The 56,548-nt window shown below is 60.6% G+C and carries 52 protein-coding genes (1 of these 52 cut by a window edge); 24 read left to right on the top strand and 28 right to left on the bottom strand.

What is annotated here, in order from left to right; all coding sequences use genetic code 11:
- Positions 1–359: 359 nt before the first annotated feature.
- Genes ABOK31_RS32880 through gcl form a run of 4 tightly spaced genes read right to left on the bottom strand, consistent with a single transcriptional unit; the run spans position 360 to position 5,145 of the window.
- The gene (locus ABOK31_RS32880) at positions 360–1,628 is read right to left on the bottom strand and encodes a glycerate kinase (RefSeq protein ID WP_349961937.1); all 1,269 of its coding nucleotides are present in this window, start codon (positions 1,626–1,628) and stop codon (positions 360–362) included.
- Between the two features lie 15 nt (positions 1,629–1,643).
- Positions 1,644–2,528 carry a 2-hydroxy-3-oxopropionate reductase gene (gene glxR / locus ABOK31_RS32885; protein ID WP_349961939.1) on the bottom strand — a complete coding sequence of 295 codons (885 nt, stop codon included), beginning with the start codon at positions 2,526–2,528 and terminating at the stop codon, positions 1,644–1,646.
- A gap of 5 nt (positions 2,529–2,533) precedes the next feature.
- On the bottom strand, positions 2,534–3,349 hold the full coding sequence (hyi, locus tag ABOK31_RS32890; RefSeq protein ID WP_349961941.1) for a hydroxypyruvate isomerase: 816 nt from the start codon (positions 3,347–3,349) through the stop codon (positions 2,534–2,536).
- An 11-nt stretch (positions 3,350–3,360) separates the two neighbouring features.
- Entirely contained in the window at positions 3,361–5,145 is a 1,785-nt protein-coding gene (gene gcl / locus ABOK31_RS32895; protein ID WP_349961943.1) for a glyoxylate carboligase, read from the bottom strand.
- Positions 5,146–5,340: 195 nt separating this feature from the next.
- Between gcl and bhcR the strand changes: the two genes are divergently transcribed.
- The gene (gene bhcR, locus ABOK31_RS32900; protein WP_349962853.1) at positions 5,341–6,168 is read left to right on the top strand and encodes an HTH-type transcriptional regulator BhcR; all 828 of its coding nucleotides are present in this window, start codon (positions 5,341–5,343) and stop codon (positions 6,166–6,168) included.
- Between the two features lie 63 nt (positions 6,169–6,231).
- Here bhcR and guaD read toward each other — a convergent pair whose 3' ends face one another.
- Together guaD and ABOK31_RS32910 are read right to left on the bottom strand one after the other, a co-directional pair.
- Positions 6,232–7,575 (bottom strand): guanine deaminase, encoded by a 1,344-nt coding sequence (gene guaD / locus ABOK31_RS32905; protein WP_349961945.1) that lies wholly within the window; start codon positions 7,573–7,575, stop codon positions 6,232–6,234.
- A complete protein-coding gene (locus ABOK31_RS32910; protein ID WP_174172296.1) occupies positions 7,572–8,810 on the bottom strand; it encodes a urate hydroxylase PuuD in 1,239 nt (412 codons plus the stop codon). Before ABOK31_RS32910 ends, guaD begins: the two co-directional genes overlap by 4 nt.
- Before the next feature lie 141 nt (positions 8,811–8,951).
- Between ABOK31_RS32910 and ABOK31_RS32915 the strand changes: the two genes are divergently transcribed.
- The 3 genes from ABOK31_RS32915 (at position 8,952) to ABOK31_RS32925 (ending at position 10,667) form a co-directional block, all read left to right on the top strand.
- Positions 8,952–9,890 (top strand): LysR family transcriptional regulator, encoded by a 939-nt coding sequence (locus ABOK31_RS32915; RefSeq protein WP_349961947.1) that lies wholly within the window; start codon positions 8,952–8,954, stop codon positions 9,888–9,890.
- Positions 9,891–9,972: 82 nt separating this feature from the next.
- Positions 9,973–10,224 carry a type II toxin-antitoxin system Phd/YefM family antitoxin gene (locus tag ABOK31_RS32920; protein ID WP_174172298.1) on the top strand — a complete coding sequence of 84 codons (252 nt, stop codon included), beginning with the start codon at positions 9,973–9,975 and terminating at the stop codon, positions 10,222–10,224.
- A 2-nt stretch (positions 10,225–10,226) separates the two neighbouring features.
- Positions 10,227–10,667, top strand: a complete 441-nt coding sequence (locus ABOK31_RS32925; protein WP_349961948.1) for a type II toxin-antitoxin system VapC family toxin — start codon at positions 10,227–10,229, stop codon at positions 10,665–10,667.
- Here the strand turns inward: ABOK31_RS32925 and xdhC are convergent.
- The 4 genes from xdhC to uraH are packed head-to-tail and all read right to left on the bottom strand — an operon-like array spanning position 10,657 to position 15,724.
- On the bottom strand, positions 10,657–11,508 hold the full coding sequence (gene xdhC, locus ABOK31_RS32930) for a xanthine dehydrogenase accessory protein XdhC (protein WP_349961950.1): 852 nt from the start codon (positions 11,506–11,508) through the stop codon (positions 10,657–10,659). The genes ABOK31_RS32925 and xdhC overlap by 11 nt on opposite strands.
- A 4-nt stretch (positions 11,509–11,512) precedes the next feature.
- Entirely contained in the window at positions 11,513–13,867 is a 2,355-nt protein-coding gene (xdhB, locus tag ABOK31_RS32935; protein ID WP_349961951.1) for a xanthine dehydrogenase molybdopterin binding subunit, read from the bottom strand.
- A gap of 3 nt (positions 13,868–13,870) precedes the next feature.
- Positions 13,871–15,355: a xanthine dehydrogenase small subunit gene (gene xdhA, locus ABOK31_RS32940; protein WP_349961952.1), complete on the bottom strand. Its 1,485-nt coding sequence runs from the start codon at positions 15,353–15,355 to the stop codon at positions 13,871–13,873.
- A gap of 3 nt (positions 15,356–15,358) precedes the next feature.
- Positions 15,359–15,724, bottom strand: coding sequence for a hydroxyisourate hydrolase (gene uraH, locus ABOK31_RS32945; protein ID WP_349961954.1), 366 nt, complete (start codon positions 15,722–15,724; stop codon positions 15,359–15,361).
- 584 nt (positions 15,725–16,308) lie between these two features.
- On the opposite strand from uraH, the gene ABOK31_RS32950 reads away from it, so the two are divergent.
- The gene (locus tag ABOK31_RS32950; RefSeq protein ID WP_349961956.1) at positions 16,309–16,794 is read left to right on the top strand and encodes an ureidoglycolate lyase; all 486 of its coding nucleotides are present in this window, start codon (positions 16,309–16,311) and stop codon (positions 16,792–16,794) included.
- A gap of 151 nt (positions 16,795–16,945) precedes the next feature.
- Here ABOK31_RS32950 and ABOK31_RS32955 read toward each other — a convergent pair whose 3' ends face one another.
- The 7 genes from ABOK31_RS32955 to ABOK31_RS32985 all read right to left on the bottom strand — a co-directional run bounded on the left by ABOK31_RS32955 (position 16,946) and on the right by ABOK31_RS32985 (position 25,549).
- Positions 16,946–18,238 carry an NCS2 family permease gene (locus ABOK31_RS32955; protein ID WP_349961957.1) on the bottom strand — a complete coding sequence of 431 codons (1,293 nt, stop codon included), beginning with the start codon at positions 18,236–18,238 and terminating at the stop codon, positions 16,946–16,948.
- Between the two features lie 452 nt (positions 18,239–18,690).
- Positions 18,691–20,343: a GMC family oxidoreductase gene (locus ABOK31_RS32960; protein ID WP_349961958.1), complete on the bottom strand. Its 1,653-nt coding sequence runs from the start codon at positions 20,341–20,343 to the stop codon at positions 18,691–18,693.
- Positions 20,344–20,373: 30 nt separating this feature from the next.
- On the bottom strand, positions 20,374–21,456 hold the full coding sequence (locus ABOK31_RS32965) for an ABC transporter ATP-binding protein (protein ID WP_349961960.1): 1,083 nt from the start codon (positions 21,454–21,456) through the stop codon (positions 20,374–20,376).
- A gap of 4 nt (positions 21,457–21,460) precedes the next feature.
- Entirely contained in the window at positions 21,461–22,345 is an 885-nt protein-coding gene (locus ABOK31_RS32970; RefSeq protein WP_349961962.1) for a carbohydrate ABC transporter permease, read from the bottom strand.
- Positions 22,345–23,232: a sugar ABC transporter permease gene (locus ABOK31_RS32975; RefSeq protein WP_349961964.1), complete on the bottom strand. Its 888-nt coding sequence runs from the start codon at positions 23,230–23,232 to the stop codon at positions 22,345–22,347. Before ABOK31_RS32975 ends, ABOK31_RS32970 begins: the two co-directional genes overlap by 1 nt.
- 71 nt (positions 23,233–23,303) lie before the next feature.
- Positions 23,304–24,536, bottom strand: a complete 1,233-nt coding sequence (locus tag ABOK31_RS32980) for an ABC transporter substrate-binding protein (protein WP_349961965.1) — start codon at positions 24,534–24,536, stop codon at positions 23,304–23,306.
- A gap of 59 nt (positions 24,537–24,595) precedes the next feature.
- A complete protein-coding gene (locus ABOK31_RS32985; protein ID WP_349961966.1) occupies positions 24,596–25,549 on the bottom strand; it encodes a sugar phosphate isomerase/epimerase in 954 nt (317 codons plus the stop codon).
- A gap of 220 nt (positions 25,550–25,769) precedes the next feature.
- On the opposite strand from ABOK31_RS32985, the gene ABOK31_RS32990 reads away from it, so the two are divergent.
- Positions 25,770–26,846, top strand: coding sequence for a LacI family DNA-binding transcriptional regulator (locus ABOK31_RS32990; RefSeq protein ID WP_349961968.1), 1,077 nt, complete (start codon positions 25,770–25,772; stop codon positions 26,844–26,846).
- Here ABOK31_RS32990 and ABOK31_RS32995 read toward each other — a convergent pair.
- Positions 26,835–27,737 (bottom strand): helix-turn-helix domain-containing protein, encoded by a 903-nt coding sequence (locus ABOK31_RS32995; protein ID WP_349961969.1) that lies wholly within the window; start codon positions 27,735–27,737, stop codon positions 26,835–26,837. The genes ABOK31_RS32990 and ABOK31_RS32995 overlap by 12 nt on opposite strands.
- A 110-nt stretch (positions 27,738–27,847) precedes the next feature.
- Here ABOK31_RS32995 and ABOK31_RS33000 point away from each other — a divergent pair, with 110 nt between their 5' ends.
- The 9 genes from ABOK31_RS33000 to ugpC all read left to right on the top strand — a co-directional run bounded on the left by ABOK31_RS33000 (position 27,848) and on the right by ugpC (position 37,670).
- Complete coding sequence (locus ABOK31_RS33000; RefSeq protein WP_349961972.1) at positions 27,848–29,164, top strand: alpha-glucosidase/alpha-galactosidase; 1,317 nt, start codon at positions 27,848–27,850, stop codon at positions 29,162–29,164.
- A gap of 187 nt (positions 29,165–29,351) precedes the next feature.
- Positions 29,352–30,146, top strand: a complete 795-nt coding sequence (locus ABOK31_RS33005) for a DeoR/GlpR family DNA-binding transcription regulator (RefSeq protein ID WP_174172864.1) — start codon at positions 29,352–29,354, stop codon at positions 30,144–30,146.
- The gene (locus ABOK31_RS33010; protein ID WP_349961974.1) at positions 30,143–31,141 is read left to right on the top strand and encodes a BadF/BadG/BcrA/BcrD ATPase family protein; all 999 of its coding nucleotides are present in this window, start codon (positions 30,143–30,145) and stop codon (positions 31,139–31,141) included. Before ABOK31_RS33005 ends, ABOK31_RS33010 begins: the two co-directional genes overlap by 4 nt.
- Entirely contained in the window at positions 31,134–32,390 is a 1,257-nt protein-coding gene (locus ABOK31_RS33015) for a sugar ABC transporter substrate-binding protein (protein WP_349961975.1), read from the top strand. Before ABOK31_RS33010 ends, ABOK31_RS33015 begins: the two co-directional genes overlap by 8 nt.
- A complete protein-coding gene (locus ABOK31_RS33020) occupies positions 32,387–33,304 on the top strand; it encodes a sugar ABC transporter permease (protein WP_349961976.1) in 918 nt (305 codons plus the stop codon). The genes ABOK31_RS33015 and ABOK31_RS33020 overlap by 4 nt, the downstream gene beginning before the upstream one ends.
- Positions 33,304–34,161, top strand: a complete 858-nt coding sequence (locus tag ABOK31_RS33025; protein ID WP_174172318.1) for a carbohydrate ABC transporter permease — start codon at positions 33,304–33,306, stop codon at positions 34,159–34,161. Before ABOK31_RS33020 ends, ABOK31_RS33025 begins: the two co-directional genes overlap by 1 nt.
- 12 nt (positions 34,162–34,173) lie before the next feature.
- Entirely contained in the window at positions 34,174–35,127 is a 954-nt protein-coding gene (locus tag ABOK31_RS33030) for an SIS domain-containing protein (protein ID WP_349961978.1), read from the top strand.
- A complete protein-coding gene (locus tag ABOK31_RS33035; RefSeq protein ID WP_349961980.1) occupies positions 35,124–36,422 on the top strand; it encodes a D-tagatose-bisphosphate aldolase, class II, non-catalytic subunit in 1,299 nt (432 codons plus the stop codon). The genes ABOK31_RS33030 and ABOK31_RS33035 overlap by 4 nt, the downstream gene beginning before the upstream one ends.
- A gap of 183 nt (positions 36,423–36,605) precedes the next feature.
- Positions 36,606–37,670, top strand: coding sequence for a sn-glycerol-3-phosphate ABC transporter ATP-binding protein UgpC (gene ugpC / locus ABOK31_RS33040; protein WP_349961981.1), 1,065 nt, complete (start codon positions 36,606–36,608; stop codon positions 37,668–37,670).
- Between the two features lie 107 nt (positions 37,671–37,777).
- On the opposite strand, the gene ABOK31_RS33045 is transcribed toward ugpC, so the two are convergent.
- The 7 genes from ABOK31_RS33045 to mdcA are packed head-to-tail and all read right to left on the bottom strand — an operon-like array spanning position 37,778 to position 43,768.
- Positions 37,778–38,650 (bottom strand): acyltransferase domain-containing protein, encoded by an 873-nt coding sequence (locus ABOK31_RS33045; RefSeq protein ID WP_349961982.1) that lies wholly within the window; start codon positions 38,648–38,650, stop codon positions 37,778–37,780.
- Between the two features lie 44 nt (positions 38,651–38,694).
- Positions 38,695–39,549: a triphosphoribosyl-dephospho-CoA synthase MdcB gene (gene mdcB / locus ABOK31_RS33050; RefSeq protein WP_349961983.1), complete on the bottom strand. Its 855-nt coding sequence runs from the start codon at positions 39,547–39,549 to the stop codon at positions 38,695–38,697.
- Positions 39,546–40,187, bottom strand: coding sequence for a malonate decarboxylase holo-[acyl-carrier-protein] synthase (gene mdcG / locus ABOK31_RS33055; protein WP_349961984.1), 642 nt, complete (start codon positions 40,185–40,187; stop codon positions 39,546–39,548). The genes mdcB and mdcG overlap by 4 nt, the downstream gene beginning before the upstream one ends.
- Positions 40,180–40,902: a biotin-independent malonate decarboxylase subunit gamma gene (locus tag ABOK31_RS33060; RefSeq protein ID WP_349961985.1), complete on the bottom strand. Its 723-nt coding sequence runs from the start codon at positions 40,900–40,902 to the stop codon at positions 40,180–40,182. The genes mdcG and ABOK31_RS33060 overlap by 8 nt, the downstream gene beginning before the upstream one ends.
- Positions 40,889–41,800 carry a biotin-independent malonate decarboxylase subunit beta gene (locus tag ABOK31_RS33065; protein WP_349961987.1) on the bottom strand — a complete coding sequence of 304 codons (912 nt, stop codon included), beginning with the start codon at positions 41,798–41,800 and terminating at the stop codon, positions 40,889–40,891. The genes ABOK31_RS33060 and ABOK31_RS33065 overlap by 14 nt, the downstream gene beginning before the upstream one ends.
- Positions 41,797–42,108: a malonate decarboxylase acyl carrier protein gene (gene mdcC, locus ABOK31_RS33070; protein ID WP_349961988.1), complete on the bottom strand. Its 312-nt coding sequence runs from the start codon at positions 42,106–42,108 to the stop codon at positions 41,797–41,799. Before mdcC ends, ABOK31_RS33065 begins: the two co-directional genes overlap by 4 nt.
- Positions 42,109–42,118: 10 nt before the next feature.
- Positions 42,119–43,768, bottom strand: a complete 1,650-nt coding sequence (mdcA, locus tag ABOK31_RS33075) for a malonate decarboxylase subunit alpha (RefSeq protein WP_349961990.1) — start codon at positions 43,766–43,768, stop codon at positions 42,119–42,121.
- A gap of 175 nt (positions 43,769–43,943) precedes the next feature.
- Here mdcA and madL point away from each other — a divergent pair, with 175 nt between their 5' ends.
- Genes madL through ABOK31_RS33095 form a run of 4 tightly spaced genes read left to right on the top strand, consistent with a single transcriptional unit; the run spans position 43,944 to position 46,065 of the window.
- Positions 43,944–44,366 (top strand): malonate transporter subunit MadL, encoded by a 423-nt coding sequence (gene madL / locus ABOK31_RS33080; protein ID WP_349961992.1) that lies wholly within the window; start codon positions 43,944–43,946, stop codon positions 44,364–44,366.
- An 11-nt stretch (positions 44,367–44,377) separates the two neighbouring features.
- Positions 44,378–45,142: a malonate transporter subunit MadM gene (gene madM, locus ABOK31_RS33085; protein ID WP_174172330.1), complete on the top strand. Its 765-nt coding sequence runs from the start codon at positions 44,378–44,380 to the stop codon at positions 45,140–45,142.
- A gap of 26 nt (positions 45,143–45,168) precedes the next feature.
- Positions 45,169–45,315, top strand: coding sequence for a hypothetical protein (locus ABOK31_RS33090; protein ID WP_349962872.1), 147 nt, complete (start codon positions 45,169–45,171; stop codon positions 45,313–45,315).
- 51 nt (positions 45,316–45,366) lie between these two features.
- Positions 45,367–46,065, top strand: coding sequence for a GntR family transcriptional regulator (locus ABOK31_RS33095; RefSeq protein ID WP_349961994.1), 699 nt, complete (start codon positions 45,367–45,369; stop codon positions 46,063–46,065).
- Positions 46,066–46,162: 97 nt separating this feature from the next.
- Here ABOK31_RS33095 and ABOK31_RS33100 read toward each other — a convergent pair whose 3' ends face one another.
- The gene (locus ABOK31_RS33100) at positions 46,163–47,479 is read right to left on the bottom strand and encodes a HAMP domain-containing sensor histidine kinase (RefSeq protein WP_174172332.1); all 1,317 of its coding nucleotides are present in this window, start codon (positions 47,477–47,479) and stop codon (positions 46,163–46,165) included.
- 2 nt (positions 47,480–47,481) lie between these two features.
- On the bottom strand, positions 47,482–48,165 hold the full coding sequence (locus ABOK31_RS33105) for a response regulator (protein WP_092713292.1): 684 nt from the start codon (positions 48,163–48,165) through the stop codon (positions 47,482–47,484).
- Positions 48,166–48,330: 165 nt separating this feature from the next.
- Here ABOK31_RS33105 and ABOK31_RS33110 point away from each other — a divergent pair, with 165 nt between their 5' ends.
- From ABOK31_RS33110 to ABOK31_RS33120, 3 genes are all read left to right on the top strand, one after another.
- Positions 48,331–49,437, top strand: a complete 1,107-nt coding sequence (locus ABOK31_RS33110; RefSeq protein WP_234910252.1) for an efflux RND transporter periplasmic adaptor subunit — start codon at positions 48,331–48,333, stop codon at positions 49,435–49,437.
- Positions 49,437–52,586 carry an efflux RND transporter permease subunit gene (locus ABOK31_RS33115; protein WP_349961996.1) on the top strand — a complete coding sequence of 1,050 codons (3,150 nt, stop codon included), beginning with the start codon at positions 49,437–49,439 and terminating at the stop codon, positions 52,584–52,586. The genes ABOK31_RS33110 and ABOK31_RS33115 overlap by 1 nt, the downstream gene beginning before the upstream one ends.
- Before the next feature lie 113 nt (positions 52,587–52,699).
- Positions 52,700–53,449, top strand: a complete 750-nt coding sequence (locus tag ABOK31_RS33120) for a response regulator transcription factor (RefSeq protein ID WP_349961998.1) — start codon at positions 52,700–52,702, stop codon at positions 53,447–53,449.
- A gap of 43 nt (positions 53,450–53,492) precedes the next feature.
- Here the strand turns inward: ABOK31_RS33120 and ABOK31_RS33125 are convergent, their stop codons facing one another.
- The gene (locus tag ABOK31_RS33125) at positions 53,493–54,386 is read right to left on the bottom strand and encodes a LysR family transcriptional regulator (protein WP_174172336.1); all 894 of its coding nucleotides are present in this window, start codon (positions 54,384–54,386) and stop codon (positions 53,493–53,495) included.
- 157 nt (positions 54,387–54,543) lie between these two features.
- Between ABOK31_RS33125 and ABOK31_RS33130 the strand changes: the two genes are divergently transcribed.
- Positions 54,544–55,560 (top strand): zinc-dependent alcohol dehydrogenase family protein, encoded by a 1,017-nt coding sequence (locus ABOK31_RS33130; protein ID WP_349962000.1) that lies wholly within the window; start codon positions 54,544–54,546, stop codon positions 55,558–55,560.
- 106 nt (positions 55,561–55,666) lie between these two features.
- Positions 55,667–56,548, top strand: partial view of an MFS transporter gene (locus ABOK31_RS33135; RefSeq protein ID WP_349962001.1) — the 5' portion only. Its footprint extends 294 nt past the window's final position; the window shows 882 of its 1,176 coding nt (coding positions 1–882); it begins with the start codon at positions 55,667–55,669; the stop codon falls past the right edge of the window.

The following is a 56,548-nucleotide window of genomic DNA, read 5'->3' on the forward strand; positions in this document are numbered from 1 at the left end:
GCACTTTTGCTATGAAGTCGACGGGTGCCGATATGGACTTTTTCGGCAGCTTCGGCAGCTGTAAAGGTCCTGCGATTTCATCCCCCCATCAATCATACCAAAGAAGTGCGGTGACCGGTTCAAAAAGTGACTGGCGCAACAGCGCTTTCTCTTTGCTACTCCTCGATAATGAGGAAGTGCAACAAATTCATGATAGATGTAGCAACCGGCTTGCCCGCAACGGTTGGCCTTGCGAGTAAGAAAAATAGTTCAGCTTTCTAATGAATTCATACGCTTTCTAATCGCGCCGCTCAATACAGAATGCGTCACGCCATCGGCAGCGTATTCTCCAACTCGCTCGATCGGCAGGCGGCGATGATCTATTGCAGCAGGATCGCGCGGAAGTCGTTGACGTTCGTGCCGGTCGGGCCGCTGATGAAAAGATCGTCGAGAGCGGCGAAGGCCGACCAGCTGTCGTTGCGCCCCAGGAATTCGGCCGCATTTTTTTCCAGCTCGGCAAGCCGCGAAACTGTGGCGCCGTCGGCAAAGGCACCGGCATTGTCCTCCGAGCCGTCGATGCCGTCAGTATCGGCGGCGAGCGCTGCAATACCTTTCTGGCCGGAAATGGCGCAGGCGAAGGATAGCAGGAACTCGCTGTTACGGCCGCCCTTGCCTTTGCCCTTGATCGTAACCGTAGTTTCACCGCCAGACAGAAGGAGCATGGGGCCTTGCGACGCCAGACCCCGATGCGAGATCTTGGCTACGATCGCAGCATGTTGGCGACCGACCTCGGATGCTTCGCCCTCGATGGCATCGGAAAGCACGATGGTCTCGACGCCGGCATTACGGGCGACATCGGCAGCGGCATCCAGTGCGATGGCCGCCGAAGCAACGAGCTTCACCTCGTTACGGGCGAAACGGGGGTCTAAAGGCAACGGCGGCTCGTCCCTGCCATCTTTGAGATGACGCATCACTGCTTCCGGCAAATCGAGACTATAATGTTCTATGATTGCAAGTGCATTGGCGCGGGTTGTCTCGTCGGCAATGGTCGGGCCGGAGGCGACCAGGGCGGGGTTGTCGCCGGGAATATCGGAAACGACGAGCGAGACCACGCGGGCCGGATAGGCAAGGGCGGCGAGCCGCCCTCCCTTTATGCGGGAAACCTGCTTGCGCACGGCGTTCATGGCGCTGATTGGCGCACCGGAGGCAAGTAGGGCCCGATTGACGGCGATTTCGTCGGCAAGCGTGAGATCGTTGGCCGGAGCCGGCAGCAATGCCGAGCCGCCGCCACAGATGAGGGCAACGACCAGATCATCTTCCGAAAGACCGCTTACTGCTGCCATCAGTCGATCTGATGCGTGCAGGCCATTTTCGTCGGGCACGGGATGGGCGGCCTCAAGAACTTCGATACGCTCGCAGGCAACGGCATAGCCGTAACGCGTGACGACGACACCGGATAGCGGTGCGTCCCACAGGCGTTCGAAGGCGCGTGCCATCTGCGCCGCTCCCTTGCCGGCGCCGACCACCACCGTTCGGCCCTTCGGCTTTTCCGGCAGGTGGGCGGCGAGCGCCTTGTCCGGATCGGCCGCAGCGACGGCCGCGTAGAAGAGCTTTTCCAGAAAGGCGCGGGGATCGGCAATGCTCGGCATCGGGTCTCTCACACGTTACGCGACGGGATGGTTCGCCATGCGCTCAAGCGCCTTGACGAGACCGGAATGGTCGAGCCCGCTGTCGCCATTGGCGGCACACTGATTGAAGAGCTCCTGCGTTGCTGCGGTATTCGGCAGCGACACGCCAAGCGCTTTGGCGCCCTGCAGCGCAAGGTTCAGATCCTTCTGATGCAGCGAGATGCGGAAGCCGGGTTCGAAGGTGCGCTTGATCATGCGCTCGCCATGCACTTCGAGGATGCGCGAGGAGGCAAAGCCGCCCATCAGGGCCGAGCGCACGCGGGCGGGATCGGCCCCCGCCTTCGAGGCGAAGACAAGTGCCTCGGACACGGCCTCGATCGTCAATGCGACGATGATCTGATTGGCGACCTTGGTGACCTGGCCATCGCCGCAATCGCCGACGAGCGTGATGTTCTTGCCCATCAGCTGGAAGAGCGGCAGCGCCCGCTCGAAACTTGCCTCGGAACCGCCGGCCATGATCGAGAGCGAGGCGTTCTTGGCGCCAACCTCGCCGCCTGAAACCGGAGCGTCAACATATTCGGCGCCGGTCTCACGAACTCTCCTGGCGAATTCCTTGGTCTCGATCGGCGAGATCGAGCTCATGTCGATGACGAGCTTGCCTTTCGAAAGGCCATAGGCAACGCCGTTCTCGCCGAAGAGAACATCCTTGACCTCGGGCGTATCCGGCAGCATCAGGATGATGGTGTCGACGGTTTCAGCGAGCGCCTTCGGCGTCTCGACGAATTGCAGGCCGTTGTCGAGCAGCTCCTGGCGCGGCGGAATGGAAAACTTTGATGTGACGACGATGTGGCCGGCATTTTGCAGGTGGCGCGCCATGGGGGTTCCCATGATGCCGAGGCCGATAAATCCGATATGTGCCATGGTTGTTAGCTCCTGATATTGAGAATGGCTGCGCCTTCGGCGTGGCGGCCGGCTGCGGCAAACCAGCCGAGCCCCGCAGCAGTCGTGGTGCGCGGCTTGTATTCGCAGCCGATCCAGCCGTCGTAGCCGAGCGCGTCGAGCGCATTGAAGATAAAGGGATAGGCGATCTCGCCGGTGCCCGGTTCATTACGACCCGGATTATCGGCAAGCTGCACATGCGCAATCTGCGCCTGGTGCTTCTTGAATGTCCCGATCAGCTCGCCCTCGGTGCGCTGCTGATGGTAGAGATCATATTGGATGAACAGGTTGTTGCTGCCGACTTCGGCGATGATCGAAGCGGCCTGATCCGGCGTGTTGAGGAAGAAGCCGGGAATGTCGAACCTGTTGATCGGCTCGATCAGCAGCCGGATTCCATGCTTGCCCAATTCGGCAGCCGCGTATTTGAGATTGGCGACGAAGGTCGTCCGCAACGCTTCATCGGCGACACCGACCGGCGCAATGCCCGAGAGGCAATTGATTTGGCTGCAGCCGAGCGTCGTTGCGTAGTCGATCGCCGAGGCAACGCCGCGGCGGAATTCGTCGATGCGATCCGGCAGGATCGCGATCCCCCGCTCGCCGCCGGCCCAGTTGCCGGCGGGCAGATTGTGCAGCACCTGCGTCAGGCCATGGCGATCGAGTTCGGCGCGCAGCGCCTCCTTCGCGAAATCATAGGGGAAGAGGTATTCGACACCCTCGAAGCCTGCCTTGGCGGCAAGTGCGAAGCGATCCAGAAACGGCGCCTCGGTGAAGAGCATGGTCAGATTGGCCGCAAATTTCGGCATTTTTTTCTCCTTCAGTCCAGCAGAGCGAGGATTGCCGTCGGTGCATCCTCGCCGCGCTCGGCAAGTTCCTCGAACTCGACGACCGCATTGATGTCGGCGCCCATGGCGATGTTGGTGACGCGCTCCAGAATGAACTCGATGACGACCGGAACCTGGTGTTCCTTCATGAGCTGTTGCGCCGTCGTGAAAGCCTCCTGGAATTCGTTCGGGCTGCGAACGCGGATCGCCTTGCAGCCGAGGCCTTCGGCAACGGCGACGTGATCGACGCCATAGCCGGGTTCGGCGTTGTCAGTGGCATTGATGTTGTCGAAGGCGAGACTGACCTCGAAATCCATGTTGAAGCCGCGCTGGGCCTGGCGAATGAGGCCGAGATAGGAATTGTTCACGACCACATGCAGGTAGGGGAGCTTGTGCTGCGCGCCGACGGCCAATTCCTCGATGAGGAACTGGAAGTCGTAGTCGCCGGATAGGGCGACGATCGGGCGGTCCGGATCTGCGGCGCGCACGCCAAGGGCTGCCGGCAGGGTCCAGCCGAGCGGGCCAGCCTGGCCGCAATTGATCCAGTTGCGCGGCTTGTAGACATGCAGGAACTGTGCGCCGGCAATCTGGCTGAGCCCGATGGTCGAGACATAGCAGGTGTCGCGATCGAAAGCCTTGTTCATCTCCTCGTAAACGCGCTGAGGCTTCAGCGGTGTCTGGTCGAAATGCGTCTTGCGCAGCATGGTGCGCTTGCGCTCGCGGCATTCCTCCGCCCATGTCGACCAGTTGCGCAGTTTGCCTTCGGTCTTCCATTCTGTGGCGACGTCGAGGAAGAGCTTCAGCGCGGCACCCGCATCTGAGACGATGCCGAAATCGGGGGCGAAGACACGGCCGATCTGGGTCGGCTCGATATCGACATGCACGAAGGTCCGACCCTCGGTATAGGTCGAGACGTTGCCGGTGTGGCGATTGGCCCAGCGATTGCCGATGCCAAGCACGAAGTCGGAGCCGAGCAGCGTCGCATTGCCGTAGCGATGCGAGGTCTGCAGCCCGCACATGCCGGCCATCAGCGGATGGTCGTCCGGGATCGTGCCCCAGCCCATCAGAGTCGGAATGACCGGAACGCCGGTGATTTCGGCGAATTCGACCAGCAGGTCGGAAGCATCGGCATTGATGATGCCGCCGCCGGCGACAATCAGCGGCCGTTCGGCCGCGTTCAGCATGGCAAGCGCCTTTTCGGCCTGCGCACGTGTCGCCGAGGGCTTGTAGGGGTCAAGCGAGGCATAGGTGTCGATGTCGAACTCGATTTCCGCGACCTGAACATCAACGGGCAGGTCGATGAGGATGGGGCCGGGGCGACCCGAGCGCATCGTGTGGAACGCCTTCTGGAAGACGTAAGGGACGAGCGCCGGCTCCATGACGGTAACCGCCCATTTGGTGACCGGGGCTGCGATCTTGGCGATATCGACGGCCTGGAAATCCTCCTTGTCGAGGCGGGCGCGCGGCGCCTGGCCGGTAATGCACAAGATCGGGATCGAGTCGGCCGAGGCCGAATAAAGGCCGGTGATCATGTCGGTGCCGGCAGGCCCAGACGTTCCGATACAGACGCCGATATTGCCGGCGCGGGCGCGGGTATAGCCCTCGGCCATATGGCTTGCACCTTCGACATGACGGGCAAGCACATGGCGGATAGAGCCGCGCGCTTTCATCGCCGAGTAGAAGGGGTTGATCGCAGCGCCGGGAACGCCGAAGGCGCAATTGACACCTTCCTTTTCCAGAACCAGCACCGCGGCATCGACTGCGCGCATCTTCGCCATGGGAATTTCCTCCGTTTCTGGATTGAAGGTACCGCATGCGCCGACGGGCGCAATCATAAAATGGAAATCAATCCCATGATATGGAAATAAACATTTTCAACAAATCTGGAACAATCGAGGCGAAGCGGATATGTCATGAAGCCGAAGCATGCCGCGCCAAACTGCGCGGCGCGCTTTCGGTCAAAAGTGGGCGTCATGGCGGAAAATCGGGAAAAGACGAGGGGCAGGCCGGGCCGGAAACCGGCGGAGAATGCGGCCGCCTCGTCCGTGCAGGTGCTCGATCGCAGTTTGAAACTGCTGGAACTGGTAGCCGAAGCCGATGGCGCGGTTCTGACCGATCTCGCCGACAGATCGGGCATGGCGCCTTCCACCGTGCACCGGCTGCTGACCTCTCTCGCCCAGCATGGCATGGTAACCCATGACGGCGAGACCGGCGTCTGGACGATCGGGGTGAAAGCCTTCGAGATCGGAACGGCCTACTTACGCTTCCGCAAGCTTGGCACGATCAGCCGGCCCTTTCTCAAGCAGTTGATGGAGGCGTCTGGCGAGACCGCCAATATCGCCATCGAGGAGGATGGTGATGTCGTCTTCATCTCCCAAGCGGAAAGTCACGCGCCGATGCGCGCCTTCTTCCGCCCCGGCAGGCGTGGACCGATCCATGCTTCGGGTATCGGCAAGGCGATCCTTTCCACCTGGGCGGACAGCCAGATCGAGGCGTTGCTCAAAGGGCGGTCGTTGCAGCATTTCACCGATAAGACCCGCGATACGTTGCCCATGCTGCTCAATGATGTGGCCGAGATCCGCTCACGCGGCTGGTCGATCGACGATGAGGAGCACACGCTCGGCATGCGATGCGTTGCGGCGCCGATCTTCGACGAATATGGCGAAGCTATTGCCGGCATCTCGATTTCAGGCCCGGCCGTGCGGCTGCCGGACGAAAGGGTCGCAGCACTTGGCCCGGTTGTGCGGGCGGCAGCGGAAGAATTGACGAAGGCGATGGGCGGACGGTTGAAGCGAACCTGAACGACAACGCCGCCGTCTCCTCTCCGGAGACGACGGCGTCGACAGTCCACCGCACAAGTGGGGTCAGGCGAGCTGCAATTGCTCGCGTGCGATCGTGTGCGCCTTCTTGACCGTAGTCTTCATCGCCTTGCCGGCAACGTAGACTTCCGTAACGCAGCGATCGTCGCCCATGGTCTGCAGGATGAAGAGTTCTTCGGCCAATGAGGTCGCGGTGCGCATGCGGAATTCCATCGCCGACTTGGCGCTGGAATCAAGCACGACGATATCGGCATCCGCACCTGGCTGCAGCGAACCGATGTGGCTTTCGAGGCCGAGCGCCAGGGCATTGCCGCGCGTCATGCGATAGAAAGAGTTGAACGGCGTCAGTCTTTGTCCTTGCAGGTGCAACACCTTGTAGGCCTCATCCATCGTTTCCAGCATCGAGAAGCTGGTGCCGGCGCCGACGTCGGTCGCAACCGACCAGCGCGCGCCGAGCCTGTCGAATTGCGCGGTGTTGAAGAGCCCGGAGCCGAGGAAGAGGTTCGAGGTCGGGCAGAAGACACCGACCGCGCCGGTTTCGGCGAGCACCGCGACTTCCCGTTCGCTCATATGGATGCAGTGACCGAGCAGCATGCGATCGTTGAGCAGGCCGTAACGAGCGTAGATATCCGTATAGTCCTTCGCCTCGGGATAGAGAGAGGTGGCAAAGGCGATCTCATCGCGATTTTCGGAGAGGTGCGTCTGGACGTAGCAGTCCGGATGCTCGGCGACGAGTGCCTTGCTCATCTCCATCTGCTCGGGCGTCGAGGTGATGGCAAAGCGCGGGCTGATCGCATAATGGCCGCGGCCGCGGCCATGCCATTTCTCGATCAGCCGCTTGGTCTCGTCGTAGCCGCGCTGCGGCGTATCGCGCAGTGCATCCGGCGCATTGCGATCCATCATGACCTTGCCGCCGATCATCAACATGCCGCGCGCTTCAGCGGCAGCAAAATACGCATCGACGCTTTCCGGATGCACGGAGCAATAGGCGACCGCCGTCGTCGTACCGTTCGACAGGAGTTCGTCCATGAAGCGGTCCGCCACTTCGGCGGCATGCGCGGCGCGGGCGAATTTCTGTTCCTCGACGAAAATATAGGTATTCAGCCATTCGAGCAGCTGGGCGCCATAGGAGGCGATTGCCTGCGTCTGCGGGAAATGAAGGTGCGTGTCGATAAAGCCCGGCAGGATAAGGTTCGGGCGATGGTCCGCGATCCGGATACCGGCGTCAGCCAGCTTGCGAACATCATTATACAAGCCGATATCAACGATCTTTCCATCGCGAACATAGACGGCGCCGTCCTCGATATAACGATAGGATGCGGCATCATCGATCCCTTGCGGTTCGGCAAGGAAGGTGAGAACGCGGCCACGGATCAGGATTTCAGTCATTGGGTCTTCTCCCCATTGATGGCACTTTCGTACCAGGAGACGAGCAGTCGGCGCTCCTCGTCGGTAATGTGCGAGGCATTGGCCGGCGGCATGGCGTGGCTGCGGCCGGCCTGCAGGTATATTTCGCGGGCATGAGCGGCGATGTCGCGGTCGGTTTCGAACATCACGCCCTTTGGCGGAGCGACGATGCCTTCCCAGCTCGGCTCCTTCGCATGGCACATGGAGCAGCGTCCCATCACGGTATCGCGGACCTTCGGGAAATCCTGCGCGGCTATGAAAGGCTGCTGGGTGGCGGAAATCTTCGTTGTGGGTTCGCCCGTCAGGATCTTCGGCACCGTTGAGAGCCACATGATGACGATGAAGAGGATGACGGTGATCAGCCAGGTCCAGGTCGGGTTGCCGGCATTGGCGTGGCGGGTGTTGAACCAGTGGCGGATCGTGACACCCATCAGGAAGACGAGCGAGGCGATGATCCAGTTGAACTGCGTGCCGAACGCCAGCGGATAGTGGTTCGACAGCATCAGGAACAGCACCGGCAGCGTCAGGTAGTTGTTGTGTGTCGAGCGCTGCTTGGCGATGCGGCCATATTTCGGATCGGGCTTGCGGCCGGCGATCAGGTCGGCAACGACGATCTTCTGGTTCGGAATGATGATGAAGAACACGTTGGCCGACATGATCGTCGCGGTGAAGGCGCCGAGATGCAGGAAGGCGGCACGGCCGGTAAAGAGATGCGTATAACCCCAGGCGACCGCCACCAGAATGAAATAGAGCGCCACCATCAGCCGCGTATTGTCATTGCCGAACGGCGACTTGCAGATCAGGTCGTACAGGAGCCAGCCGCCGGCGATCGAGCCGAGCGAAATGGCGATCGCCACGGGCTTGGAGACGTCGAGCACGGCCGGATCGATCATGTAGAGGTCGGCGCCGGCATAATAGACGAGACAGAGCATGCCGAAGCCTGAAAGCCAGGTGACATAGCTTTCCCATTTGAACCAGACGAGGTGCTCCGGCATGTTGGCGGGCGCCACCAGATATTTCTGGATATGGTAGAAGCCGCCGCCATGGACCTGCCATTCCTCGCCATAGGCGCCTGGTGGCAGTTGCGGATGCTTCTTGAGGCCGAGGTCGAGCGCGACGAAATAGAATGAGGAACCGATCCAGGCGATCGCCGTGATCACGTGCAGCCAGCGGACGGCGAAGGTTATCCAGTCCCAGGCGATGGCATATTCGTACATGGGAACTCCCTCCCGATCTTCATCGACTGTTTGCCATCGCTCGATTTTCTCGAAAATCCCGGTTAATCCGCCAACACTTTCAAAAAAATCTATAAGATGACCCCTGCTTTGTTCCGCACGCCGATGTGGTAGAAAGGTGCCATGTCCTATCTCGATAATGTCCGTGTCTTCGTTCGCGTGGTCGAACTCGGTACCCTCTCGGCAGCGGGGCGCGACCAACGCGTCACGCCCGCGGTTGCGAGCAATCGCATCAAGGAACTAGAGCGCCATCTTGGCGTGCGCCTCTTCAACCGCACGACGCGTAAGCTCTCGCCGACCGAACATGGCCGTGTCTTCTACGAAAAGGCCGTGAAGATCATCGAGGCCGTAAACGAGGCGGAAGCGGCGATCGCCGATCTCTCGCGCAATCCGAAAGGGTCGCTCAGGATTACCGCGCCGCTCGGCATCGGCCGGCGGCTGATCGCCTCAGGTATTCCGGAGTTTCACGACAAATATCCGGATATCGAGGTGCGTGTGCGCCTGTCCGATCACAATGTCGATATCCTCGCCGAGGGTGTCGACGTTGCCTTCAAGCTCGGCGTGCTGGAGGATTCGAATCTGCGCATGCGTGGTATCCTCAATTGCGAGCGGGTGCTGTGCGCGTCGCCAGCCTATCTTGCAAGCCGTGGCGTGCCGGCGACCGCGGACGCCTTGATTGCCGACAAGCATGACTGTCTTCTGCTGCGCTATCCCGGATCGAAGGAATATTACTGGACGCTGGTCACGGCGGAAGGCCCTCGCAAGTTCGAGGTCGCCGGCCCCTATGACAGCGACGACGGCGACGTGCTCACCCAATGGGCACTGGAAGACCGCGGCATCATCAACAAGCCGCTGTTCGAGGTGAAGGCCTATCTGAAAGACGGCCGGCTGACGGAAATCCTGAAGGAGAGCCCGCCGGCGCCGATTCAGCTCGCCGCCATCTATCCGCACAAGCGTTTCCAGGACCCGAAGGTCCGTCTGATGATCGATTTCATGGCGGAGCGCTGTCAGCGGCTCATCGGCAAGCTGCTCGAGGACGAGGCGGCGGCTGCAGCTTCGTGATCTGAAGGCCACAGGCAGATCTCCGCTTGAATCAAGTCGGCGAAATCATATATGACTATCGGTGGTCATACGGAGTGATAGCATGAAGGAAATCCAGCTCAAGGATGCGAAGGCGACGCTTTCCGCCGTGGTCGATCAGGCCGTGGCCGGTGAGCCGACCGTTATCACCCGACATGGCCGCAAGGAGGCCGTGCTGGTTTCCTTCGAGGAATGGCAGCGGGTTTCGAGAGTGCCTGAGTTCGCCGATCTGCTTTTGGCCTTTCCCGGCGAGCAGGCCGATATTCCCGAACGATCGCGAAAGCCCGCACGTTCGTTGCGTGAAAACGGCTTCTGATCTTGTATCTTCTGGACACCGATATCGTGTCGGCCGATGCGCCGACCAAGCGCCACGTCGGCGTTGATGCATTCGCGACCTGGATGCGTGCGAATGGCGACCGGCTTTATCTTTCGGCAATCACCATCGCCGAGATCGAGGCCGGCATTGCCAGAGCGATCAGAATCGGGGCGACGACGAAAGCGAAGCATCTGGGCGACTGGCTCGCGGCGGTGGAGCATTTCTATGCCGGCCGTATCCTGCCGTTCGGCATCGAAGAGGCGAGACATGCCGGCCTGATGCTTGACCAGGCGCGTGCGCACGACCCTGGTTTCGAGGACATTGCCATTGCCGCGACTGCCGTTGCCCACAACCTGACCGTTCTGACGGCCAATGAGCGCCATTTCGAGCCGCTTGGCGTGCCGTTCGCCAATCCCCTGAAGCGGTTGCCCGCTATCCGATAACAGGTTTTGCCGTGATTGGCTGCCCGGCAGCCGCCCAGCTCAGCGCCGCCGTCATGATCTCGGCGGCGGCGAGCGTGGCTATGACGGTCGGGCGCTTGTCTTTGACCGCCGTGCCGCCGATCGGGCAGACGAGGCGGTCGAAAAGCTCCGCCTGGCCGGTTTCGCGCGAGAGCCAGTTGCGGAAGGTGGCACGCTTAGTCTTGGAGCCGATCATGCCGACATAGGCGGCATCCGCGCGCTTGAGCGCCTCGGCCGCAATCAGGAAATCGAGCGCGTGGTCGTGTGTGAGGATCACGAAGCTGCTGCCGGCCGGCGCATCGCGTACCACGGCCTCCGGCATGGCCGTCAGGCAGGTTTCGATGCCTGGCACCGCGCTGGCAACAAGCTCTTCCTCTCGCGTGTCGACAAGCACCACGCGCAACGGCGCCAATGAAAGCGCCATGGCGAGTGCATCGCCGACATGACCGGCGCCGAACACGTAGACATGCGGACGCGCAGCCATTTCGCGATCGCTGCGGGCGACGAGATCGTTCGCAAGCTTTGGGTTAAGGGCGGTGAAGGCCAGGCCCACTCGGCCGCCGCAGCACTGGCCGATCTCAGGGCCAAGCGGCACGTTCATCGGCTCCGCTGCAAGGCCGGAACGCAATGCGCGCCGCGCCTGGTCGATGGCCATATATTCGAGTGTCCCGCCGCCGATCGTCGCAAAGATCGCCCGTTCCGATACCAGCATCCAGGCATCCGCATCGCGCGGCGCGGAACCTGCGACCCCGGTGACCTCGACCAGTATCGACGCCGGTTCTCGGCGGAGGAAATCCCGGATATCTTCACGGGCGGCAGGCATGATCTTACTCCTTGTTCGCCGCCTTGAGACGTTCGATCGCCATCAGCACCCGTTCGGGTGTCGCCGGCGCGTCGAGACGCGGGCAGATCTTGTGATCGGCGACGCTCGCCACCGCGTCCGAAAGCGCATGCAGGACGGCAAGGCCGAGCGGTAGCGGCGGCTCGCCGACCGCCTTGGATCGATGGATCGTCGGCTCGTAGGCTTCCGACCAATCGGTCAGCGCTACATTGAAAATCTTCGGGCGGTCGGATGCAAGCGGGATCTTGTAGGTTGAGGGCGCGTGCGTTCTAAGGCGCCCCTTGCCGTCCCACCAGAGCTCTTCCGTCGTCAACCATCCCATCCCTTGAATAAAGCCGCCCTCGATCTGCCCGATGTCGATGGCCTTGTTCAGCGAACGGCCTGTATCGTGCAGAATATCGGTGCGCTCCACCACATATTCTCCCGTCAGCGTGTCGACTGACACCTCCGAGCACGCCGCACCATAGGCATAGTAGTAAAAAGCGTGGCCACGGCCGGCCTTGCGGTCCCAATGGATCTTCGGGGTCTTGTAGAAACCGGCGGCCGAAAGCTGGACGCGGGCCATATAGGCCTTCTTGACGAGATCGTCGAAGGGCATCTCGATGTCGCCGATCCGCACCCGGTTGGGCAGGAAGAGAACCTTATCACGCGGCACCTGATGGCTTTCCGCCGCAAAGGCAATCAGCCGGTCCTTGATCTGGCGTGCAGCGTTCTGGGCTGCCATGCCGTTCAGATCAGCACCTGAAGAGGCCGCGGTCGGCGAGGTATTCGGCACCTTGGCGGTCGTCGTCGCGGTGATCTTCACCCGGTCGAGATCGATCTGGAACTCTTCCGCCACGACCTGCGCCACCTTCAGGTGCAGGCCTTGCCCCATCTCGGTACCGCCATGGTTCATGTGGACGGAGCCGTCGCTATAAACATGCACGAGAGCACCGGCCTGGTTCGATTCCGTCTTGGTGAAGGAGATGCCGAATTTCACCGGGGTGAGCGCGATGCCGCGCTTGACGATACGGCTCTTGGCATTGAACTCGGCGATGGCCTTGCGGCGCCCGGCATAATCCGCGCTTTCCTCCAGTTCCGCGACGATGCGCTGGATGATGCAATCCTCGACCTTCTGATGATACGGGGTGAGGTTGCGTTCGCCTTGAACGCCCATCGCATCATAGAAATTCAGCTTGCGGATTTCGAGCGGATCCTTGCCGACGGCGAAGGCCACCTCGTCGATGACGCGCTCGGCGCCGACCATGCCCTGTGGGCCGCCGAAGCCGCGGAAGGCCGTGTTGGAAACCGTATTGGTATAAAGCGGCGCCGACTTCGCATGAACATGCGGGAAGAAATAGGCATTGTCGCAGTGAAACAGCGCCCGGTCGCCCACGGGACCGGAGAGGTCGGCGGAAAATCCGGCGCGAAGCGCGAAGGTGTAGTCGATGCCGAGGATACGGCCTTCATCGTCGAAGCCGACATCGTAGTCGATGGCAAAATCATGCCGCTTGCCGGTCGCGACCATGTCTTCGTCACGGTCGAGCCGGACCTTGACGGCGCGCTTCAGCTTTTTGGCAGCGATCGCTGCAATGGCGGCGCACTGGTTCGCCTGGGTCTCCTTGCCGCCGAAGCCGCCACCCATGCGCCGAACCTCGATCGTGACAGCATTGCTCGGCACGCCCAGGGCGTGAGCGACCATGTGCTGGGTCTCGCTCGGACCTTGCGTCGAGCAATAGACCACGACCTCGTCGTCTTCGCCGGGGACGGCAAGCGAGACCTGGCCTTCGAGATAGAAATGGTCCTGGCCGCCGAGCCGCATGCGGCCCGTCACGCGACGCGGAGCATTTGCAAGGGCAGACGCCGCGTCGCCTCGCTTCAGCGTCAGCGGCGTGACCACCTGTCGATGGGTGGAAACATCGAGATCCCAGATGTCGATATCGGCTGGCAGCTCCTCATAATCGATCTTTGCCAGCCTTGCTGCACGGCGCGCCTGTTCTCGCGTTTCGGCAATCACGCAGAAGATCGGCTGGCCGTGAAACTCGACCTTGCCGGCGGCAAGCACGGGGTCATCGTGCATGTAGGAGGGTGAGATATCGTTGACGCCGGGTACGTCCTCATGGGTCAGCACGGCAACGACGCCGGGGGCTCTCCGCACGGCGTCAAGATCGACCGATTTTAGGATACCGTGCGCTACGGTGGACAGGCCGAGGCCGGCATGAAGCGTTCCGGTCGGCTCGGTAATGTCGTCGATATAGATGGCCGCGCCGGAGACATGCTTGTGCGCGGAATCGTGCCGTGGGCTGGAATGGACGCCGCCAATGATGGTTTCGGGCTTGAGATCTGGAGCGTGCTTGTTCATGGGTTACGCAGCCTCATATCTCGATACCTGCGCCGGCGCTGCGCTGGACGTCGCTTCCAGGTAGAAGCGCAAGAGAAGGTTCCTTGCTGCGAGCGCACGGTATTCCGCGGTGGCGCGCATGTCGGTCAGCGGCGCATAATCCTCGGCATATTTTTCCATCGCCATCTCTACCGTCTTTTCGTTCCAAGGCTGGCCGTGCAGCGCCTTTTCGACGGAAAAGGCCCGTTTCGGCGTTGCGGCCATGCCGCCATAGGCGATCCGGATTTCCGCGACAGTGCCATCTTCAGTAAGCACCAGTCGGAAGGCGCCGAGCGTCGCCGTGATGTCCTCATCCCGGCGCTTGGTCACCTTGTAGATGGCAAATTTTTCCGCCACGGCGGGAACCGGGATATGCACGGCTTCGACGAATTCGCCGGGCTGGCGGTCCTGCTTGCCATAGGCAATGAAGAAGTCTTCAAGCGCGATGGTGCGCCGGACCGCGCCCTTGCGCAAGGTCAGCGACGCGCCAAGCGCGATCAGTGCCGGCGGTGTGTCGCCGATTGGCGAACCGTTGGCGATGTTGCCGCCGATCGTGCCCATATTGCGCACCTGCTGGCCGCCGATGCGGGTAATCAGCGGTCCGAGCGCCGGGATATGCCGCGACAGCGTCGCGATCGCCTCCGAATAGGTGACGCCGGCGCCGACGGTGATGAGCTTGTCGTCCACCACGATCGACTTCAGCTCCTGCAGCCCGGCAATGAAAACGACCGGTGTGATGTCGCGCATGTGCTTGGTGACCCAGAGGCCGACATCGGTGGACCCGGCAACGACGATCGCTGTCGGCGTGGTTTCGAGAATGGTGGCGAAATCGTCGAGGTTCGCCGGCACGATCAGACGATGGCGACCTTCGCCGATTTCGACGCGGGCGCCGTCGCGAAGGGCTTGCAGGCGCGCGATCATCGTTTCGCGCTCGACCAGCAAGGGGTCATCTTGCGTCCCGCCATAGCTGGAGATGGCGCGGGCGGCCCGCAGGATCGGCTCGTAGCCGGTGCAGCGACAGAGATTGCCCTGCAGCGCCGTTTCGATCTGCTGGTCAGTCGGGTTCAGCGTCTGCATCCAAAGCCCATAGAGAGACATGACGAAGCCCGGCGTGCAGAAGCCGCATTGCGAACCATGAAAATCGATCATGGCTTGCTGCACCGGATGCAGATGGTCGTCGCTGGGGGCGAGATGCTCGACAGTGACCACATGACAGGCATCAAGCGAGCCGAGGAAGCGAATGCAGGCATTGACGCCCTCATAGACAAGGCCACCTGCCGGGGTCAGTCGTCCCACAAGCACGGTGCAGGCGCCGCAATCGCCCTCTGCGCAGCCTTCCTTGGTGCCCTTCAGCGAGCGGGAGAGGCGCAGCCAGTCGAGCAACGTCTGATCTGGTGCGACGTCGCTCAGAACGACGTCCTGACCGTTCAGAATGAAACGCAGTTCGGAGCGGATTTTTACGACGGTCATCGTTCAGCTCCCGCGATAGGTGGAATAGCTGTAGGGCGAGAGGAGCAGCGGCACATGGTAATGCGCGCGCTCGTCGGCGAGGCCGAAGCGGATCGGGATGACATCCAGAAACATGGGATCGTCGCCGGAGCGGCCGAGATAGTCACCAGCATGAAAGCGCAGCTCGTAGGTGCCGGAGCGCATGGTTTCGCCGGACAAGAGCGGCGCGTCGCAGCGGCCGTCATCGTTGGTTTTGGTGGATTTCAGGAGCTGCAGCGTTTCGTCTTCGATCCGGTACAGATCGATGCGCAGGCCCTCAGCGGGCTTGCCGAGCGCCGTGTCCAGTACGTGGGTCGTGAGCCGGCCGGCTCCTGGCGAATGAGACTGCATGCTTTTCTCCCGAACATAGCGCTCCTGTCTCTACTATCCGCCAGGCCGATACCACTGAAAAGCAGCTGCAACGTTCGAGACTTTCAAATTTTCCAAGGGGAATGGCGCGTGCGATTTGCGGTTAGAAATTGGTAGTCGAAAACGTTTGGAGGAACGTTTCATGCGACATGCTTGGACATTGTTGACGGTTTTTGCAGCTCACCGACAAGGTGAAACAGGCTTCGGCATAGAAATCTGCCCTGAATGATGAAGAAGGCGGCGACGGCTGCCGATCAATTTGTGCCTTGGCCTCTACCGGTCACGTCGCGCACGGCAAGTGCGCGCTTGCCCACCTGCAGAGCCTTGCAGGCATAGCCCGTCGACCCGGCACTGGCAGGCTTAACAGGGAATAGGCCTTAAGACCATTGGGGTCGGTATCCGTAACGACCTTCTTACGGAGGCGACGGAGCCACACAGGTTGGGTGGCGTGCATGTTGCGCTTCGGATGAGCCCGGCTGTCCATGCCACAGGCCATGCGCCGACCTCCACGACCTATCACAATTAAGACAGAGGTGAGTTCAGGGAATGAAAACGGGAGACCAGGAATGAAAGTGATCGAAATTCAACCGCTGACGAGAGCCACATTCGCCCCCTTCGGCGATGTGATCGAGATGGAAGGGGCGCGCAACTATCCGATCAACGCCGGCAAATGCGTTCGTTATCATGACCTTGCACAGGTCGAAGCGATCGGTGAAGAGGCGCGCACGATGATCAGTTGGTTGCGCGGCGAGCCCTATGCGCTGCCGCTGGAACTGAAGATGGTCGAGCGGCATCCTCTCGGCAGCCAGGCCTTCGTTCCGCTGTCCAGCCATCCATTCCTCGTCGTTGCCGCGCGCGAAACGGGCTATGGGCCGAGCGAGCCAGTGGCCTTCCGCACCAGGCCGGGGCAGGGCGTCAACATCTGGCGCAATGTCTGGCACGGCATTCTGACGCCCCTCGACGGCATCTCCGACTTCATCGTCATCGATCGCGGCGGCAAGGGCGTCAATCTTGAGGAACATTTCTATGAAGAGCCATTCCTGATCCGCTAAAAAGAGCCGGATCGATCCAGATGTCAAAAAGGGGCGTTGCGACGGCAGCGCCCCTTATTTTTCCGGGATGGCTCCCATTTCCTGCAACCAGCAAGACGCAAAAAGGCCGGGTCATTCGAGCGAACGACCCGGCCTTGAATTCATATCGTTGCTAGTCTGCGAAGAAGGCGAAGCGCACGACGAACAGGGCAGCGACGATCTGCGTTGCCGGGTGCAGCATCGACCAGCGGCCGGTGAAGACCTTCACGGCGACATAGGTGATGAAGCCGAAGGCAAGGCCGTTGGCAATCGAGTAGGTGAAGGGCATGGCGAGTGCCGTGATTGCGGCCGGGGCCGCTTCGGTCAGGTCATCCCATTCGATCTCGGTCAGCTCGCGCATCATCAGGCCGGCGACATAGAGCAGCGCTGGAGCGGTTGCAAAGGCCGGAACGGAGGCTGCTAGCGGCGAGAAGAAGAGAGCCGCGATGAAGAGGGCGGCGATGGTGAGAGCCGTCAGGCCCGTGCGGCCGCCAGCCTGAACGCCCGACGCGCTTTCGACGAAGGCCGTCGTGCTGCTGGTGCCCATCAGCGAGCCGGCGACAATGGCTGCGCTGTCGGCAAGCAGAGCTCTGCTCAAGCGGTTCGGCTTTCCTTCCTGGATCAGGTTCGCGCGCTTGGCGATACCGATCAGCGTCCCGGTGGCGTCGAAGACTTCGACGAGCACGAAGACGAGAATGATGTGGACCAGGCCACCATGCAGAGCGCCGACGATGTCGAGTTGCAGGAAGGTCGGCATGATGGATGGCGGGGCCGAAACGATGCCGTGGAACTGGCTGACGCCGAAGATCCAGGAGAGAACTGTGACGGCGAGAATACCGATGAGGATCGACCCCCTGACCTTCAGCGCATCCATAACGGCGATGATGAAGAAACCGAGGATGGCGAGAAGGGGACCGGTCTGCTTCAGATCCCCCAGGCCGACGAGCGTCGCCTTGTTGGCAACGACGATGCCGGCGCTCTTGAGCGCGATGATTGCCAGGAAGAGACCTATACCGGCGGCGATCGCGCTTCTGAGCGAATGCGGGATGCCGGCGATCAGCCAGCTGCGCACGCCGGTCACCGTCAATAAGACGAAGATCGAGCCGGAAATGAAGACGGCGCCAAGCGCCTGCTGCCAGGTAAAGCCGAGTGCGGCAACCACGGTGAAGGCGAAGAAAGCATTGAGCCCCATGCCCGGCGCCATGCCGATCGGCCAGTTGGCGACAAAGCCCATGACCATGGAGCCGAGCGCGGCTGCGAGACAGGTGGCGACAAAGATCGCATTGCGGTCCATGCCAGTCGTCGACAGAATGTCTGGATTGACGAAGATGATATAGGACATCGTCAGGAACGTCGTGACGCCCGCGATGAGCTCGGTGCGCACGGACGTGCCGTGCTCACTCAATTTGAAAAGTCGTTCAAGCATTGTTCCTCCCTAAGCGTTCCCGACGCTCGTGAAATCATGGGGCTTGCCTGCATCTCCTCCGGATGCGGGCCGCAAGAAGCGGCTTTCAACGCTTCGTGGCGAGGGGGGATTGTGCGCTTTTAATGGCTTTACGCGCTAGAGCCGGATTTCCCCGCAATTCGCGAAAGACATTCTAATTTTTCAAGCTATTTCCGCGCGAATTTCTTCTGATTTCAGAGCCATTATTTGATGGTCGAAGACATCGCTCCGTCCTGCGCAATCGTTCGATGCAGCTCATGCAAGAAGATATGCATGATACTTATAGCGGCAAGGTGACAAAGCCAAACTATTTCCGTCGGATGACGGATCTTGAAGGCCGCGCAGACGGCAGCACGAAGGATTGCGGCGAGCCCCCATATCTAAAATGGAAGCCGCCCGAAGATCGTGAACTCCAACCTGAACGGAGCGCCTGATCACATTTGTCCGGCGCGATATTGATCGGCAATGTTCCTGCAGGCGCGGATGGTCAGGGCCATCACCGTCAGCGTGGTGCCGGCAATGCCGCTGCCCGGAAAGGCGGAGGCATCCGTTACGATGAGGTTGGGAATATCCCAGCTCTGATTATGGGCATTGAGGACGGAGTCCTTGCTCGATACTCCCATGCGCGCGCCGCCGGTTTCATGGATGGCGGCTCCCATGCACATGGTCTTGCGGAACCATGTGCGAAACATGAAGCGGCTGAAGGGATCGGCATCGGGGAAGGCACCGCGGCCCATTTCTCTGAGGCCAGTAGGCGAGCCGATAAACTCCAGCTCGCCGCCGACGCCATGCACCATGTCGATCAGCACTTCTTCCTGACGACGCAGCAGGGCATGTTCCTCCTTGCCCATGACACAACGGATATGGGGCACGGGGATTCCCCAGGCATCCTTGCGGCGTGTATCGAGCGTGATGCGATTGTCGGCATAGGGCAGCATGCGGCCGAAGCCGAAGAAGGCAAGCCGAGAAGGCTCGTCATCCGGCGTCGGCGCTCGGCCGATGCTTCCCTGATAGTCGAAATCATCGCGACCTGCATCGCCCTCTCCAAAGCGCGGGACGAAGATGCCGCCGGAGGGATTGTAGAAGGGATCTGTCGGCGCGGAATCGTCGACTGCCCAGCCGTTTGCCTTGGAAAACGAACCGAAGGCCAGGCAAGGCAGCTGGTCCATGAAATAGCGCCCGAGCGCGCCTGAGCTATTGCCCAGCCCATGAGGATGGCTGGCTGTCGCCGAATTGAGAAGCAGCCTTACACTTTCGATCGGCGATGCCGAGAGCACAACGATGGCCGCGCGCGCGGTTTCGACCTTGCCGGTCACACGATCGATGAACTCCGCTCCCGTCGCTCGACCGCCGGCATCGTCGGTGATGATGCGGCGCACGATGGCATCATGGCGGATGGTCAGCCGTCCCGTCGCCAACGCCTCCCGCAGGGGTTTCGGCGTCCGTTCTGCGTCTGGCGCAATATAGCGCCAGGAAACGACGTGCCGCTTCGGCCAGCGTCCTTCGACTTCCGTCTTGAAGGTCGTTTCGGCCGGCGTCAGCTTTGCCGGATGCGCATAGACGCCGTCGGGCAATGTCTCCACGCCATCCTTATTGCCATAAAGGCCAAGGCTGGTTTCCACCTCCGCATAGTAGGGGGCGAGCTCGTCATAGGAGACGGGCCAGTCGACGCCCTTGCCGGTCTTCGAGCGGATCTTGAAATCATCGTCAGTCCAGCGGAGCAGCACACGACCGAAGCTGTGCAGGCGGCCGCCGCCCTGGCGGCCGCGTATCCACAGAAACGGCGCATCCTTCGGCGTCGTATAGGGGTTCTTGCGATCGTTGACGAAGAAATGGCTGAAGCGCTCGGTAAAGAAGGCGGCGCGCGCCTGGATGGGCTGGCCTTTGAGCGTGGCGCGGGCGCGCTCCCAGATGTTGATGCTGCTGGCGGGTGCCTTCTTGCGATCCGGGTCGAAATCCTCCTTGGTGACGGCGGGGCCGGCTTCGAGCAGTAAGACCGAAAGCCCTTGGGCGGTCAATTCCTTGGCGGCGAAGGAACCGGCAGCGCCGGAGCCGATCACCAGCGCGTCGTAGACAGTCTGAGACATGGATAATTTCCGTATGCTGTGGAAGTGGTCTTAGAGGCGCGCGTCATCGGCGCCGAAGAGGGAGGCCTTTGTGATATCGAGGCCGGGCGCGATCGCCGTACCCGGCTGCAGGATGGCATCTCCCATGATGCGATAGGAGAGGCTTTGGCCCGCCCAGTCGAACCATAGCACGGTGTCGGCGCCCATTGGCTCGACGACCGAGACGGTGCCGGGAATGGTGGGCCAACCCAGGTCTGCGCCATTCGGTGCGATATGCTCCGGCCGGATGCCAAGCGTCGCGGGACCCACTTTGACGGCGCTCAGGAAAGGATAGTCGGCGAGGGCGATAGCAAGTCCGTTGCTTTCGAAGATCGGCGCGTCCGCTTTCAAGACAATCTCGCCCTTGATGAAGTTCATCGCCGGCGCGCCGATAAAGCCGGCAACGAAGAGATTGGCCGGGCGATGGTAGATCTCGGACGGGCTGGCAAGCTGCTGGATCACACCGTCCTTCATGATGGCGATGCGATCGGCAAGAGTGAGCGCCTCGACCTGATCATGTGTGACATAGATCATCGTATTGCCGAGGCTCTGGTGCAGCTTCTTGATCTCGACGCGCAATTCGTTGCGCAGCTTGGCATCGAGGTTGGAGAGCGGTTCGTCGAACAGAAAGACGTTGACTTCGCGCACCAGCGCACGGCCGATCGCGACGCGCTGGCGCTGGCCGCCCGACAGTTCCGAGGGGCGGCGGTCGAGCAACTGGTCGAGATGCAGAAGCGAAGCCGTCCGGGCGATGCGCGCCTCGATCTCGGCCTTGGGAAGGCCCGCCACGCGCAGGCCGAAGGACAGGTTCTTGCGCACCGACATGCGGGGATAAAGCGCATAGGATTGGAAGACCATGCCGATGCCGCGATCTTTCGGCTCGGCCCAGGTGACGTTCTTGTCCGATATCCAGATTTCGCCGTCGGTAATGTCCTGAAGACCGGCGATGGAGTTGAGCAGGGTCGATTTCCCGCAGCCGGACGGGCCGAGCAGCACCAGGAATTCGCGAGGCGCGATATCGATCGACATCTTGTCTATGACGGTGTGATCGCCATAGGCGATCTTGAGATCCTTGACCGAGACGGCAGGCTGCATGGCGTTACCCCTTGACGGCGCCGGCGGCGACACCACGCAGGAACCAGCGGCCGGAAAAGAAATAGATGGCGAGCGGAACGACGGCGGTGAGGATGGTGGCAGCCATGTTCACGTTGTAGGCGCGCTCGCCCATGGTGGTGTTGACGATGTTGTTGAGCTGCACCGTCATTGGCAGATTGTCCCGTCCGGCAAAGACCAGGCCGATCAGGAAGTCGTTCCAGATGCCGGTAAACTGGAAGATGGAGGCGACGACGATCATGGGTACAGACATCGGCAGCATGATCTCAAGGAAGATACGCCAGAAACCGGCGCCATCGACGCGCGCTGCCTTGCAGAGCTCTTCAGGAATGGCGACGAAGTAGTTGCGGAACAGCAGCGTCACCAGCGGCAGGCCGAAGATCACATGAACGAGGACAACGCCTGCCACCGAATTATAAAGGCTCAGATTGGCAAGCAGCCGCACCAGCGGATAGAGGAAGATCTGGTAGGGGATGAGGCCACCAGCCATCAGAAGCCCGAACAGCAGGTTCGAGCCTCTCGGTCGCCAGAAGGAGAGTGCATAGCCGTTGATGGCGCCGATGAAGACGGAAATCGCCACGGCCGGTACGGTGATCTTGACCGAGTTCCAGAAGCCGATACGCACGCCCAGGCATTGCGTGCCCATGCAGGCTCCCGACCAAGCGGTCTTCCACGCGTCGAAATCGATGGTATCGGGCAGGGCGAAGATGCGGCCCTGGCGGATCTCCTCCATCGTCTTCAACGAGGTGACGAGCATCGTATAGAGCGGCAGCAGGAAGAAGAGCGCCGAAAGGATAAGGAAGGCATAGAGCCCGATCTGACCTGCCGTCAGCCGCGAAGGCTTGGGGCCACGCGGGTGAAGAGCCGCCATCAGTGTGCTCCCCTTCTTCTGGCGCGCATGTGGAGCGCATAGCGGAACGGTGCGACGGCCATGATGACCGAGAGCACGAGCACGGTGGCGCCGGCGCTCGCAAGTCCAAGGTTCTGGCGCTCGAACAGATTGTCCATGATGAATTTTGCCGGCACTTCGGTCGAATAGCCGGGGCCGCCCCCGGTCTGCGCGACGATGAGGTCGTAGGTCTTGATCACGCCCATGGAGAGCAGCATGCCCGATGCGGCAAGCGCCGGCCCAAGCTGCGGCAGGATGATCGAAACATAGATGCGCCAGACCGGAATGCCGTCGATCTGCGCCGCCTTCCATTGCTCCTCGCCGATCCCGCGCATGCCTGACAATGCGATGACCATGACGAGGCCAGCACCCTGCCAGACGCCGGCAAAGACGACCGTGTAAATCGCCATATCGCGGTTGACGATCCAGTCGAAGACGAAGCTCTGCCAGCCGAGTGCCCTGACCGTCGCCTGGATGCCGAAGGTCGGGTTCAGCATCCACTGCCAGATGAGGCCGGTGACCACGAAGGACATGGCGTAGGGATAGAGGAAGATGGTGCGGAACATGCTCTCGAAGCGGACCTTGCGATCAAGGGCTGCGGCGAGCACGAAGCCGAGGGCAAGGCAACCGGCAACATAGAGAACGCCGAAGATCAGCACATTCTCCAGTGATGCGAGCCAGCGCGAGTTTTTAAACAGCTTGGCGTATTGCGCGAAACCGACATAGTTGGACGATGGGAAGATGGTCGAATCCGTGAAGGATAGGCGCACCGACCAGACCATGGTGCCGATATAGACGAAGATCGCGGCAATCCAGGTCGGCAGCAGGGCAAAGGTCGCAGCAAGGGAGCGTCTGCGCTTGGCTTGCATCGGCAAACTTTCTCGAAAAAATGGGCGGAGCCGATCGGCAAGAGGTCCCGACGATCGGCTCGCTGGAAGGCCTATTCGAAGATCGCGAAGAACTTCTCCGCACCGGAGGCGCTATCCTCGGATGGATTGCTCCAGAATTCATCGACAAAGTCGTTGAGCGCGCCAGCCTGCTGCGGCGAGAGGATGAGCGCCTGATCCGGAACGATCTTGCCGGCGCTCATCAGTTCCAGACCCTTTTGCGCGCAGACATCGAGCTTCGTCTTGTCGACATCGGTTCGCATCGGCACGGAGCCCTTCTTCAGCGAGAACTCGACCTGTACGGTCGGGTCCATGGCGACCTCCGCAAGCAGGGTCTGGCCTTTTTGTGCCGCCGCGTCGGCGATCTTCGGGAATGAGAAGGAATCTGCGACGTAGACCATTCCCGGCGATTGCGGCACAAGCATGCAGCCGTAATCCTTGCCCAGTTCCTTGCCGGCGGCAACGAATTCGCCCTTGGCCCAGTCGCCCATGAATTGCACGCCGGCCTTTCCGGTGATGACCATGGCGGTCGCGTCGTTCCAGTTGCGGCCGGCCGCCCCTTCATCGACATAGGCGCGCAGCTTGCCGAGGATATCCAGCGTCTTCTTCACGCCTTCCGTCGATGCGTCACCCTTGTCCTTGTCGACATAGATCTTGAGGAAGCCGTCAATGCCGACCTGGGTCAGCAGGATCATGTTGAAGACCTTGGACTCTTGCCAGGATTGGCCGCCCCAGGCGACGGGCTGAATGCCGGCGGCTTTCAGTTTATCGAGCGCTGAGAAGAATTCGTCCCAGCTCTTCGGCTCGTCGCTGACGCCGGCCTTGGCGAAGGCGTCCTTGGAATAGAATACCCAGCTTTCGCCATGAGCATCGCTCGGCGAGAGATAGACCTTGCCGTTATAGGAAATGAGATCGTAGATCGATTTCGGCAGGACATCGGCCCACTTGCCGGCCTTCGCCACGTCGTCGATCGAACTCATGAGGCCCTGATTGACGAAATCGGTGTTGGCAAGGCCGATCACGGCCTGTTTGGCGGCCGGCGGATCGCCGGCGACCAGACGGTTCTGGAAGGCGGCGTCGGCCGCACCGAAACCGGCGATGGAGGAATCCTTCCACACGCCGCCGCGCTTCTCGAACTCCTGTTTGATGACGCCGAGGGCCGCGGCTTCGCTGCCGGATGTCCAGGACGTGATTACCTCGGCCTGCGGCTTGTCTTCGGCATGGGCAGGCAGGGAGACCGCTATGAGTGCGGCTCCCGTCAGTAGCATTTTCATTATGTCTTTCATTGTTCCACCTCTTCAGGAAAGCCCTCTTGGCGGGGCTATTCGTCTTCGGATTGTTGGTATCAGCGATAAATCGGCAAAAGCGCCTGTGTGACGAGCGTCAGGCCGTTGGCGATATCGCCGACCGGATCGGGCGCGGCGTCGAGCTCGAGAATGGCCCAGCCTTCATAGTCGCGGTCGCGCAGTAGCCTGGCCCAGCCCGGCCAGTCGACCCGGCCGAGGCCGAAGCCGCAGAAATAGGGGCGATGGCGATCATGGATATGTTTGTCGATTACCGTATCGGCCGGCATCGGTCCCAGCGCATCCTTCCAATGGGCGATAATGACGCGCTCGTGGTGACGGTCGACGAGCTGCAGCGGATCGGAGCCGGCAACGATGATATGCGCCGTGTCCGGGCACATATGCACGTAGGCGGGATCGGTCAGCAGCATCAGCAGATCGACATCGCGCGCTGCCGCGAAGATCGAATGCGCTTCGGTATGGAGAGCGAGGCGCACGCCCTTGGTGTAGAGAGCGGCACCCAGGCGATTGAGGAAATCGGCAATCTTGCGTGCCTGCTCGAAATCGAAGAACCGCGTCGGCTGAGCGCCGAGCGTCTGGCGGAGAGGCGCGCCGATGACCATGATGTCGCTGCCGCAGGCCTTGAGAAATTCGGCGTATTTTTCCGCCTTGTCTATAATGGCGGCCTGGGCGGATGCCTCGGTGAAATCGCCGGCGGCTTCGAGTTCGGCAAAGAAGCCGCTCGCCAGCGTCAGCCCGCGCCTGGAAAGTTCATCGGCAAACTTCTCGACCGAACCATAGGTCTTCGTCGCATCCTGCCAGTTGAAGGGCGAGAAGGTGAGTTCCACGCCGGTGACCCCGGAAGCTTGCACAGCATCGAGTATCTTGTCCCAGAAGGCACGAGGCTCGCTACGCGATAGCGCGACAATGCCGTCATAATCCTCTACGCCCCAAAATCCGGGGTGGAAAAAGGTGACAAGATCGACACCAAAGCGCAGTCGTTCCGTAGAGGTCATGAGACTATCCGTTCCTAAGGCATGGATGATCGATCGCGGAACCATGTGCCACGGCAAATAATCCATAATGATTTCAATGCACTGCAATTGGCAAACGTTTGCCGTGCCTGAATAGTAGACAAGTCGTTTTTATATGCAAGTGATTTTTGGCAAACGTTTGCTAAATGGATGGGATTGCCGTAGCATCCCGCGCAGCAGGCATTGCGAAGGACGCCAAAAAGTGAAGATTAACAAGGATCTGCCGGCAGAAGAGCATTCCGGCCCTCTGATGGCGGATGTCGCTCGGCTGGCAGGCGTCGCGATCTCTACGGTGAGCCGGGCACTGGCCAATCCCGGTCGCGTGAACGAGAAGACGCGTGCCAAGATCGATGCCGCCGCCAAGCAGCTCGGCTATACGCCCAATGCCATGGCGAGAGGGCTCCGTGTCGGCAAGTCCAATGTCGTCATGATCATTCTGCCGGGCTCGCTTTATTACGGTGTCTCGCAGGTCATTCCCCTGGTCCTGCAGGGGATAAACCGGTCGTTGAGCCAGAATGGCTACCATCTGATGATTGCCAACCTCGATCGCGACGAGGCTTCGGAACGCCATATCCTCGATCTGGCCTTCGGCGGCACCGTGCGCGGTGCCATCATTCTCTCCTCGGATCTACCGGTCGATGGTGGCCGGTCACTCAAGGATTCCGCCCTGCCGATCGTCTCTCTCTTGTTCGATATGAGCCACGCGGCCCTGCCGAGTGTCGTGACGAATGACCGGCAGGCCGTTCGGAATGCCACGGCCGAGTTGGTTGCGCTAGGCCACCGGCATTTCCTTTATCTTGCCGGTCCGCAGGGTAACTATCACGACAATGAACGCTATCTTGGTGCGGTTGAAGCGCTTGCCGCTGCGGGGCTGCCGGAGACGGCCATCGTCAGGTCCGGCGGCAGCCTCGACTATCAGCATGGTTTCCAGATCGGCGTTGCCGCGGCGACTGAATTCGCCAATCTCCCGTCAAGGCCAACGGCCGTCATTGCCACCAGCGATGACATGGCAATTTCCTTTATGAGCTGCGTTCAGCGGATGGGTTGGAAAATACCGACAGATCTCTCCATCGTATCCTTCGACGGCGCTCCGGTGTGCGAATATTCGCTGCCGCCGTTGTCGACCATCGAGCAGCCGGTCGAGGAAATGGGGCAGATGGCTGTGAACTTGCTGATGGAACGGATCGATGCGCCGGATAAGGCGACGGCCCTGCGTCATGTCATCGAAAGCAAGCTCATTCGACGCGAAAGCTTCGGTCCGGCACCGTCAAATGTTTAGGGACGGCGTTGCATCGCTCTCATCGGTGCTGCCATCCCGTATGAGCGACGAACGGAACAGTCTCGGCGTCGTTCCCGTCCGCCGCTTGAAGATGTCGTAGAACCGGCTGGCGGAGCCGAAGCCGCAATCATAGGCGATCTGCAGGATCGGGCTGTTGGTTTCGGCGAGCTGCTGCATCGCCCGGGCCAGGCGATAACGCGTCAGATATTCGTTGACCGGGATGCCCAATACGCTGCGGAAGATCTTGTTGGCCGTGCTTGGATGGATGCCGGCGAGCCCCGCCAGCATCGGCAGGCTTACCGGTTCGGAGTAGTGGACATGGATCAGGCCGGTCAATGTTTCGGCGCGCTGCACGGCAATGCTGACGGCCCCCGTCGAGCGCTGCCGAACGAGGTCATGATTGTCGTCGGGAGCATCGAGAGCGAAACGCCGTATTCTGAGCTTGACTTCGTCGAGGATCAACTGCCGCCGAACCATGTCGCCATGCTCCCAGTCGGCCACCCATTGCGGCAGGAGCACGGCGTCGGCGGGGTAGGGGCGGGTGTCGGCCGAAAACCGTCCCTGCATGATCGCCTGCCGCGCGCTGCGCTCGATCGGCAAACTCAGGAAATCGACGAGCGGAAGATAGATGCATATGAGCGGAGCATCCGGAGTGACCGCAATCGTCCTGTGCGGAATGGCGGCCCAGAACAGCACCAGCCGCCCCGCCTCAACCTGTTCCTGCCTTCCGTTGAACATATAGGTCATCTGCCCCTCCACAAGGAAGTTCAGCTCGACGTGGTCGTGCCAATGCGCAGCGCTCATGGCATCGGCGATGTGACGCTCGATCAGAAAGCCGCCAGCGGATGTGATGAGAGCTTCACGCTCGACGAAATTGCTAGGCTTCGGCATGGAGGTCTGCCTGTGGCGCGAATCCGGGAATAACTTTGCTATTATTGGGAAGAAATCCTGATTTGAAAGAGGCATTGAGGTTCAAAGCTATTCCATGCGGAGATCCCTTCATGCCAAAGATCTGCCTGATCGGTGCCGGCAGCACCGTCTTTGCCCAGAATATTCTGGGTGACGTTCTCTCAAGTCGGAGCGGAAGCGACTATGTCATCAGCCTTTTCGACATCGATCCGGAGCGTTTGAAGACATCCGAGATCGTTGCGCGGCGCATCTGCGAGACGCTTCGGCTCGACAAGGTTCAGGTCGAGGCGACGCTTGATCGCCGGCAGGCGCTGCAAGGTTCGGATTTCGTCATTTTGATGATGCAGGTCGGCGGCTACAAGCCTGCCACGGTGACCGATTTCGAGATCCCGAAACGGCATGGCCTCCGGCAGACCATTGCCGATACGCTCGGGATCGGCGGCATTTTCCGTGGGCTCCGCACCATCCCCGTTCTCGAAGCTATCTGCCGCGACATGGAGGAAGTCTGCCCCGACGCTTTGCTGATGCAATATGTCAACCCGATGGCGATCAATTGCTGGGCAATCAAGGAGATTGCCCCCAGCATCCGCACCGTGGGGCTTTGCCACAGCGTACAGCACACGGCCGCCCATCTTGCCGATTGCCTCGGCGAGGATAGCGCCGATATCAACTATCTCTCGGCCGGCATCAACCATGTCGCCTTCTTCCTCAAATATGAAAAGCTGCGGGCCGATGGCAGCCGCGAGGATCTCTATCCGCGCCTGCGCGCCCTGGCCGAGGAAGGGCGCATTCCCTCTGACGATCGGGTCCGTTTCGACGTTTTGAAACGGCTCGGCCACTTCGTCACGGAATCGAGCGAGCATTTTTCGGAATATACATCCTGGTACATCAAGGAAGGCCGTAACGATCTGATCGAGCGGCTCAACATTCCACTCGATGAATACATCCGCCGTTGCGAGGTCCAGATCGCCGAATGGCATGAACTGCGGCGCGACCTTGAAGGGGGCAAGCCGATCGATGTCTGCCGTAGCAACGAATATGCCGCCGGTATCATTCATGCCGCAGTCACCGGCCAACCGGCGCTCATCTATGGAAATGTCCCGAACGATGGGCTCATCCAGAATCTGCCTGACGAGTGCATCGTCGAGGTGCCGTGCCATGTCGATCACAATGGCATTCAGCCGATCCGCATCGGACGGATACCCTCACAGCTCGCGGCCGTCATGCGGCTTAGCGTTTCCGTGCAGGAGCTGACGGTCGAGGCGGCGCTGACGAAGAAACGGGATCGCATCTATCAGGCTGCCCTGCTTGATCCTCATACGTCGGCGGAGCTGTCGCCCGATCAGATCTGGAAGCTGGTGGATGACATGATCGAGCGGCACGGCAGTCTTCTGCCCGCTTATCATTAGGCTCACCGCTTCCTGACTGACGGCAGTGCACGAGTGCGGCCTCTTCGAGAGAGGAGGCTGTGCGCTCGCGTCCATGGTTCGATGCGATCATAAATTAGATCAAAAAACATCAGAATCATGATTGACATTGATCTTATTGGATGGAAGTTTGAGCGAAATAGAAATGATTGTGGAAGAGGGACTTTCGTTGAGCCAAGCCGGAGGAGTGAAAGTCGATCGTCTCGATGCTATTCGCAGCCATCTTTATGCGAACGGATTTTCGACCATCCAGGCGCTCGCGGACGCCATCGGCGCTTCCTTGGCAACGGTGCGCAGGGATTTGCAGGTCCTCGAACAAGAAGGCGCCATCGACCGCGTGCATGGCGGCGCCCGGATCGCCGAGGGCTCCTCGGTGGAGCTTGCCTTTCAGGAACGGGCCAAGCGGCATCTGTCGGCCAAACGCGCAATCGCAACGGCAGCCTACGATTTGCTGACCCCGCGCACTGCCATCTTCCTCGATGCCGGTACAACGGTGTTGCAGCTTGCGCGTCTTATCCGCCTGAACCCGATACCGCTTCGCATCTTCACCAATGGCCTGACGGTGGCGCAGGAATTCCTCAATATCCCCAATCTGGAGGTCGTCCTGCTCGGCGGGCAGCTTCGCAGCGAAAACGCTTCGCTTGTCGGGCCACAGGCCGAAGCGATGCTCGAGAGCATCTGGTTCGATCAGCTCTTCCTCGGCGCCAGCGCCATCAGCCCCGACGGCGCGATCTATAGCGTCGATAGCGCCGAAGCGAGCCTCAACAAATGCATGCTCAGCCGCTCGGCCCACCGCTTCGTGCTCGCCGATTCCTCGAAGTTCGGCACGATGACGACCTATAAGGTCGCCCCCTTAAGTGCTGCGAAGGTGATTACGGATTCTGGTCTTTCCGCGCATTGGCGCAGTGAACTCGTCAACCTCGGCGTCGAGACGACGATTGCGGATCTCGGAGCGCCGAAATGAGCGATGACCTGATCCTCGGCATCGATGGCGGCGGCAGCAAGGTGCTGGTCGCGCTTGCGGACAGAGCCGGCAACGTGCTGCTTATGTCGCGTAGCGGCGGCGTCAATCCGATGGACAACCCGAACTGGCGTCGCGAACTGGATCTTGCCCTGGGTTCCTTCCTGGAACGAGAGCAACCGGCGGCCGTCGCCGCCGCGCTGCCGGCCTATGGCGAGGTAGCGCGCCTGTCGGAACAGCAGCGCGAGGCGATCGAGGCCAGCTTCCCCAAGGCGAAACGGCATATTCTCAACGATGTCGATGCAGCTCATCTCGGCGCCTTTGCCGGAAAGCCCGGCATTCTCATCCTGTCGGGCACCGGCTCCATGGCCTGGGCGCGCAACGGCGCCGGCGTATCGGCGCGCGTGGGCGGCTGGGGCGACGTCATAGGCGACGAGGGCAGCAGCTATTGGATCGGGCGGGCCGCTCTCAGCCTCGTTAGCCAGAGTCTCGACGGGCGTGCAGGCCCGACCGCGCTGGCAAAGGCCATGTTCGAATTCCTGGGCCTCGACAGCATCGATCCGGTCAACGCGCTGGGAGGATGGGTGAGCGAACTCGAAAACCCCCGCGCCGATATCGCTGCCCTCTCGGTTCTCGTCGATCGCGTTGCCCGCGCTGGCGACGGAGCGGCAAAGCAGCTGATCGGCCAGGCGGCGTCCGAGCTCGCAAAGCATGTCGAAGCCATCGCGCCGCATTGCGAGGCGGCGGCCGACTGGACCTATGCCGGCGGAACATTTGCAAGCCGCGCCCTGCTTGCCGCACTCGAGCGGCGCATCGGCCGTCCGGCCGTGAGCCCGAAGCTTCCTCCCATCGGCGGCGCTCTTTTGGCGGCCGCCCGCCTTCTCGACTGGCCGGTGAATGACGGCTGGATCACGCAAATCGCCGCAACGGCAAAGACCGCAGCGGTGCATTCAGGTGAAGCAGACCTCAATAACAAGGAAAGAAGGGAACATGCGTAAATTTACTTTGCCATTCGTCGCTCTGGCGGCGCTCGTTGCCGCCGTTCCGGCTCTCGCTCAGGATGCGAAACCGCTTGCCGGCCAATCGATCACGGTGCTGATGCCTTCGCCGCAGGCGCCGAACATTCCCGGCGATTTCGAAGCCGAGACCGGCATCCACGTCAACATGCAGACCCTTTCGTGGGACGATATCCGCCCGAAGCTCGTCACCTCGCTGATTGCCGGCACCGCACCGGCCGATGTCACCGAATTCGACTGGTCGTGGACCGGCCAGTTCAGCGCCGCCGACTGGTATCTGCCGCTCAATGATGTGATCGATGCGGATGCCGTCAAGGATATCGGCGTTTCCAAGATCTTCACGGTCAACGGCAACCTGCTCGGCGTGCCCTATACCAACGACTTCCGCGTCATGCTCATCAACAAGAAGCATTTTGCCGATGCGGGTATCACCAAGATGCCGAAGACGCTCGACGAGCTGGCCGCTGCGGCCAAGCAGATCAAGGAAAAGAAGATCGCGACCTATCCGATCGGCCTGCCGCTTTCGGCGACCGAAGGTGCGTCGACGAGCTGGTATCTCCTGACGAAGGCCTTCGGCGGTGAACTGTTCGATAAGGATTTCAAGCCGCTCTTCGTCTCGAAGGATTCCGCCGGCTACAAGGCGCTCGCCTTCGAATTGATGCTACTGAAGGAAGGTCTGGTCGATCCGGCTTCCACCGGTCTCAAGGACAGCCAGATCAATGAGAGCATGTTCGCCCAGGGCGTGACCAGCATCATGATTTCGGGCGAGCCGGGCAGGATCGGTCAGATGAACGATCCGAAGCAATCGAAGGTCGCCGGCCAGGTCGAGGCGATCCTGGTACCGACAGCAAGCGGCGAAACCCGCAGTTTCGGCCTTCCCGAAGCGCTCGCCATCCCGCGCGTCTCGCAGAACAAGGAAGCCGCCATCGCCTTCGTCAAATGGTTCACCAGCAAGGAGTTCCAGAAGAAGAATGCGGCTAACGGCGCGTTGCCGACCCGCACCTCTGCACTGTCCGAGCTCAATTCCGCCGGCCAGCTGCTCAGCGGTGATACGCTTGTGGCGCAGTCGAAGACCGTCGAGCCGCTGTTCCCGCAGGGTACGCCTCCCTGGTATCCGGAATTCTCGAGCGCGGTGAACACGGCGATCAACAGCGCCGCGAAAGGCCAGGTCACCGTGGATCAGGCCATGCAGAACATCGCCGAAGCGGCAAAGCAGGCATCGGCCCAATGACAATCGCAGTCTCTGCCGGTGGCAGGGGCAAGCGTGGTGCCGGCATCAAGGCCGACACCACGCTGGGCATCCTGCTTGTTTCACCGATCCTGATCACGATGGCGGCCCTTGTTTTCTACCCGATCGGAAGAACGGTGTGGGACAGCCTGCACAGGGTCAATCCGATGCAGGCGGGAACGCCTTTTGTCGGGCTGGAAAACTACACTCGGATGCTCTCCGACGGGCAATTGGGCACGACCTGGATTAATACGTTTCTCTATGTCGTGCTCGCAGTTGTGGCCGAGACGGTGTTCGGCGTTCTTGCTGCCGCCCTCATCAATCAGGTCAAGGTCGGCCGCCAATGGTTGCTTGCCGCCGTCGTCTTGCCCTGGGCACTGCCGGGTGTCGTCAACGCGGTGATCTGGCTCTGGATCTACCAGCCCGGAGCGGGATTGCTGAATGGCATTCTTTCGGCTGTAGGCCTGCCTTTCGACAACCATGTCTGGTTCAACGATCGCACCAGCGCCATTATCGCGGTCACGGTGGTTCACGTCTGGCGCATGATGCCCCTGACCGTCGTCATCGTGCTGGCGGCGATGCAGAGCATTCCGGCGCATCTCTATGAGGCGGCGCGGATCGATGGCGCGACACGCACGCAGATGTTTGCTCTGGTCACGCTTCCGCTGGTGCGTAGTGCGATTGCGGTTGCCATGACCAATGCGACCGTCAACGCATTCAACCTCTTCGATGAAGCATGGGTATTGGCAGGCTCCAGTCTCGAAACACGGCCAGTTCTCGTACAGATCTATCTCGAGACCTTTCAGAACCTGCGTTTTTCCTATGGCATGGCGCTGTCGCTTGTCATCACGCTGGTCTCACTACTGGTTTCGCTCATCTATGTCCTGCGCGTCTATCGCAACACCCGGTTTGACTGATGAAACAGAGTTTTTCATATCGTTTGCTGATCTGGATCGGCGTCGCAGCTCTCCTTATTTGGTCTCTTGGGCCAATCTACTGGACGCTTGCCAGCTCGATCACACCGACTGAGGATTTTTCGGCGCGACCCATCCATTTCTTTCCGCAGCATTTCACGCTGGATCATTTCTCGCGCCTCTTCGGCATCGATATTGCACGGATCGGTGGTGTTCAGGTCTGGTCGCAGTTCCGCGCCGCACTCATCAATAGTATTGTGACTTCGGTGGCTGCAACGCTCCTTTGCGTCGCGATATCAGCACTCGGAGCCTATGCCTTCACACGCATCCAGTTTCCGGGGCGAGGCTTCCTGTTTGCAGCTGTCGTCGCGACACTTGCAATCCCCGGCTATGCTGTGCTGATCCCGCTTTACCGGATCATGATCAGCATGCATCTGGTCGATACTTATGTCGGCGTGGCGCTGATCTATGTGTCTGCCTACCTACCCCTGTCGCTGTGGTTGTTGCGGAGCGTCTTCGAGGCGTTGCCGATCGCGCTGGAAGAGGCGGCTCAGCTTGATGGCGCCGGCAGGCTCTACATCTTCTTCAACATCGTTCTGCCGCTTGCCGGTCCGGGGCTTACGGCAGCGGCGATCCTGACCTTTCTTGGCGCGTGGGGACAGTATCTCGTCCCGCTCATCTTTTCACCGCAGGCGACGAAGCCTTTGACGGTACTGATCCCCGAATTCGTCACCAAGAACTTCATCGACTACGGGCTGATCACGGCAAGCGGATCGATTGCCATCATCATTCCCGCCCTGGTCGTCATCTTTCTCAATCGATACCTCGTCAGCGGTCTGCTGGCCGGATCGGTCAAGTAAATCGGAGCTGATATGAATACGACGGAAAAGGTGATCTTCGAACAATTCCCTTATTGGGAAAAGGCGATTGGACCGGTCTCCGCCCCGCATGATGCCGAATTGACGGTTTTTCTGGGCTGCGGCACATCCTACAATCTCGCTTTGTCGCTTGCGGCGCATGCCAATCTTGCCGGTTATCCGGCGATTGCCGTGCCGGGTGCGGAATGGCTGAACCGGCCTGCCGCCCTCTGGCCGCGCTGGCAGAAGGTTCATCTGGTGGCCCTTTCCCGCAGCGGCGAAACGACGGAAACCGTTGCCGCCGCCAAGGCAAGCCGCAAAGCCGGCGTTTTCGTCACCGCCATCACGGTCGAGCCGGAAAGCTCGCTTGCCAGGAATTGCGACCGGCTGATCGAGGTAGCGACCCATGGCGATGAAGGTATTGTCATGACGGTCTCGGCGAGCCTGATGCTGCTTCTGGGCATGCAGATGGTCGGCGTAAAGATCCCGCCATCGATCGTCCAATCCGCCCGCCGGCTGGCCGATCAGCTCGATGCGGCTCTTCCGAAGACCATCGAAGGTCGGTCGCATTTCGTTTTCCTCGGGAGCGGATCGCTCTACGGCATTGCCCTGGAAGGCGCGTTGAAGCTGATGGAAATGAGTCAGATCATCACCCAGGGCTTTCATCCCCTGGAATACCGCCATGGACCGATCAGCCTCGTCGATGAAAACACCGCGGTCGTCATGCTCTACAGCGCCGACCAGAAGGCGGCGGAAGCGCTGCTGGTCGAGGAGCTACAGGAAAAAGGAGCGACCGTCATCGGCTTTGGCGGCCCAGGCGATCTGGAACTGGCCGTCGATTGCGATCCGGCGCTCGCAGGCCTCTGCGTGCTGCCGGCCCTGCAGATCCTCGGCGAACGGGCAGCGCAGTCGAAGGGTGTCGATACGGTGTCGCCACGTCACCTGACCAAGATCGTGATGCTCGGATGAACGCCGCCGTCGAACACAATCGCAGCATTGCGCTGAAGAAGCTTCTTGGCGATCGCGCCAAGACATTCCCGCGCGGGATCACGTCGGTCTGCTCCGCGCATCCGCTTGTCATCGAGGCGGCGCTGAGGCGTGCGGCCTCCGAGGGGGCCGTCGCGCTTATCGAGGCGACCTGCAATCAGGTCAATCAGGAGGGCGGCTATACCGGGATGACGCCACGCGATTTCCGCCGTTTCGTCGAAGACATAGCCGCCGCAGTTGGCTTTTCTGTCGATCGCATCATCCTCGGAGGCGATCATCTCGGCCCGAACCCATGGAGGAAGCTGCCCGCAGAGGAAGCAATGGCAAAGGCCGAGGCGATGATTGCGGCCTATGTCGAGGCAGGTTTCGAAAAGATCCACCTCGATACATCGATGGGCTGCGCCGACGAGCCCGTAGCCTTGGCCGACGAGGTGACGGCGGAACGCGCCGCGCGGCTTGCCCGCGTGGCGGAACAGGCTGCTCTCCGTTCTGGTCGCCGGCCACCCGTCTATATTATCGGAACCGAAGTGCCGCCACCGGGCGGCGCCACGCATGCCCTCGACGAGCTTGAGGTGACGCGACCCGAGGCGGCGAAGAACACGCTGGCAGTGCATCGTGCCGCCTTCGCCAAGGCCGGGGTCGAAAGTGCTCTGGAGCGGGTGATAGCCATCGTCGTTCAGCCCGGTGTCGAGTTCGGCAATGCCAATGTCGTCCTTTACAGACCGGATCGTGCGGATGGCTTGATCGGCGCTCTGGACCAAATGCCCGGCTTGCTCTTCGAGGCTCATTCCACGGACTATCAGCCTGGGGACGCGCTCGCCGCTCTCGTCGAGGGCGGTTTCGCGATCCTCAAGGTTGGGCCGGGTCTGACCTTTGCTCTGCGCGAGGCGCTCTATGGCCTCGATGCCATCGCGTCGGTTCTCGCCGGAAGGGTTTTGCCTGATGCGATCCATGCGACGATGGAAGCCGTCATGCTCGAAAATCCGGGTCACTGGAATTCCCATTATGGCGGCTCGGTCGAAGAACAGCGCTTGCAGCGCCACTTCAGTTATAGCGACCGCATTCGGTACTATTGGCCAAACGAGCGAGCGGCGACAGCTGTCGAGACCCTGCTTGCGCGCTTCGAGGGCGATATTCCGGAAACGCTCATCAGCCAGTATCTCGGCCGGGTCTATCCGGCAGTGGTCGCGAAGAAGGTTCTGCCTCGTGCGCGCGACCTCTGCATTGCGGCAATCGATGCGGCCCTGGAACCTTATTCTGTGGCCACGATCGCATAGGACGCCCGGCAGGCTGCCTGGCCCCGGTGGTCGGCAAGGGCGGCGGCGATCAGACACACGCTTTTCTGGAACGGTTCAACTTTTCACGGAATCTCTGAACCGCTCTATCTCTTTGTTTTCACGCAATTCCGGACGGAAAGCCGCTGCGCACTTTTCCTGGAATTGCTCTAATTGGAGATCATAATGGCATCGGTAAGCGTGACGAATGTCCGTAAGAGCTACGGTCACTTCGAAGTTCTGCATGGGGTGGATATCGACATCGGGGACGGCGAATTCGTCATTCTCGTCGGCCCTTCGGGTTGCGGAAAATCGACCCTTCTTCGCATGATCGCCGGGCTTGAGGAGATCAGCGGCGGCGACGTCGCGATCGGCGGCCGGGTGGTCAACGATGTCGAACCCAAGAGCCGCGACATCGCCATGGTATTCCAATCCTATGCGCTTTATCCGCATATGACCGTCGAGGCGAATATGGGCTTTTCGCTTCGTCTGGCCAAGGCGCCGAAAGAAGAGATCCGGCAGCGCGTTCGCGATGCGGCGCAGATTCTGGGCCTCGAAAACCTGCTCGACCGCTATCCGCGCAATCTGTCCGGCGGCCAGCGCCAGCGTGTCGCCATGGGCCGTGCGATCGTGCGTCAACCGCAGGTGTTTCTTTTCGACGAGCCGCTATCCAACCTGGATGCAAAGCTGCGCGTACAGATGCGCTCCGAAATCAAGCAGCTGCATCAGCGCCTGCGTACGACCACCATCTACGTCACCCACGACCAGATCGAAGCCATGACGATGGCGGACCGGATCGTCGTCATGCGTGACGGCTATGTCGAGCAGATCGGCTCGCCGCTCGAACTGTATGACCGGCCCGCCAACCTCTTCGTTGCCGGTTTCATCGGTTCCCCGGGAATGAATCTCATCCGCGGCAAGATCAGCAGTACCGGCCCGCTGGAATTCGTTGCTGATGGCGGCGCCCGCCTTCCGTTGCTCGCAGGGCTCGATGTCCCGCGCGGTGCAGAGATTGTCTACGGCATACGGCCCGAAAACATTGCCATAGGCGAAGGCGGCATCGATGCCGAAGTCGTCGTGGTGGAGCCCACCGGTGCAGAGACCCTGATCGTCTCGCGTATCGGGTCCGACGATCTCGTCATAGCGCTGCGCGAACGGGTCAGCACGCAGGCTGGCGGCCGTCTTGCGTTGATACCTGATCTTGGAAGGCTGCATCTTTTTGATGGAGCGACTGGCCGGCGGCTTGAGTAAGCTTGTTCGCCATTGCTTGCCGCGCCTATTCCCCTCGGCATCAAATTCGGTTTGTGCCGCAGCATCCGAGGGCAGGCGACACGATCGGTAACGAGGAGACTCTGGTGTCAGCTTGCAGCCAGCCAGGCTTTGACTCCGGCGAGGCTATGAAAGTCATCGACTGCGCGTACTCTTACCGCCGGTAGCGCAAGAGCTGCCATCTCCGCCAGAGCTCGGCCTGGCCCGAGTTCGAGGATCGTCGTTACGCCACGTTCGGCCAAGGCTTCGATCATGTCTGCCCAATCGATCCTCTCGGCCAGTTGCCGCGCAAGCCCCTCGCGAGTGCGTGCCGGATCGACAACAAGCGTCGCACTGGTGGCGGTCATGAGGCGCAGCGCCGGGCGGTTCATAGCTACCGAGGCGAGGGCTTTGTCAAACGGCGCCACCGCACCGGTGAGCCGCGGTGTATGGGAGGCGACATGCACCGAGATCGGTGCCGCACGTGCCGCACCTTCGTGCAGTGCGGTGGTGCAAAGCGCATCGATCGATTGTTTGGCGCCGCCGACGATGAACAGGAGGTCGGGATTCACAATGGCGATTGCGCAGCCGAAACGACTGGCAAGCTCTTGCACCGCCGCCATTGGCAAACCGCGGACATAGCCGAGCCCGTCATCCGGCCCGCCTGCAGTATCCATTGCCCGTGCGCGCTGATCGACGAGCTTCAGAGTATCCATGGGTGACCAGATGCCTGCCACCCCCCATGCCGCCATTTCACCGACGCTGTAGCCGGCCACCATCGTTTCGCCTGGCGCACCAGTCGGGAAAAGGGCGCGAGCAATCGCAAGGGAGCGTGTCACGCACAGGATCTGACCTTCGCGGTTTGCATGCAACGCGGCTTCGGGCGCGGTCCGGCAGAAGTCCGTTGGGCGGGTTCCGAGCACGGCAGTCGCGGCCGCGAAAACGGGCTGCGCTTCGGGTTCCGTTGCCAGCAGCCGGAACATCTCCCGATTCTGATGACCCTGGCCCGAACACAGCAGCGCGAGGGTCACGATTCCAAGACCTCGGTAAACAGCGCCATGGCAAGCAGATCGGCGCAACCACCCGGGCTGAGATTGCGCGCGACGAACGCCTCGTGAATGGCTTTGGCATCCCAGCGCCAGTTCGCCCGTCCGACCCCGCCATCCGCCAGGAAGATGCGGGCCTTGTCACGCGCGAAATTCAATCCTTCGGGGCCGGCACGATAAAGCAGATTGCTGTCGTCGACCACCGCGATCAGCGCCATGCATGCATGGACCCTTGCCGCTTCTTCGTCACCCATGGCCAGGCGCCGCCCTTCGGCAAGCGCTGGCCGGGCAATATCGTAGACAGACGGCATGCCCGCGGCAGCCTCGGCCCTGGCGCCGCCGACACGGTAGCGTCGCGCCACGATACTGCCGTGACTGTCATGCTCCGGTGCCTTGCCGATGATGTCCTGTCCCCAGCGCAGTTCTATCAAGATGCCGAGCGGTGCCCGCCAATCGCACGTTGCCGCCAGGCCGGCGGCCGCCGCCAGCAGGCCGAGACCGAAAATGGCACCGCGATGGGTATTCACCCCTCCGGTCGCATCCCGCATTGCGCTTTCCGCCTCTATGCCGATTTGGCGCAGACGATCCATGCCCGCATCCATAGCGCCCGCCTCGGCAAGCGCGATGAAGAATGGCTCCAGCGTTCGAGCGCTCAGGCGCAGGAGATCAGCATCCATGTCGGCGTGAGCGCCATTGTCGATGTGGCTGACCAATCCTGGTTTGGGCCAGGTTTCCAGCTCCAGAACGAGCGCTCGTGCGGCATGCCGTCCGATCAGCTCGGGATCGCAATGCTTGACGATGACAGGGCGTCGTTCAGCCAGCAATGGAAACGTCATGCAAAGAGCGCCTCCCGCGCAATCAAGGCCGATCCGGTATGGGATTTAACCAGGAGTTCCGGGTTTTCCGACTGCCATTCGCGCCATTGCACGGCCATGCCGCAAAGCGCGATCAATTCGGCGTCGATACGCATCGGCGCGCATTCGGCAATATCGTTCAGCAAAGCCGTCACTCGTATCGCATCCGCGCCCGAGTGACACCGGACCAGAAGATCGAGATCGGAAGTATCGGTCAGATAGGAAAGGCCGGTCAGATATTGCCAAGCCAAACTCCCGAAACAGCGACAAGAAGGGGCCGCCTCCAAAAGCGCGTCAATGGTCGGGTGCCATCGTATCGGTGCTGCGGGCAGCACATCCCTCAGCAGAGGAGGAGGCGCTGTTCGTATCACGGCAGTCGGTGGGCAGGCGAGCGTGAGCCGTTTGCGGCCCATGCCAGGAGGAAGTGGCAGCCCCAAGGGTACGATATCCGTTGGGTCGCTGCAGATTCGACGACGGAAAATTGCCGGTCGTCCCAACGCCGCCCATGCCAGCAGATCAGGCTCCATTTCTCCCTCGACTTGCCCATGCAGCAGGCCGGGCCATGCCTCGGAGCACACATAGGCGAGATCGTGGCGGCGGAGGGTAGCGACGTCAACCATGGAGCAAAGCCAGCCGCTCCACTTCGGCTGCAATCATGGCAGCCTTCGGTCGGCCGCCGCGCTCAGCGCCCAATCGTGAACGCAGATCGCTCGAAACCGGCTTGGCGAGAAGCGCTGCGAGCTGAGCGTTCAAAGAGGCTGCCGGATCCCAAACCTCCGCTATGGCGCCGGTTGCAACAAGGTTATCGAGTCCGGGCGCGAAGACGGGTGTTGTCTCGGCCTTTTCTTTTAACGTAGCGAGTGGCAGCTTGGTCACTCGGGCCATGGATGGTAGGTCCATGACTTCGGGCCAGGCGGTGGGCAGGGCTGCCAGCGATCCGCAGGCCAGCGCGGTGGCGATGAAGGCACCGGCAGCGCTGCCTCCATAGAGAAGGCCGACTGCGCGATGTCCGGCGTGCTCTGCCTGCCATAGGGCCTTCGCCAGGTGCGCCAACGTCTCGCTGAGGCCCAGGAGTTCATCACGCCGGCTCATCCTCTGGCTGCCAGAGTCGACCAGAAACAGCAGGGGCGAACTGTCCGGCCGCCGGGCGGCGGAAAGGATATGCGCGGCCAGCGCTACCGTCTCATCGACGCCCGGATAGGTCTTGTCGGCAATGCCGATCAGATTGATCCTGTTTTGTTGGTCCAACAGACCCCAGCCGGTAACAAGCCCATCCGCTTGCGTTATCTCGTAGCCGGCGGGAAAGAGTGAGGACAGGATATCAGCGAGCAGCATCGGCGCTCTCCCGGTGGATATTGGCTGTGGTGAGGAAAGTCTCGATGTCCCGCTCCGGTATTTCGGCGGGATGCTCGATATGCAGCCGGGCCCATATCTCGGTGGCATCACGGGTATCGCCAAAATGGCGCAATCGCTCTTCGAGCCGTGTCTGTTCTGCTTCGAGCACCGCTTGGTCCAAGGTGGCTGGCCGTTGCAGCGCGGCAATCGCACCAGCTCGGAAGGCGGCGATATCGTCTTCGACGAAGACATCAACCCCGCCAGTCAGATAGCGATGCTTGCCGCCCATGGTTCGCCAGACGAGTGCCCGGTCGCGCGAGTCGAATTCTTCCACGCCTTTGTTCGTCTCGATGACTTCCGGACCGGAAACGGACAGGCGACCCTGCTCGGAGATGACGAGCGCCGAGCAGCAGCCGGCAATAAGACTGCCGCCGCCATAGCAGCCCGCCCGGCCGCCAAGCAGCCCGATGACGCGCACGCCATCGGATCGCGCGTCCAGCACGGCGCGCATGATCTCGGAAATGGCCAGTTCACCGGCATTGGCCTCCTGCAGGCGCACGCCGCCGGTGTCGAAGAGAATGACGATATCCCGCCGCATCTTGCCTGCGGCATGCAGCAGGCCCGTCAGCTTGGCGCCATGTACTTCGCCAATCGCACCGCCCATGAAGCGCCCTTCCTGGGCAGCCACCAGAACGGCGCGGCCGTCGATGCGACCGGGGCCGACGATGATGCCGTCATCGAACTGCCGAGGTAGATCGAAGAGCCCAAGATGAGGGCTCGTCTCCCGCCGTTCCGGGCCTAGAAATTCGGTGAAGCTGTCGGCATCGAGCAGATGCGATAACCGGCCGCGGGCAGATTCTTCATACCAGCTTCGGCGCAGTTTGTGAGGATTGTTCATTCTGGCTTCTCCATCAGCCGCACGCCTTGGGCCAGGCGCAGCGCCACCATGTCGGGCCGTGCTCCGCCATCATTGATCGTGATGCGCAGACCGCCGGCAGCTGAGCGCGCCGCGAAATCCTCGGTAACCGCTGCCCACAGCTCGGCGAAACCATGGGCAGGCGTCGCGATCTCAATAACGCAACGGTCGGCCGCCTCCCGCCGTTCAAGCAATATCTCCAGGTTGCCCGAAGCGACGACGCCCACCAGAGCCACGGCGCGGGTTCCGCCGGTCTGCATCGATTTCAATTCATAGAGCAGGTTTTCCATGGCAGCGGCCTTACCAATTGCGGAACCGGGAAGGCGGCCTATACAGGCCGCCGGAGGCGAGCATCAGATCCTTGATGGAGTGCGCAGCCAGCAGGCTGCGATCGGCATCCAAGGGATCGATTCCAAGATCTTCGGGACGCTGGATGACTTTGCGCTGACGTAGGTGTTCCACCATCTTGCGGTCCCGGGCGCGGCCGACCTCGGTGTAGCCTGCCACGCCGCGGATCGCTTGCTCCCGCTCGTCCTTGTCACGGCACAGCAACAGATTGGCGATCCCTTCTTCCGTCACGATGTGGCTGACGTCGTCACCGTAAACCATCACGGGAGCCAGATCGAGCTGCAGCTTGTCGGCCAGGTCCAGGGCGGCCAGACGTTCGACGAACATCGGCACCATGCCATCGCCGAAGGTTTCGCCGATCTGGACGACCAGTTTGCGTCCGCGACGCAGGGCAGGGGTGGCGGCGGCAGGGTCGGCTTCCCCGCCCGCACGCAGCCAGGCTTCGCTCGGATGGCGCCGACCTCGCGCATCCGATCCCATATTGGGGGCACCGCCGAAGCCGGCGACCCTGCTGCCGGTCACGGTCGAACTGTTGCCGGAAAGGTCGATCTGCAAGGTCGAGCCGATGAACATGTCGCAGGCATAGAGCCCGGCGGTCTGGCAGAAGGCGCGGTTGGAACGCAGTGAGCCGTCAGGCCCGGTGAAAAAAATGTCGGGGCGAGCCCGCATATAGTCTTCCATGCCCACTTCGGATCCGAAGCAATGGATCTGCTCCACCCATCCGGCTTCGATGGCGGGGATCAGAGTGGGGTGAGGGTTCAGCGCCCAGTTCGTGCAGACCTTGCCCTTCAATCCCAGCCGTTCGCCGTAGGTCGGCAGCAGCAACTCGATGGCCGCGGTATTGAAGCCGATGCCATGGTTCAGGCGGCGCACGCCATAGGGCGCATACAGTCCCTTGATGGCCAGCATTGCCGTCAGGATTTGCGTTTCGGTAATGGCCGCCGGATCGCGCGTGAACAGCGGTTCCACATAGAAGGGGCGTTTAGCGTCCACCACGAAATGAACCTGGTCGGCAGGAATGTCGACGCGCGGCACGCGATCGACGATCTCGCCCACCTGGGCGATGACCAGTCCCTTGCCGAAGCTCGTGGCTTCCACGACCGTTGGTGTGTCTTCCGTATTCGGCCCGGTATAGAGATTTCCCGCCTTGTCCGCGCTGACCGCGGCGATGAGCGCCACCTGTGGCGTCAGATCAATGAAGTAGCGGGCGAAGAGTTCCAGATAGGTGTGAACGGCACCCAGTTCGATCTGGCCGCCGAACATCATGCGCGCGATGCGGGCCGACTGCGGGCCGGAATAAGAAAAATCGAGCTTTCGGGCGACGCCGCTTTCGAAAATATCGAGGTGTTCCGGCAAGACCACGCCCGACTGTACCATATGCAGGTCGTGTATCTTGGCGACATCGACTTTGGACAGCGCCTTGGCCAGCAGGTCGGCCTGTTTCTGATTGTCGCCTTCGAGGCAAACGCGATCCTCAGGCTTCAGGATCGCTTCAAGGAAAGCGACGAGGTGCTGTGGGTCGACAAGCTTGCCGGCGGAGAAGCGCTGGCCGGCTTCGAGACGTGCCAGTCTGTCGCGGCCCTTTGTGTTCCAATCTCGCATTTCGATTGCCCTTTGTATGCGCAAGAGAGCGTTTTCGTGCGTTCACTATATATATAATTGCCATAAACGCAATAATGTGTATTTTAATCTCTCCATACGACATCTTTGTATTCATGGGAGGAGAACAAATGTCGATCTTGTATTTTTTCAGATGCGCATGTGAGGAGGGGCATCCATGGTGATCTCCGGCGTCGCAATGCTTGCTCTTTGTACCCTCTTGGGGAGTATCCTCGGCGACCTCCTGGGGATAGCGCTTGGTGTGAAGGCGAATGTCGGCGGCGTCGGCATAGCCATGATCCTGCTCATTGCCACGCGGCTATGGCTGAGCAGGCGAGGCCTGTTGACGCTGCCGCTCAAACTCGGTGTCGAGTTCTGGGGCGCCCTCTACATTCCGATCGTCGTTGCCATGGCCGCGCAACAGAATGTGCTGGTGGCTGCGCGCAGCGGTCCGCTGGTGCTGATTGCCGGGATCGTGACCGTTTTCGTTTGCTTCGCAACCGTCGCACTGATGAGCCGTATCGGCGAGAGAGGCGAAACGATGGATGAGATTGAAGCAAAGGCCAGAGGTGAGCTTGCCGCCTCGGTCAATCCGGTCTGAGGGAGGCGGTCATGGAGATTCTGAAACACGGCTTGACCGCCAACAACCTGCTCGCCGCATTTGCGATCGTTGGATTGGTCATGTGGCTGTCCAATGCCATCTCGAAATATGTCCTGTTTGGCCGCGTCCACGGCTCGGCCATCGCAATCGTCCTGGGGCTTGCTGCGGCCTTTGCTGCAGGTCTGTGGACGGGAGGCGAGAAGGGGGTGGTGGATATTCCAATCCTCAGTGGCATCGGCCTGATGGGTGGGGCCATGCTGCGTGATTTCGCCATCGTCGCCACGGCCTTTGAAGTGGACGTTGCGCAGGCTCGCAAGGCTGGCGCTGTCGGTGCACTGGCCCTGGGCCTCGGCACGCTGCTCCCGTTCATCGTCGGCTCGTTGCTCGCCGTCGCTTTCGGTTACACGGATGCCGTATCCATAACGACGATCGGTGCCGGTGCCGTTACCTACATTGTGGGACCTGTGACGGGTGCCGCTCTGGGCGCAAGCTCGGCCGTGATCGCGCTGTCGATTGCGACCGGTGTTTTCAAGGCAGTCCTTGTCATGGTTGGAACTCCGATCGTCGCCAGAGCGATCGGTCTCGACAATCCTCGCAGCGCCATGGTGTTCGGCGGCCTGATGGGAACCGTCAGCGGCGTGTCGGGCGGCTTGGCGGCAACCGATCGCCGTCTCGTTCCCTATGGCGCACTGACGGCAACGTTTCATACGGGGCTGGGCTGCCTCGTTGCGCCTTCGATCCTTTACCTTGCCGTGCGAGCGATCGCAGGAGGCTGAGCCTATATGGGAAAGCCGGTCGAAACGTGCAGGAGAAGGCGCTCGGACGCCGTGTCCTGCGCAAGATCGCCGAGGACGATTTCGGGGCGCTCGGCGATACCTCGATGCTGGCCGATCGGGCCGTCTTCAACTACCTCGTCGCCAATAGGCAGACCAAGGGGGATGCGGCCTGATGCTTCATATAGATTGCTATCTGTCGAATTGGATGGTGTAAAACCGAATGGTTGCCCGCCAAATCGGAAGCAAGGTTTGAAATGACGGAATTTGACGAAGCAGGATCGATCGGTCAGCGCATTAAATTGGTGCTGATGGACGAGATTTCCTCCGGTGCCATAAGGCCTGGCACAAGTTTGGACGAAGCAACGCTCAGCAGCCGTTTTGGTGCTTCTCGCACGCCGGTGAGGGACGCTCTACGTCAGCTGGAGGCGATCGGCCTGGTCGAAATCCGGCCGCGACGCGGTGCAACGGTCCTGCCGCTGACCTTGCCGCGGCTGATGGAGATGTTCGAAGTGACCGCAGAGATGGAATGCATGTGCGTCCGTCTGGCAACCCATCGGATAACAGGCGTGGAACGCGCGGTTCTGGCCGAAATTCATGAGGCTTCCGCGCTAGCTGCGAAGTCAGACGATTTCGAACAGTATGACAAGCTCAATTTGTCCTTCCACGAAACGTTGTACCGTGGTGCGCATAACGAGTTTCTGTTTGATGAATTGATGAGGCTGCGTGCAAGGCTCCTGCCATTCCGCAGGACTCAGCTGCGCCAACCGAAGCGATTGACAGCGTCATTCCTTGAGCACGAGGCGATCCTGCGAGCCATGATGCGCGGCGATGCAGCGGAAGCGGCCCTGGTCATGCGCGAGCACATGCTGAATGCGGCTTTGGCATTGGCGCGCTATATGGAAATCGGCGAGGGAGCCGAATGAATACCCAAACGATTCCACCGTCGTGTAGGTTGTCTGGTTCTAGGTTTTTCCGAACAAGGGTGCGTGACGAGTTCGCAGGAAATTGGGACCGCCGCGGCTAGTTGATTTTGACGGGCTGAGCAGCATCCGAACCGCTTCCCAGTCTGCTGTGGTTCGTCGGCTTTCGAGGTATTTCGAGTGTGATGGTAAGGCCGCTGGCAGCAGGCAGCGTCGCAAACACGCGACCGCCATGACGCTCGATCGCCTGCCGGGTGATTGCCAGACCAAGCCCATATCCGTCCCCGGTCACGGCATCGTTGCCGCGTGAAAAGGGTTGAAAGATGCGCTCCAGCTCATCTCGCCTGACACCCGGCCCCTGATCGGCGACGCGAATATTGAGGAGATCGTCCTTTATCTCGCAAAGCACGGCGATGCGTGAGTGGACATCCGTGTATTTGACGGCGTTTCGCACGACGTTTTCCAGCGCCCTGTAGATCAACTCCCCCTCGACTTCCGCCGGGAATGAGCCGCCGATGCTGGTGGTGATCGAAACATCCCGTGCCTGCGCCTCGAATGCTGCATCGCCCAGGATTTCGTTCAGGAGTTCGATGACATCGAGGGATTGGGTTTTCAACGGCATGCTTGAGGTGGCGGTCAGCCGGGCAAGTGTCAGGATTTCACCCACCAGCACATCAAGGCGCTCGACCTCGCGGTCCATACGGTCCAGCATGGCATCGAGTTTAGCCGGGCTTTGCCGCAGGACGCCCACGACGGCCTGCAGGCGGGACAATGGCGAGCGCAATTCGTGAGACACATCGTGAAACAGCTGCTGCTGTGCATCCTGAAGCTCTTGCAATCGCGCGGCGCTGGCATCAAAGTCGTGCGCGAGCGCCGTGACTTCGTCCGTTCGTCCCGCCATCTTGTCGCCGATGCGGAAGTCGAAGCGGCCATTTGCAAGCGCGCTCAGGCCGTTTCGCAGATGCACGACAGGGCGGATGAGATATCGGGCAAGCGCACCTGCCGCAATCGTGCTCGAAATCAGGATCGTGAGCCATGGCAATATGGGAGCAAGGTTTTCAAAGGTGAAACTCATCGGCGTCGCCGCGAAAATTCGGTAGCAACTCCCGTCCTTCAAGACCGATCGTGTATCCGTCGCGTTCTCCTGGGGGCATGCATTGGCGTTGGCGGTCGTCGACAAGGAAAGGCCAACCGGTTGTGTTTTTTCGCTCGTGAACACGAAACGTCTGGCGGCGTCCTCGCCATCCTCGATCAGGATGTTTGCAGCAAGGTTGACGAGGAGCGTCCGCCTGTCCTGTTCCAGCTCACGCGCGAAGGGGACTGCCTGAATGAGCTTGACTGTAACTATGACGACGCCCACGGTTGCTGCGAGCGTCAGCCAGATAATCGTGAAGAACTTCCAGAAGAGTTTTGGCATGGTCAATCCACGAGCAGTTGATAGCCCAAGCCTCGCACGGACTGGATCCAGGATTGCCCGTCTTCTCGCAGGCCAAGCTTCTGACGAACACTGCTGATATGAACATCGATGCGGCGATCGAAGGGCGTAAGCGGCTTTCCGAACGCCTGTTTGGAAATGTCCTGCTTTGATACCAGCTGGCCGGCGTTGCGAGCAAGGACTTCCAGTAGGCCGAACTCCGTGCCGGTCAGTTCCAGCGGCTCGCCGCACCATTCGGCGCTTCTTTTGCCCGGATGGATCACGAGCCGACCTGCTTTTACGGCGTCAATCGACGCGCCCGCCGGCTGGTGCGTCCGGCGCAAGATCGCCCGCAGCCTCGCCGCAAGTTCACCCGGCGAACAGGGCTTCGGAACATAATCGTCGGCACCAAGGTTCAGGCCGGATATCCTGTCGATGTCGTCGCCTCTTGCCGTCAGCATCAGTACGGGGATCTGGCTGAGCTTGCGGATTCTCTGCAGGACTTCGATCCCGTTCATCCGGGGCATCATAATGTCGAGGACGATGATGTCGACGGTATTTGCGGCGGCGGCGGCAATGGCCGCCCGCCCATCCGTGTCGGTTGCGACGTCATATCCTTCCTCGGTGAGATATTCCTGCAAAAGCATCGTGAGCTCGACATCATCGTCGATAAGAAGAACCTTGCTCATTCACCCCGTCCATCATTCGTATCGGCAATGCATACAATACAAAGCCGAAGTTCTGGCCAAGTTTTACATAACTTAACACTCACTTGACCGCACTTAACATTCGCCCGGCTACTGATTGATGCCGATGAGCTGTGATCGATTGCTCGATTGGAACAGCTCGCGCTCCTGTCAGGAACCGCAAGGAATGCATTGTTGAAAAAGCCGTCCGTAAGATTCGCAGCTGCGTTCGTCGCGGCTATGCTTCTCCTTTCCCTTCCCTTCCGAAATGCCGCAGCAGAACAGGCCGCAGCGCCCGCTCTTACCGTTTCCCTGGCTACACCAGAGCTGCGGAGCTGGCCTGAAACTGTCCCGGCGAGCGGCTGGCTGAAATCATGGCAGGACGCAATCATAGCTTCGGAAACGAGTGGCCTGCGCATCACGGACGTCCTGGTCGATGTCGGATCCGTGGTGAAGAAGGGACAGACGCTGGTGCGGCTATCGCAGGACAGTGTTCTGGCCGAGCTTCGCAAACAGGAAGCTGCTGTAGCGACGGCCAAGGCTAGTCTTGCCAAAGCCACGGCCAACGCAGATCGGGCGCGACAGCTTCGCACCTCCGGTGCCTTGTCCGCCGAGAAAATCACCGAATATTTTGCCGACGAGCAGACCGCAACCGCAAGCCTCGCATCCGAGGAGGCGGCGCTCGACAGCGAAAAGATCAAGCTTGGGCAAACGACGATTACGGCCGTGGACGACGGCTTGATAACCTCGCGTTCAGCCGACCTTGGAGCGGTCGTCTCCACCGGCACAGAGTTGTTTCGCATGGTTCGCCAGCAGCGTGTCGAATGGCAGGCGGAAGTGTCGGCACGCTACCTTCCGAGCATTTCGGAAGGTTTGAAAGCCATCATCAACGGCCCTGACGGCCGCACGATTGAGGGCAGGGTGCGGCTGGTCGGGCCGTCGGTGAGTACAGATACCAGCCGCGCCATCATCTATGTCGCGCTGCCCACAGATATGCAGCCGCGGATCGGATTCTACGTCACAGGCAGCATAGAGCTGCGGATGATGCCGGCCGTGACCGTTCCCGAAACGGCGATCGTTTTCCGCGATGGGCTCAGTTACGTCTTCGCGGCCGGCAACGACAGCCGGGTGCGACGGATACGGGTGGAAACAGGTCGCCGCAACAATGGCGAGGTCGAGATCGTGTCCGGCCTGGACCGGTCTGCAAAGGTCGTAACGTCGGGCGGCGCATTCCTGTCGGACAATGATCTTGTCAAGATTGCGGAGACGAACTGATGAATTTTTCAGCATGGTCCATTCGCAATCCCGTGCCGGCGATTTTGCTGTTCGTGATGCTTGGCTTCGGCGGGCTCTGGGCATTCAAGCAGCTGGCGATCCAGAACTTCCCGGACATGGATCTTCCGACCATAAATATCTCCGCTACGCTCGATGGTGCTGCACCGACGCAGCTCGAAACGGAAGTTGCACGTACCATCGAAGACAGTCTTGCCACGCTGAGCTATCTTGATCACATCACGACGACGATCACGGATGGCACCGTGTCGATCAAGGTCTCCTTCAAACTGGACAAGGATAGCGAGGCGGCTCTCAACGAGGTTCGCAATGCCGTCGATAGCGTCAAAGCCGACTTGCCGGCACAAATGGAGACGCCGAGTGTCACCAAGAGTACCGTCCAAAGCTCCGCGCTCGTCACCTATGCGGTCCGCTCGACCAATCTTAACGAGACCGAGTTGTCCTGGTTCATCGACAACGATCTGACCAAGGCCTTGCTGTCCGTGTCGGGTGTCGGTCAGGTCAACCGTATTGGCGGCGTCGATCGCGAGGTGCATGTTGATCTCGATCCGTCGACCATGGCATCGCTCGGGGTCACCGCGGCAACCGTGTCCTCGCAGCTCAAAGCCGTGCAGGCCGATACGTCGGGCGGCCTTGGTGAAATCGGGGAGGCGCGGCAGACATTGCGCACCCTTGGAAACCTGCCGTCCGTCGAAGCGCTGCAGGCACTTAGAATCCCGCTGGCAAACGGGCAAGCCGCGCGTCTCGACGATATCGCATCGGTCGGGGACAGTTTTGCGTCTCGAACGTCGATGGCCTATCTCGATGGCAAACCGGTGGTGGCGGTTGAGATCAAGCGCTCGAAAGGCTTTTCGGACAGCGGGGTCGCCGCAGCTGTCGATATGGCGATGAAGAAATTCGCTGCAGCACATTCCAATGTGCAAATCGATCAGGCCTATAGCACGATCGGACCGATCATGGAGAACTACCATGGTTCGATGCATATGCTCTACGAGGGTGCCATCCTCGCCATCATCGTTGTCTGGATCTTCCTTCGGGACTGGCGTGCGACAATTCTGTCGGCGGTGGCGCTGCCTTTGTCGGTAATCCCGACATTTCTCGCCATGTATTTTGCCGGTTTCAGTCTCAACATCATCACGCTGCTTGCCCTGTCACTGGTGGTTGGCATCCTCGTGGATGATGCCATCGTCGAAATCGAAAATATTGCGCGCCACCTGCAGATGGGCAAGCGGCCGATCGATGCCGCGATGGAGGCGGCCAATGAAATTGGCCTCGCCGTCATTGCGACCACCTTCACGCTTGTTGCGGTCTTCCTGCCGACGGCTTTCATGGGTGGTATTCCGGGGCTTCTGTTCCGGCAGTTCGGGATTACCGCTGCGGTCGCAGTCCTTGCCTCGCTTGTGGTTGCTCGTCTGCTGACACCCATGATGGCAGCTTATTTCATGAAGGCTTATCCGTCTGAGGAGAAGGATGGCCGTATCATGCGTACCTATATGAGGGTCGCGAAGGCTGCCTTGAACTACAGGAAGACCACGGTTGCGATAACGGTTGTCATCGTGGCGCTTTCACTTTCCACCATTCCCTTCCTGAAGTCCGGTTTCCTGCCTGCTTCGGATGATGCTCGCACGCAGATCACGCTTACGATGCAACCTGGCTCCACCATTCAGCAGACCGCTGCAATGACCCGTAAGGCCGCCGATATTGTCGGCGTGCTGCCTGATGTCACGCATGTCTTCTCCTCGGTTGGTTCTTCATCGTCCGGTGGCGGGATCGACAGCAGTTCCACGAGCGATGTTGCCTCCTCGACGATCGTGGTCGTCCTGACGCCGATCTCGGAGCGGGATCGAAAGCAGTCGGAGATCGAAAACGACATTCGGCAGGCACTATCGGTCCTTCCGGGAGTACGTGTGGAGGTCGGCAGTGGTGGCAATGGCACCAAGCTCGACATCACTCTTGCCGGTGATGACGCTGGCGTACTCGACAGCGCAAGCACGGCGCTGGAGGAGCAGCTTCGCACGCTTCGGGGGATTGGAGCGGTTACATCGACGGCGGCCAGACAAGCACCTGAAATCCAGATCACGCCCGATTTTGCGCGAGCCGCAGCGTTCGGCATAACGTCGAACGCGATTGCCAGCGCCGTGCGCGTGGCGACGAACGGCGAATATTCCTCCGATCTGCCAAAGCTCACCTTGCCGCAGCGCCAGATCCCGATCGTCGTACGCTTCTCGCCGGAAACGCGCACCAATCTCGATGACATCAAGAATATGCGGGTGGTCGGAACGAATGGCAGCGTCGATCTCGGATCGATTGCTGATATCCGCATCGGTGGCAGCCCCTCGGAGATCGACCGGATCGACCGTATGCGCAATGTCACCGTTTCCGTCGAACTCAACGGCCGTATTCTCGGCGACGTCAACCGCGAGGCGCAGGCATTGCCGGCGCTCCGGCACCTGCCGCAGGGCGTCACGCTGGTGGAGCAGGGGGAATTGCAGCGCAGTTCGGAGCTGTTCCAGAGCTTCGGCCTTGCCATGACGATCGGCGTGTTCTGTATCTATGCCGTCCTCGTCCTGTTGTTCCACGATTTTCTGCAGCCGCTCACGCTTCTGATGGCCTTGCCGCTCTCGCTCGGAGGTGCGCTGTTGCCGCTGGTCATGACGGGAACGAGCTTCTCGATGGCGGCCGTCATCGGGCTGCTTATGCTGATGGGCGTGGTGACGAAGAATTCCATCCTGCTGATCGAATATGCGATCATGTCGCGACGGCAAGGCATGTCCAGGTTCGACGCGCTTATCGATGCATGTCACAAGCGCGCGCGGCCGATCGTCATGACCACCGTTGCCATGGCGTCGGGCATGCTTCCCGTCGCCCTCAGCCTGACGGGTGGCGATTCAAGCTTCCGTCAGCCGATGGCGATCGTCGTGATCGGCGGCGTGACGATGTCGACGCTGCTCAGCCTCATCGTCATCCCCGTCATTTTCACCTTCGTCGATGACCTGGAAACAGTCCTGAAGCGGCTCCTGCGTCGGATCGGCCTGTCCCCCGAAAGTGCCACAGAAGCTCCTGCGCCCGTGGACCGTGGAGCCGTTGCATTCCGGCCCGATCATGCACGCCGAGGACATGGTCATGGCTGACCGCCGCCTCCGGAGAACCGCGGCTTGAGCCGCGGTCTTCGGCAGTTCTTGGCGATCATCAGTTTGAGCGTCGGCAATGACCGCGATAACCGGATTGGCGATAGAGGAAATTCATGAATTTAACGATCGTCCCCGATATCTTGGTCGTTGATAACGACGACAAGATTCGCCACCTTCTGAGCGAACATCTTGGCGACCAAGGCTTCCGCGTCAGGACGGTAAGCAATCTTCATGGCTGCAGGGAGATTCTTGCTCGGTGTCCTCCCGATCTCATAATTTTGGAGGTCATGCTACCGGACGGATCGGGTCTCGATCTCTGCCGCGATTTGCAGAACCATCACAGTCGGGTTCCCGTCATTTTGTTGACAGTGCTGAAGGAGGACATCGATCGTATCCTCGGCCTCGAGATCGGCGCCGACGATTATCTCTGCAAGCCGTTCAATCCTCGCGAGCTGACTGCGCGGATCCGGGCTGTCTTGCGTCGCATGAATTTTAGAACGCCATCAGAGTCTCAGACGAAATGCTTTCGCTTTGCGGACATTATACTTGATCCGCAGCGTAGCCGGGTAACAAGGAGCAATGGCGACGCGATCACGCTGACTGGCGCCGAATTTGATCTTCTCAAGGCATTTCTGGAGCGATCCGGCCGATTGCTGTCGCGTGATCAACTGCTTGACCTGACACAGAGGCGTGACCGCGATCCGGCCGATCGCTCGATCGATGTTCTCATCAGCCGGCTGCGTCGCAAGCTTGGCGAAACAGTTGACGAGCCGATATTCAGAACGATCCGCAATGGCGGTTATCAGCTTGCGGTCGCGGTCACCACGGTCGAGTCAGATTTTGAACCTGAGGCTGTCATTTGACATGCCCATCATGGCGGCCACCGCCGTTGCCTTTCGGGCGGCTTCAGCCTCTTTCCCGAAGGGCATCGATGACGACAGAGAATGCGCGAAGATTCTGTCGGCGGCTGGGATAATAAAGGTAGTAGCCGGCGAACTTCGGACACCAGTCGTCTAGGACAATCTGAAGCCGTCCCGCTTCCAGATGATGCTCGACATAGCTTTCCGGAACGTAGGCAATTCCATGTCCGTCCAGGGCGGCAGATATCATCTCGCGGTCGGTATTCAACGTAAGCTGACCTTCGGCCCTGACCCGGATCTCCTCTCCACCCTTCTCGAACTCCCAGGCATAGAGACCGCCGATGCGGTCGAGGCGTCGACGAATGCAGTTATGCCGCATCAGTTCCTGTGGCGTCAGCGGTACGGATCTGGTTCTAAAATATTCTGGAGAGCCGACCGCCACCAGCCTCCAGTCGGGGCCGATGCGTACCGCGATCATGTCCTTTTCGAGGCTTTCGCCAAGTCTGACGCCGGCATCGAACCCGTCTTCGACGATGTTGCGGAAGCTGCCATCGACGCTGAGTTCAAGCTTGATGTCAGGGTAATCGGCAAGGATGGACGACAATTTCGGCCACACGACGCTCTCCATCGCATGGTTGGAAAGGGTGATCCTGACGGTTCCGGCCGGTCGCTCCCGATAGACGGTCAATGCTTCGATGTCCGCTTCGATCTCGGCAATGCGAGGCGACAGGGATTGCTGCAGACGCTCGCCCGCCTCGGTCAGCCCAACGCTTCTTGTCGTGCGCGTCAGCAGGCGCATACCCAGACGTTCTTCAAGTTTCTTCACTGCATGACTGAGCGTCGATTGCGATGTACCCAGCTTTGCGGCCGCCTTCGTGAAGCTCCGCTCCTCGGCGACGGCCAGGAATACCAGCAGTTCGTTGAAATTTTCCCGTGGCATAACCTTGTCCTACCCCAAATTCGCAGGACATATTAATATCAATTTTCGATAGGTTCATGCAAATTACCCTATCTAATCCGATGGATCGAGCAATGCTATCTGATCTCCCGATCACGAAACAATCGGGCGCAATGCGCCCCCGACGAGAGACCATGCCATGCTTGGAACAGTCCTTCATGCCCCCGGTGACATTCGTTGCGAGGAAGTCCCGGAACCAAAGATCCTCAAGCCGACTGATGCCATCATCAAGCTCTCTGCATCCTGTGTCTGCGGCTCCGATCTCTGGCCGTACCGCGGCATCCAGGCGGTGACCGGGCCACAGCATATGGGGCACGAATACTGCGGGGTCGTCGTGGAGGTCGGCAGTGAGGTGAAGACGATCCGGCCGGCCCAGTTCGTCGTCGGCTCGTTCTGTCTTTCGGACAACACATGCCCGCACTGCCGGTTTGGCTTTCAGTCGTCTTGCGAACATCGCGAGTTCATGTCTGCGGCCCAGGCACCCTATGCACGGATTGCGCTTGCCGACGGAACCCTGGTTGCGACCGATACCATGCCGTCGGATGATCTGATCCCAAGCCTTCTTGCTGCCTCGGATGTTTTGGGCACGGGTTGGTATGCGGCAGATGCGGCACGCGTTGCTCCGGGTTGTACGGCCGTCGTGGTCGGCGACGGCGCTGTCGGTCTCATGGGCGTGCTCTCCGCCAAGCAGATGGGCGCTGGGCGCATCATTGCCATGAGCCGCCACAAGCAACGCCAGGAACTTGCCCTCGAATATGGCGCGACCGACATCGTCACCGAGCGCGGCGATGCAGGCGTGGCGAAGATCAAGGAACTGACTGCAGGGGTCGGAGCTGATTCCGTTCTTGAATGCGTCGGTACCCAGGAATCCATGCTGCAGGCAATCAATAGCGCCCGACCCGGCGGCTCGATCGGCTATGTCGGCGTTCCGCATGGCGTCGAGCTCGACGGGCAGATGCTGTTCTTCCAGCAGAAGAACCTGCTCGGCGGCCCGGCTCCTGTGCGTCGCTTCCTTCCCCACCTCATCGATCTCATCATGACCCGTCAGATCAATCCCGGAAAGGTCTTCGATCTGGCGGTTCCGCTTGCCGATGTCGCGCATGGTTACAAGGCCATGGATGAGCGCCGCGCCATCAAGGCGCTGCTCAGAATGTGAGGAACAGGCCATGAAAGAGAGACAACTCATCGCGGCAGCAAGCGTCTCCGTCACCATCGAGACTATCCGCTGAGCAGCCCGTTCTGAGCAACTTTGGACAATTGACATGGAAACTACCTATGACCGCGCCGTCGAGCGTGCGGCCAGCCCATGGGCTGCGGTCATCTGCATGACGCTGATGACCTTCACCCTCGTTGCTTCTGAGTTTCTGCCCGTCAGCCTGCTAACACCGATTGCTGACGAGCTTGGCATTACTGCGGGTCAGGCGGGCCAGGCGATTTCCGTTTCGGGGTTTTTCGCGGTCGTCACCAGCCTGTTCAGCAACACGGTGCTGTGGCGGCTGGATCGCCGAACGGTGGTCCTGTCCTATACGATCGTGATGGTGCTCTCGGGTCTGGCGATCACGTTCGCGCCCAATTATCTCGTCTTCATGTTCGGCCGCGCGCTGATCGGCATCGCGATCGGCGGTTTCTGGTCCCCGTCCACCTCCATCGTCGCGCGTATCGCTGCCGAACAGGATGTTCCAAAGGCGCTTGCCACGTTGCAGGGCGGGACTGCTCTGGCCACGGTCATCGCTCAGCCGCTGGGAAGCTTCCTCGGCGGGCTGATAGGCTGGCGCGGTGCCTTCTTCATCGTCGTTCCGGTCGGCATCATCGCCTTCGTCTGGCAGATTTTCGCCTTGCCGCGGATGCCTGGCGGTCCGACGAATACCGGGAGCAGCCCGCTCGGACTGCTGCGAAACCGCATCTTTGCTATCAACATGGCGGCCATGTCCTTGTTCTTCATGGGCCAGTTCGCACTGTCGACCTATCTTCGACCGGTCCTTGGAGACGTAACAAGGCTCGATGTGAACGAACTGTCGGTCGTTCTCCTCGGCATCGGCCTCTTTGGCCTGCTGAGCACCTTCTTGATCGGTTTCCTGCTGCGAGCGCATCTGGGTGCCGTCCTCGTCGGGTTCCCTGCGGCGCTCGCTGCGGTCGCTCTGCTG

Origin of the sequence: Rhizobium sp. ZPR4, assembly GCF_040215725.1 — a bacterium.
Lineage (GTDB): Bacteria > Pseudomonadota > Alphaproteobacteria > Rhizobiales > Rhizobiaceae > Rhizobium > Rhizobium rhizogenes_D.

What these genes read in the sequence shown, in the direction of transcription:
- ABOK31_RS32880 (WP_349961937.1), bottom strand. Translation starts at nt 1,628, where the DNA reads ATGCCGAGCATTGCCGATCCCCGCGCCTTTCTGGAAAAGCTCTTCTAC.
- glxR (WP_349961939.1), bottom strand. Translation starts at nt 2,528, where the DNA reads ATGGCACATATCGGATTTATCGGCCTCGGCATCATGGGAACCCCCATG.
- hyi (WP_349961941.1), bottom strand. Translation starts at nt 3,349, where the DNA reads ATGCCGAAATTTGCGGCCAATCTGACCATGCTCTTCACCGAGGCGCCG.
- gcl (WP_349961943.1), bottom strand. Translation starts at nt 5,145, where the DNA reads ATGGCGAAGATGCGCGCAGTCGATGCCGCGGTGCTGGTTCTGGAAAAG.
- bhcR (WP_349962853.1), top strand. Translation starts at nt 5,341, where the DNA reads ATGGCGGAAAATCGGGAAAAGACGAGGGGCAGGCCGGGCCGGAAACCG.
- guaD (WP_349961945.1), bottom strand. Translation starts at nt 7,575, where the DNA reads ATGACTGAAATCCTGATCCGTGGCCGCGTTCTCACCTTCCTTGCCGAA.
- ABOK31_RS32910 (WP_174172296.1), bottom strand. Translation starts at nt 8,810, where the DNA reads ATGTACGAATATGCCATCGCCTGGGACTGGATAACCTTCGCCGTCCGC.
- ABOK31_RS32915 (WP_349961947.1), top strand. Translation starts at nt 8,952, where the DNA reads ATGTCCTATCTCGATAATGTCCGTGTCTTCGTTCGCGTGGTCGAACTC.
- ABOK31_RS32920 (WP_174172298.1), top strand. Translation starts at nt 9,973, where the DNA reads ATGAAGGAAATCCAGCTCAAGGATGCGAAGGCGACGCTTTCCGCCGTG.
- xdhC (WP_349961950.1), bottom strand. Translation starts at nt 11,508, where the DNA reads ATGCCTGCCGCCCGTGAAGATATCCGGGATTTCCTCCGCCGAGAACCG.
- xdhB (WP_349961951.1), bottom strand. Translation starts at nt 13,867, where the DNA reads ATGAACAAGCACGCTCCAGATCTCAAGCCCGAAACCATCATTGGCGGC.
- xdhA (WP_349961952.1), bottom strand. Translation starts at nt 15,355, where the DNA reads ATGACCGTCGTAAAAATCCGCTCCGAACTGCGTTTCATTCTGAACGGT.
- uraH (WP_349961954.1), bottom strand. Translation starts at nt 15,724, where the DNA reads ATGCAGTCTCATTCGCCAGGAGCCGGCCGGCTCACGACCCACGTACTG.
- ABOK31_RS32950 (WP_349961956.1), top strand. Translation starts at nt 16,309, where the DNA reads ATGAAAGTGATCGAAATTCAACCGCTGACGAGAGCCACATTCGCCCCC.
- ABOK31_RS32955 (WP_349961957.1), bottom strand. Translation starts at nt 18,238, where the DNA reads ATGCTTGAACGACTTTTCAAATTGAGTGAGCACGGCACGTCCGTGCGC.
- ABOK31_RS32960 (WP_349961958.1), bottom strand. Translation starts at nt 20,343, where the DNA reads ATGTCTCAGACTGTCTACGACGCGCTGGTGATCGGCTCCGGCGCTGCC.
- ABOK31_RS32965 (WP_349961960.1), bottom strand. Translation starts at nt 21,456, where the DNA reads ATGCAGCCTGCCGTCTCGGTCAAGGATCTCAAGATCGCCTATGGCGAT.
- ABOK31_RS32970 (WP_349961962.1), bottom strand. Translation starts at nt 22,345, where the DNA reads ATGGCGGCTCTTCACCCGCGTGGCCCCAAGCCTTCGCGGCTGACGGCA.
- ABOK31_RS32975 (WP_349961964.1), bottom strand. Translation starts at nt 23,232, where the DNA reads ATGCAAGCCAAGCGCAGACGCTCCCTTGCTGCGACCTTTGCCCTGCTG.
- ABOK31_RS32980 (WP_349961965.1), bottom strand. Translation starts at nt 24,536, where the DNA reads ATGAAAGACATAATGAAAATGCTACTGACGGGAGCCGCACTCATAGCG.
- ABOK31_RS32985 (WP_349961966.1), bottom strand. Translation starts at nt 25,549, where the DNA reads ATGACCTCTACGGAACGACTGCGCTTTGGTGTCGATCTTGTCACCTTT.
- ABOK31_RS32995 (WP_349961969.1), bottom strand. Translation starts at nt 27,737, where the DNA reads ATGCCGAAGCCTAGCAATTTCGTCGAGCGTGAAGCTCTCATCACATCC.
- ABOK31_RS33000 (WP_349961972.1), top strand. Translation starts at nt 27,848, where the DNA reads ATGCCAAAGATCTGCCTGATCGGTGCCGGCAGCACCGTCTTTGCCCAG.
- ABOK31_RS33010 (WP_349961974.1), top strand. Translation starts at nt 30,143, where the DNA reads ATGAGCGATGACCTGATCCTCGGCATCGATGGCGGCGGCAGCAAGGTG.
- ABOK31_RS33015 (WP_349961975.1), top strand. Translation starts at nt 31,134, where the DNA reads ATGCGTAAATTTACTTTGCCATTCGTCGCTCTGGCGGCGCTCGTTGCC.
- ABOK31_RS33020 (WP_349961976.1), top strand. Translation starts at nt 32,387, where the DNA reads ATGACAATCGCAGTCTCTGCCGGTGGCAGGGGCAAGCGTGGTGCCGGC.
- ABOK31_RS33025 (WP_174172318.1), top strand. Translation starts at nt 33,304, where the DNA reads ATGAAACAGAGTTTTTCATATCGTTTGCTGATCTGGATCGGCGTCGCA.
- ABOK31_RS33030 (WP_349961978.1), top strand. Translation starts at nt 34,174, where the DNA reads ATGAATACGACGGAAAAGGTGATCTTCGAACAATTCCCTTATTGGGAA.
- ABOK31_RS33035 (WP_349961980.1), top strand. Translation starts at nt 35,124, where the DNA reads ATGAACGCCGCCGTCGAACACAATCGCAGCATTGCGCTGAAGAAGCTT.
- ugpC (WP_349961981.1), top strand. Translation starts at nt 36,606, where the DNA reads ATGGCATCGGTAAGCGTGACGAATGTCCGTAAGAGCTACGGTCACTTC.
- ABOK31_RS33045 (WP_349961982.1), bottom strand. Translation starts at nt 38,650, where the DNA reads ATGTTCCGGCTGCTGGCAACGGAACCCGAAGCGCAGCCCGTTTTCGCG.
- mdcB (WP_349961983.1), bottom strand. Translation starts at nt 39,549, where the DNA reads ATGACGTTTCCATTGCTGGCTGAACGACGCCCTGTCATCGTCAAGCAT.
- mdcG (WP_349961984.1), bottom strand. Translation starts at nt 40,187, where the DNA reads ATGGTTGACGTCGCTACCCTCCGCCGCCACGATCTCGCCTATGTGTGC.
- ABOK31_RS33060 (WP_349961985.1), bottom strand. Translation starts at nt 40,902, where the DNA reads ATGCTGCTCGCTGATATCCTGTCCTCACTCTTTCCCGCCGGCTACGAG.
- ABOK31_RS33065 (WP_349961987.1), bottom strand. Translation starts at nt 41,800, where the DNA reads ATGAACAATCCTCACAAACTGCGCCGAAGCTGGTATGAAGAATCTGCC.
- mdcC (WP_349961988.1), bottom strand. Translation starts at nt 42,108, where the DNA reads ATGGAAAACCTGCTCTATGAATTGAAATCGATGCAGACCGGCGGAACC.
- mdcA (WP_349961990.1), bottom strand. Translation starts at nt 43,768, where the DNA reads ATGCGAGATTGGAACACAAAGGGCCGCGACAGACTGGCACGTCTCGAA.
- madL (WP_349961992.1), top strand. Translation starts at nt 43,944, where the DNA reads ATGGTGATCTCCGGCGTCGCAATGCTTGCTCTTTGTACCCTCTTGGGG.
- madM (WP_174172330.1), top strand. Translation starts at nt 44,378, where the DNA reads ATGGAGATTCTGAAACACGGCTTGACCGCCAACAACCTGCTCGCCGCA.
- ABOK31_RS33100 (WP_174172332.1), bottom strand. Translation starts at nt 47,479, where the DNA reads ATGCCAAAACTCTTCTGGAAGTTCTTCACGATTATCTGGCTGACGCTC.
- ABOK31_RS33105 (WP_092713292.1), bottom strand. Translation starts at nt 48,165, where the DNA reads ATGAGCAAGGTTCTTCTTATCGACGATGATGTCGAGCTCACGATGCTT.
- ABOK31_RS33115 (WP_349961996.1), top strand. Translation starts at nt 49,437, where the DNA reads ATGAATTTTTCAGCATGGTCCATTCGCAATCCCGTGCCGGCGATTTTG.
- ABOK31_RS33120 (WP_349961998.1), top strand. Translation starts at nt 52,700, where the DNA reads ATGAATTTAACGATCGTCCCCGATATCTTGGTCGTTGATAACGACGAC.
- ABOK31_RS33125 (WP_174172336.1), bottom strand. Translation starts at nt 54,386, where the DNA reads ATGCCACGGGAAAATTTCAACGAACTGCTGGTATTCCTGGCCGTCGCC.
- ABOK31_RS33130 (WP_349962000.1), top strand. Translation starts at nt 54,544, where the DNA reads ATGCTTGGAACAGTCCTTCATGCCCCCGGTGACATTCGTTGCGAGGAA.